Consider the following 57,671-nt stretch of genomic DNA (forward strand, 5'->3'; position numbering starts at 1 on the left):
GCGGCCGGCCGACCGCTAACCGGCGAGCGGCGCGAAGCGGACCGGCAGGTGCACCAGGGCCCGGTGGAAGGGGCCCGGCCGCCAGAGCAACTCCTCGGCCGGGGTGGAAAGTTCGAGGTCGCTGAGCCGGCTGGTCAGCTGCTCGATGGCGGTGATGGCGATCAGCAGGGCCGGGTCGCGGGCCGGGCAGGCGTGCGGGCCGGCCGCCCAGGCCAGGTGGGCGCTCTCGCCGCTGCGCAGCTCGCCGCCGTCGGTGGGCGGCGCGGCCTGGGAGTTGGCGGCCGCGTACGAGACCAGCACCAGCGAGCCGGCCTTGATCTCACGGCCGTGGAAGGTGATGTCGTAGCGCGGGTAGTGCGCCGAGAGGTTGGCCAACGGCGGTTCGTGCCACAGCACTTCGTCGATCGCCTGGTACGCGGTCATCGCGCCGCCGAACAGCGAGCCGGCGTAGCGGGCGTCGGTGAGCAGGCGCAGCAGGGCGTTGCCGATCAGGTTGGTGGTCGGCTCGTGCCCGGCGATCATGGTCAGGGTGATCTGCCGGATCACCTCGTCGTCCTCCAGCCCGACCGGGTGGGTGACGAACCAGGAGGCGAGGTCGTGCCGGGGTCGCGCGCGGCGCTCGGCGACCATCGCGGTGACCACCGCGACGAGCTTCCCGTAGGCGGCGCCGGCCCGGGCGGTGGACTCGATCAGACCGGTGATCGCCGCCACCACCTCGGCGTGCTGCTCCTGCGGCACGCCGAACCAGGTGGTGAGCACGAACGCGGGCAGCTGGCGGGCGTACTCGGCGATCAGGTCGGCGTGGCCGACCTCCGCGAAGCGGTCGATCAGCTGCTGGGCGGCCGCGGCGACCTGGCGCTGCAGGCGGTGCGGCTCGAAGAGGGCCAGGCCGTCGGTGATCACCGCGCGGTAGCGGGCGTGGGTCGGGCCGTCGCTGAACAGCGCGGTGGGGCGGTAGCCGAGCACCGGCAGCAGCGGGGAGTCCGGCGGGACGGTCGCCTGCCAGGCCCGGGAGTCCTTGGAGAAGGTGTCGCTGTCGCGCAGCAGGTCCAGGGCGGCCTGGTAGTCGGTGACCAGCAGGGCCTCGACGCCGGGGGCGATCTCCACCGGGGCGACCGCGCCGTGGCGGCGCAGCCGCTCGTACACCAGCTGCGGGTCGGCGGCGAAGACCGGACCGTAGATCGGGGTCGGTCGGGTGTCGACGGTCACGGGCGGTCCTGGGGGTCGGTCGGGGCTGCGGGCAGGGTGTCCAGGACGTGCTCGGCCAGGGCGATCAGCGCGTCGAGGCTGCTGCCGCGCTCGCGGGCGTCGCACAGCAGCAGCGGGGTGGCGGAGTGCAGGTCCAGGTGGGCGCGCAGCACCTCGGGCGGGTGGTCCGGCGAGTCCGGGAAGCGGTTGACGGCGACGGCGTACGGCAGGCCCTGCTCCTCGACCATGTCCATGATCTCGAAGGAGTCGGCCAGCCGGCGGGTGTCGGCCAGCACCAGGGCGCCCAGGGCGCCGCGGGCGATGTCCTGCCAGAGCGGGAAGAAGCGGCGCTGGCCGGGGGTGCCGAACATGTAGAGCACCGTGCTGCCGGGCAGGGTGAGCCGGCCGAAGTCGACCGCGACGGTGGTGGTGGCCTTCTCGGGCAGGCCCGCCACGTGGTCCACCGGCCGTCCGGTCTCGGTCATCGCCTCCTCGGTGTGCAGGGTGGCGATCTCGGACAGGGTGCGGATGAGCGTGGTCTTGCCGACCCCGAACGGGCCGGCGACCACCAGCTTCATCAGCGTCTGGTCCCGGTCGGGCAGGTAGCCCACCCGGCTCGGCCCCCCGGCCCGGTCAGCGGAGCGCACGGAGTCCAACGAGCAGCCTCTCGACGATGGAGCGGTCGGTCTGCTGGGCGCGCGGGATCGGCGCGCGGGCGTGCAGACAGCCCGCCTCGACCAGGTCGGCGGCCAGGAAGACCGTGGCGCTGACCGGCAGGCGCAGGTGCGCGGCGGCCTCCACCACGGTCAGCGCGCCGGGGCGCAGCAGTTCCCAGAGCCGGCGGTGTTCGGGTTCGAGCTCGGCCGGCGGTTCGGCGCGGTCGGCGCGGTCCGCGAACAGGACGGTCAGCCGCTCGAAGCCCTCGGTGCCGGGGCGGCTGCGGCCGCCGGTGGCCAGGTAGGCGGGCACCATCCGCCTGCGGGGGACGGCGCTCATGATCCCGCGGTGGCGCCCGGTGCCGCGGTCCCCTGCTGCCGGGACGGGCTCGCCAGGGCCCGGGCCAGGGCGGCCACCTGGAGCTGCATCTGGTAGGCCACGTTGCCGAGTTGGGCGTCCGGGGCGGCGAACACCGCGAGCGAGGTGTTCTCCCCGGCCGGGACGACGACGGCGTAACCGAGGTCGGACTCCACCACGGTCTGGGCCAGCCGTGGCCGCTCGGTGTCGGTGAAGGCGGTCGTGAAGGCCCGGGCGGCGGCGTGCACCGTGGCGGTCATCGCGGCGACCCGCTCGGCGGAGGCCCGGCCGAGGCTCGCGGAGGCCGCCTCGACGAGGCCGTCACCGGTGGCGACCACCGCGTGCAGCACTCCCGGCAGCTCCAGCAGCGGGTTCAGCACCCAGGAGATCTCGTCGGTGGCGGTCGGGCTGGGCGAGCTGCTCACTGCTCGGCTCCTTCTAAGGTCGGTCCGGCGGTGCGGTCACCGGGGTCGGGGGCGGTGGCGGTGGCAGGGGCGGTGCGGTCGGTGCGGTCGGCGGTGCGGTCCGGGGCGGCGGACCGGTCGGCCGGATCGGTCCGGTCCGCCCGCGCCGCCGCGGCACGGCCGGAGTCGGTGCCCTGCTGCAGCGACTGCCAGCGGGCCGCGGCCTGCTCGGGGCTGCGGACGTACGGCGCGGGCGGCTCCCCCGGGCCCGCCGCCGGGGCCCGGCCGGCAGCCCGCCCCGCCTCCTCCGCCCCGAGCGGACGGCGCCGGCGCCGGCTGGGCAGGCCGCTGCCGTCCCCGTCCGGAGCGTTGTCGGCGTCGGTATCGGCGTCCGCGTCGGTGTCCGACGCGGGGGCAGCGTCCGGCGCCGGATCGGGAACGGGGTCGGGCACCACGTGGATGGCGGGTGCCGGGTGCGGGCCGGGCTGGTTGTGGCGGTCGGCGAGCACCGGCCCGTCCTGTTCGTCGGCGTCCCGCATCGGCGGGACGGCCGCGACGGCGGGCGCCTGCGCCGGGCCGCTGCCGGCCCGCAGCGGCAGCGGGGTGAGCACCGACAGCTGCTGCTCGTCGTCCACCACGGTCACCAGCGCGGCCGGGATCCGCAGGATGGTCCGCATGCCGCCGTACGGCGAGGGCTCGATGTGGCAGGTGAAGCCGTACTGGCGGGCCAGTTTGCCGACCACCGCGAAGCCGGTCTTGGGCGGGTTGCCCAGCTCGGTGAGCAGCACGTCGGACGGGCCGGCCAGCAGTCGGCGGGCCCGGCGCAGCTGGTCCTCGTCCATGCCGATGCCGCTGTCGTCGACGATCACCAGCGCGCCGCGGCCGCCCTGCTGCACGGTGACCGGGACGTCGGTCTCCGGGTGGGAGTAGGCGGTGGCGTTGGCGAGCAGCTCGGCGATGGCGATGGCGATCGGCTCGGCGGCCCGGGCCACCACGGCCAGCCGCTGCTCCCGCAGGTGGTTGGCGACCTTGATCCGGGCGTAGCCGGGCACCCGGGAGAGCGCTCCGACGACCACCTCGGCGAGCGGGGAGTCCGTCCGGGCCAGGCCCGGCCAGGCCTCGCAGAGCACCGCGACGGTCTGGATCCGGCGCAGCGCGACCTCGTTGCGGAAGTCGACCTCCAGCAGCCGCGGGTCGTCGTTGTCGTCCTGGAGCTGCTGGACCAGGCTCTGGATCTGGTACAGCAGGGTCTGGATCCGGGAGGTGGCGCCGCGCATGGCGGCCCGGGCGGCGGCGTCGACCCGTTCGCGCTCGTCGGCGAGGGCCGCGGTGGCGGCGTCCAGCACGGACTGGAGCGCCCGGACGCCTTCGGGGCCGACGGTCTGCGCGTCCAGCGGGCCGACCAGCGGGGCGTTGGCGTGGGTCAGCCGGACGGCGGTGGCGGAGACCCGCTCCTGGGCGAGGTGGCGGATCTCGGCGAGCAGCGCGGCGGCCCGCCGGTCGGCGGCGCCGAGCCGGTCCTCGGCCTCCTCGGCGCGGCTGTTCGCCTCCCCGGCCCCCGCGTTCGCCTCCTTGGCCCGGGCGTTGGCCGCGGCGCCCCGCTGGTCGGCGGACCGGGCGTGCTCCTCGGCCCGCCGGGCCTGCTCGGCGGAGCTCCGGACGGCCTCCTGCGCGTCGTGCAACTGCCGTTCGGCGCGGGCGAGTTTGGCCTCCGCGGCGCGGGCCTGCTGGGCGCCGTGGCCGAGCGCGGCCTCGGCGGTCACCGCCCGGGCGACGGCCTTGGCCCGGCTGCGGGAGAGCACGACCGTGGCCGCGGCGGCGACCAGCGCCAGGGCGATCAGCGCGATCAGCGTCATCGGGGTCCTCGGGTGTCCTTGCTGCGTGGTCTGGGGCGTCGTCCGGGCCCTCGGCCGGTGTCGGGTGTCGGGCGTCGGGCGTCGGGCGTCGGGCGTCGGGCGTCGGGCGTCGGGCCTGCGGCCCTGGCGTCGGTGACCGGTCCTGGTGGTACCCCCGCGTCAGTTCCGGCCGGAGCGGGCGCGCGGGACGCGGCCGGCGTCCTCGGCCAGTTCGCGGGCGACCAGGGCGACTTGGCTCATGGCGTCCAGGACGCCGGGCAGCGCGGAGCCGTCCAGGTGCCGGTACTCGGCCGCGACGGTGAGCACCAGCCGCTCGGGCAGGCCGAGTTCGGGGTGGCGCTGCTCGGCGATCACCCGCCGGGCGGCGTCCAGCGCGGGGATCCCGGCGGCGTGCAGGGCGTGGGCGCGCTCGCGGACGTACGCCAGGTAGCCGATGTGCCCGTGGACGCCGTCGCGGTCGAGCACCGGGCCGTGGCCGGGGACGAAGATCTCGGCGCCGGTGGCCAGCGCCCGCTCGCAGGCGCCGATGACGTTCTCCAGCGGCCCGGCCCAGTGCGAGGGGTGGTCGCCCGGCTGCTCGGGGGTCGAGGAGAAGATCACGTCGCCGGTGAACACCGCGCGCTGGTGCGGGAGGTGGACCATCAGGTCGCCGCCGGTGTGGGCGGCGGGCAGGCTGGTGATCTGCACCGGGTAGCGGCCGACCGTCAGCTCCAGCTCGCCGGTGAAGACGGTGTCCGGGTGCACCGGCTCGGTGGCGGACCAGTCGAAGCGGCCGAAGTGCTCGCGGAGGTAGCCGCCGAGCAGGGAGTCCGGGTCGCTGTTGGTGACCAGGGCGTGCTGCTGCTGGGGGCTGGGCTCCCAGTGGATGTGCTCCAGCGCCTCGCGGGTCGCGATCACCTCGGCGTCCGGGAGCACTCCGGCACCCCACAGGTGGTCGCCGTTGGCGTGGGTGACGACCACCCGGTCGATGTCGACCCCGGCCGGCAGCAGCCGTCGGCTGGCGGCCAGGAACTCCCCGGCCAGCGAGGGGTCGTACGGGGTGTCGATCCAGAGCGCGGTGGTCTCCGAGGCGAGCAGGCCGCAGTTGGCCAGGCCCCAGCCCCGCTTCGGGGGGAGCCACACGTACAGGTCCTCGGCGATCGCGCTCACGCTCGCACGGTTGATCGTCATGCGCGCGATTATGCCCATGTTGTGTCAGGGATGGGGCAAAACCTGTACGAACGGCTGGAGTTCATGCCCCGGTCTCTCCCGCACTGTCCGGATTCGCACCGCATGGTCGAGACCAATCGTCTCACATCTCGGGACGACTGGTGGACACCTCGCCCCGGAACCCGGACGGGACGTCGGACCGCGGCGCGGGGAGGAGCCGGCAGACCTCGACCGTGACGTCCACCGTGTCCAGGCCGATCACCCGCCCCTCCACCGCGACGAATCCTTTCTCCCCCGAGCGGAACAGCGCCGCCAGCGGCGAACTCCGGTTCGCCGAGGTCAACGCCTCCACCGCCATCGCCGAGCCGAAGGCGAACACCCCGCAGAGCACCACGCAGGGCGCGTGCCGGGGCGTGCGGGTGACGAAGATGAAGCCGTGGTCGCGGATCAGCTCCCCGGCCGGGTTGTAGAGCGCCTCGAAGGTCATGCCGCCCCACCGGGCCCGGGCCTCCTCCGGGTACTCGACCGCGAAGTCCGGGAACACCGCGTCCAGCACGCCGCCGGAGTAGGAGTTGACGCCCGGCCCGCCGATCGAGAAGGTCGGCATCCGCGGGTCCTGCGCCCCCGCCACCACCAGCTCGATCGTCGCCTTCCGGTTGACCTTCCGCAGCAGGTCGGTCAGCTCGGCTATCGCCCTGGCCTCGGCCATCGGCACGAACAGCACGTTCTTCGGCCCGCGGCTGGTCAACTGGCAGCCGTCCGACGTGAAGGCGAACTCCGCCACCTCCAGGCTCGGGATCACGATCTGCACCCGGCCGTACGGCGCCAGCAGCGCCCGTAGGAAGCCGTAGCGCAGGAACAGCCTGGTCCGGGCGAGGGAGCGGGCCGCGAGGAACCCGATCACGGCCGGAACGGATGCGATCAGCACCTGGAGCAGGATCTCCATATGATCCCCCGGAGGAAGACTCGACCACGAACTGTGCGCTCTGGTCATGTCCCCGCCCGTGGCTGGAATTACCCCCTTCGGCGGCCACTTGACGTCACGGCCGTCGCACCGGGGGTCACGCCAGGCGCTTGATCCCCTTGAGCTCCCCCGCGCAGCGCTCGTACCCCAGCCACGCGTTGATCGCCAGCATCGGCGCATTGGTGGTGTCGTTGCTGGTGTACGCGCGCCGGTAGCCCGCCGCCGCCGCGAGCCGCAACGACTCCGCCTTCGCCAGCTTGGCCAGCCCCCGGCCGCGGAACTCCCGGCGGGAGGCGGTGAACGCGGACCAGTAGCGGTCCACCCCGTCGGTCTGCGCCAGGCTCAGCGCGGCCGGTTCGCCGTCCACCACGGCCACCACGGTCAGCGCCCGGTCGAGGTCCGGCCGCTCCCAGGTGCCGCGGAGCCAGTCCTCGTACTCCAGGACGTCCATCGGCACCTCCCCCGGCTCGTCCCGGACGGCGTCCGCGTCCACCAGGAACAGCGGCCGCGGGTCGTCCGACCAGTCGGTCGCCGGACGCAGCTCGACGCCGGCCGGGAGCTCCGGCGACGGCGGCAGCGGCAGCGTGAGGTCCCGTCCGCCGAACTGCGCGGACCGCCCCGTCGCGTAGCCCCGGGCGGCGGCGAAGCCCAGCGAGGCGGGCTCCTCGTCCAGCCAGGAGTGCAGTTCGGTCACCCCGAGGGCGGTCAGATGCCCCTCGGCCGCGGCCAGCAGCGCCGTGCCCGCGCCGCGCCGCCGGAACTCCGGCAGCACACTGCCGTTGGCGTGGCCGACGCCGGCGGTCGACGTCCCCGTCACCACCCCGCAGCGCACCCCGCCGACCACCCGGCCGTCCAGTTCGGCGACGAAGGTGCGGAAGTGCTCGTCCGAACCCGGCCGGGCGTTCAGCCAGCGCAGCACCTCGGCGCTCATCACCAGGTGCTCGCGCCCGGCGCGGTGGGCCGCCGCCACCGCCTCGGCGTCCTCGGGGCGGAAGTCACGGATCGTCAATGAAGTCTGGGTCATGGATTCCCACGCTAGCCACGCCGCCCGTCCGGCGCCTCCGGTTATTCGGCGCCGGGGCGCGCCGGCCGCGCGGACGCCCCGCCTCCCGGGCCGGCGCCCCGCACCGCCGGGCTGACAAGCTCAAATAATGCTCTGAGAAGACCGGGTGAGGCTTGGCAGCCGCCCCGCCCGGGGACATCCTCAGCAACACGGCCGCGCGGCCCCGGCGACGACGCCCGCACCGCTCGACGGCCCCCCGTCCAGCCCTCCGAAGGGGGCGAACCGATGACCTCCCCTGCCCCGCACCTGCCCGGCCCCGCCGCCCTCGGCTCCGCCACCGTCCGCCCCACCACCGCCCGCCCCACCACCGCCCGTCCCGCCACCGCCCGGCCCACCGCCGTCCCGGGTTCCGCGCCCCGGCTCGGCGTCGGCCTCGGCTGGCGCAGCGAGATCGACACCGTGGTCGAGCGCCAACCCGGGCTGGACTGGGTCGAGGTGGTCGCCGAGAACATCTGCGCCGACCACCTGCCCGCCTCGCTCACCGTGCTGCGCGAACGCGGCGTCACCGTCGTCCCGCACGGCGTCGGCCTCGGACTCGGCGGCGCCGACCGACCCGACCCCGGACGGCTCGCCCGGCTGGCCGACACGGCCCTCGCGCTCGGCTCCCCGCTGGTCACCGAGCACCTGGCGTTCGTCCGGGCCGGCGGCCTGGAGGCCGGCCACCTGCTGCCCGTCCCGCGCACCCGGGACGCGCTGCGGGTGATCGCCGAGAACGTCCGGATCGCCCAGGACCAGCTCCCGGTGCCGCTCGCCCTGGAGAACGTCGCCGCACAACTCTCCTGGCCGGACGACGAGTTCACCGAAGGCGAGTTCCTCGCCGAACTGGTCGGCCGGACCGGCGTCCGGCTGCTGATCGACGTCGCCAACTTGCACACCAACCGGGTCAACCTCGGCACCGACCCGGCCGCCGAGCTCGACCGCCTGCCGCTGGAGGCGCTCGCCTACGTCCACGTCGCCGGCGGCACCCTGGTCGACGGCGTGTGGCACGACACCCACGCCCACCCCCTCACCGCACCGGTGCTGGAGGTGCTGGCCGAACTCTGCGCGCGGGTCGAACCGCCCGGCGTCCTGCTGGAACGGGACGCCGCCTTCCCGCCGCCCTCCGAACTGGCCGGTGAACTGGACGCCGTCCGCCGGGTGCTGGAGGGGAGCACCCGGTGACGCACGACCCGGACGGCGGCGGACCCGCGACCGACGGAGCCGTGACCGGCGGAGCCCGGGAACGCCTGGCCCGGCGCCAGGCGGAGCTGCTGGCCGCCCTGGTGGCCGGCGGACCCGTCCCGCCCGGCTTCGACCCGGCCCAGGTCCGCGCCCAGTCCACCGGCCTCGCCGCCAAACGGCGCGACACCACCGCGAAGACCGCCCCCGACCTGCCCCGCCTGCTCGGCGCGCAGTACGGGCCGCTCTTCCTGGACTACGCCCGCACCCACCCGCAGACCGGCGGCTACCACGCCGACGCCCGGGCCTTCGCCACGTGGGTGCTCACCGACGGCGGCCCACCCGCCGCCGACCACCGCCGCGCCCTGGAGCAGTGGCTCCACCCGGCCCCGGAGCGGCCACCCGGCCCGCTCGGCCGGCTGCGCCGGGCGCTGCGCGGCCACTGAACCGACGTCTTCCCGGGGGAACCGCCCATGTGGCACAACAGCTACTTCCTGATCCCGGCCGTCCTGCTGATCGCGGCCACCGTGCACGCCGCCCGCGCCCGACAGCGGGTCCGCCACGTCCCGCACCCGCAGGGCCTGCCCGGCGGCGGCCTGCCGCTGCTGGACACCGCCTTCCTGGCCGGCGGCCCCGGCCGGGTCGTCGACACCGCGCTGGTCCGGATGCACCTCTCCGAGCAGGCCGTGGTCAACCGGGCCGGCCTGCTCACCCTCACCGGCGCCCGGCCGTACGACACCGTCGACCAGGCCGTCCACGACGCCGTCGGCACCGGCCGCAGCCGCGAACTCGGCCCGCTGCGGCGCACGGTGATGGGCTCCGCCGCCGTGCGGGAGATCGGCGACCGGCTGGCCGACCGCGGCCTGATGCGCCGCCCCGAACTGCTCCGCCGGGCCGTGGTCGCCCGCCGTCTGCTCTGGCTCGCGGTGCTCGACGTCCTACTCTTCGCCGGGCTCGCCCTGCTGGTCGACGGCAACGACCCCCTCCACGACCGACCCGACCTCCGGATCCCCGCGCTCCTGCTGGTCGTCGGCGCCGTCGCCCTCGCCACCGGGTTCCGGGCCGACGGGCGGGTCACCCCGGCCGGGCAGCGCCAGCTCGCCCTGCTGCGGGGCGCCGGCCCGTGGACGCCGAGCGCCGGCGTCTCGCCCAGGCTCACCGGCGGCGCGCTGCTGGGCGCGGTCGCCCTCGGCGGGCTGGCCGCGGCCTCCCTGGACGACCCGGAGCTGGAGGCCGCGCTGCTGGCCGCGACGGCCGAGGAGGAGGTGGCCCGGCAGGCGTCCTCGTCCTTCCTCTCGTCCTCGTCGGCCTCGTCCTCGTCGGCCTCCTCGTCGGGCGGCTCCTCCTGCGGCGCCGTCCACGACGCGGGCTCCTCGCACCACCACCACTCCTCGTGCGGCTCCTCCCACCACTCCTCGTGCGGCTCGTCGCACTCCAGCAGCTGCGGCTCCTCGCACTCCGGCTGCGGGAGCAGTTGCGGGAGCGGTTGCGGTGGCTCCTGACGTCACAGTTCGGTATCGCGCTCCGGGAAGCCGTTCCCCACGCCGTCACCCCAGGCATACAACAAGCCCATGTGGTTGCTGTTCCTGATACCGGCCTGCGTCGCGGCAGTGCTCTCCTGCCTCCGGCTGGTGCGGATGACCGCCACCGCCGACGCACTCGCCGACCAGGACCGGCTGCGGCCCCCGGAGGCCGTCGGCATCGGGCTGTACGAGACCGCGTACCTGGCCGGCGGCCCGGACCGGGTGGTGGAGCTCGCCCTGGTCCTGATGGCCGGCCGCGGCCGGCTGCACCTGGCCCACACCGGCTGGACCACCGTGGTCGACCCCCGGGGCCGCAGCCGCCTGGAGCGCGCCGTCATCACCACCGTCGGCCCCGACGGCCAGTGCCGCACCGACGGGCTGCGCCGGGCGATGGCCGAGCACCCCACCGTGCTGGAGATCGGCGCCCGGCTCGCGCTGGCCGGCCTGGCCACCCCGGCGCTGGTCCAGCGCAACACCGTGGTGGTGGTCCGCCAGGTCCGGCACGCGATGCTGCTGACCGTGGTCCTGCTCGCCGCCGCCCTGTCGCTCAGCGGCTTCACCGGCGGCGACACCCTCGCCCCGCTCGCCTGGTTCTCCCTGCCCCTGATCCTCACCGCGGGCACCCTGCTGATGGCCCGGGTCGACGTCTACCCGTACACCCGCTGGGCCTCCCCCATCGGCCAGGAGGTCCTGCGCGAGGTCCGCCCGGCCCGGCAGCGCGGCCTCGTCGACGACGAGGAGCGCGAACTCCTCACCGCCGTCGCGATGAACGGCCCCGCCGTCCTCCCCGACCCCCGCCTGCGCGCCGCCCTCCGCCCCCACCGGACCTGAGAACCACCTGCGCCCACTCCGCCGACCAGGGCAGACTCCCCCATGGAGGAAAGCCGGCGCACCCTGCGCGAGTTCGCGGGGCCGCGGCCGCCCTGAGCCGGAGCCGGGTCACCGGGGGGAACGGCCGGAGGCCGGTTCCCCTCGCCCGAGCGGGGGGAACCGGCCTCCGGTGCGGCGCGGGTCAGGCCAGGCCGTTCAGCAGCTCGCTCACCGGCTTGCGGCGGCCGGTGAAGAAGGGCACCTCCTCGCGGACGTGCAGCCGGGCCCGGGAGGGGCGCAGGTCGCGCATCAGGTCGACGATCCGGTGCAGCTCGTCCGCCTCGAAGGCGAGCAGCCACTCGTAGTCGCCGAGCGCGAACGAGGCCACCGTGTTGGCCCGCACGTCCGGGTAGCCGCGGGCCATCTGGCCGTGCTCGGCGAGCATCGCGCGCCGCTCGGCGTCCGGCAGCAGGTACCACTCGTAGGAGCGGACGAACGGGTAGACGCAGACGTAGTCGCGCGGCCGCTCGTCGGCCAGGAAGGCCGGGATGTGCGACTTGTTGAACTCGGCCGGGCGGTGCAGGGCCATGTTCGACCAGACCGGCTCCAGCTGACGGCCGAGGCCGGTGCGGCGGAAGCGGTTGTACGCCTCCTGGAGGTCGTCCGAGTCCTCGGCGTGCCACCAGATCATGAGGTCGGCGTCCGCGCGCAGCCCGGACACGTCGTACGTGCCGCGGATCGTCACGTCCTTGGCGTCCAGCTGGGCGAACAGCTCGTCCACCTCCGCCGCGAGGGCGGCGCGGTCCTCGGGCAGGGCGCCCTTGAGCTTGAACACCGACCACATGGTGTAGCGGATGACCTGGTTCAGGTCGCGTGCCTTCTTCTTCTCGGGCCGCTGCTCGGGCTCCCGCTCAACGCTCTCAGTCATGCGCCCATTGTCCTCTCCGTGGAACCGTCCCCGGTCGCCGGGGTCAACAGTCTGTCGATGGCCGCCACCGCGGCGGCCGCCGAGCCGATGCAGGCCGGGATCCCGACCCCGTCGTACGCGGCGCCGCACAGCGCCAGCCCGCCCACCGCCTGCACCGCCGCCCGCACCCGGGCCACCCGGTCCGGGTGGCCGACCGGGTACTGCGGCAGGCCGGCCGTGAAGCGCGAGACGAAGGTGTCGTACGGCCGGGCGGTCAGCCCGATCGCCTCCGTCAGGTCCGCCAGCGACTGGGCCACCAGCTCCTCGTCCGACAGCTCCAGCGCCTGCTCCTCGCGGTGCCGGCCGAGCGACGTGCGCAGCAGGAAGGCGTCCGGGGCGGAGCGGTCCAGCCAGCCCCACTTGTTGGAGGAGAAGGTCGAGGCCTTGATCCGGCGGCCGTCCACCGGCGGCACCAGGAAGCCGCTGCCGCTGGGCAGTTCGGCCAGGTCCGCGCGGCGGAACGCCAGGGTCACCAGGGCCATCCCCGCGTACTCGACGGAGTCCAGCTCGACGGCCGCCGCCGGGGCGTCCGCGCGCAGCAGCCGGGCGGCGGCCGGCGCCGGGACGGCCAGCACCACGGCGTCCGCGGTCAGCACCTCGCCGCCGGCCACCACCCGCCAGCCGTCGGGGGTGCGGCGCAGCTCGTCGACCGGGGTGTCGGTGCGCAGGTCCACGCCCGCCCGCACGCAGGCCGCGGCGACCGCCTCCGGCAGGGTGCCGAGACCGCCGCGCAGGCCCTGGAACACCGGGGTGCCGACCACCTGCGGCCGGGACGCCAGCTCGTGCACCCCGGCGACCAGCGAGCCGCCGCCCTGCGCGATCGGCAGCAGCTGCGGCACCGCGGCAAGCAGCGAGATCTCGTCGGCGCGCCCGGCGTAGACGCCGCCCAGCAGCGGTTCGACCAGCCGGTCCACCACCTCCTGGCCCAGCCGGTCGGCGACGTAGCGGCCGATCCCGACGTCCGCCCCGACCTCGGTGGCCCGCTCGTGCCGGGCCCGCTCCAGCCCCTCGGCGCTCAGCACCCCGGAGGCGGCCAGCGCCTCCAGGTCGCCCGGGACGCCCATCACCTGCCCACCGGGGAGCGGCCGCAGCGCGCCCCTGGTCCAGATCGCGGCCTTCGCGGTGGTCGGCGGTTCCAGCTCCGCCCCCAGCCCGACCGCGCGCGCCAGCTCCACCGCCTCCGGCCGCCGTGCCAGCACCGATTCGGCCCCGAGGTCCACCCGCACCCCGCCGACCTCGCCGCCCCACAGCTTCCCGCCGACCCGCCCGGACGCCTCCAGCACCGTCACCCGCGCCCGCGCGGGCCCCCCGGCCGCTCCGCTCAGGAAGGCGGCCGCAGCCAGCCCCGCGATCCCACCACCGACGACGACGACCTGTGCATCCGACATGCCTCGCAGTCTCGCAGGTCTTTACACGGATGCCTCAATCCGCTGCACGCGCGAGGTCGATGGAGATCGGGAACGGCACCGGCCGCTCCAGCACGCCGCGGAAGATCCCGGCGGGGGCGTACGAGGAGGTCGCCTGCTCCAGCTCGAAGGCGTGCACGGCGGCCCGGCCCTCGTCCTCCTCCTCGACGATCCAGTAGTGCGGGATCCCGGCCTCGGCGTACTTGCGGACCTTGACCGTACGGTCACGGTGTGCGGACTCCGGCGAGACGACCTCGATGACGAGGAGGACCTCTTCGGGGGTGAACTGCGTACGCCGTCCCTCGAAAACGGCCCTGACGACGAGCAGGTCCGGCTCGGGACGATTCCGCTTGTCGAGCTTGATCGACATCTCCCGGCCAACCCGGACACCTTCTGGAACCTGGGCACGCAGTGCGGTCTTCAGGTAGTCAACGACCTCGCCGTGCCACCAGCGCTGCGGGGACATCATGAAGACCAGTGCTCCATCGATCAGTTCGGTGTGCCGAGGCGCCTGCGGCAGGTGGTCAAGGTCGTCCGCGTACCAGCCGTCGTCTCTGGGCGCGTACATCCAATCCGGCAGCTCGCTCATGCTCCCAAGATAGCGAGTCAACGGGCTCACGGAACGATCTCCTAATCTGCGTGCTATGGAACCGATCGTGGTGAGTGCCTGTCTCGCGGGGATCCCCTGCCGGTACGACGGGCGGGCGAAGACCTCCGCCGACGCCGTGCGGCTGGTCGAGGAGGGGCGGGCTGTGGTGGTGTGCCCGGAGGGGGCCGGCGGGCTGCCGACGCCGCGGGCGGCGGCGGAGATCGTGGGCGGGGACGGCGCGGACGTGCTGGACGGGCGGGCGCGGGTGGTGGACGCGACCGGGGCGGACCGCACCGAGGAGTTCGTGACCGGGGCGCGGGCGGCACTGGCGGCGGCCGAGACGGCGGGGGCGCGGCGGGCGGTGCTGATGGCGCGCAGTCCGTCCTGCGGGTGCGGGCAGGTCTACGACGGGACGTTCTCCGGAGAGCTGCGGCCCGGGGACGGCGTGACAGCGGCGCTGCTGCGGCGGGCGGGGATCGCGGTGAGCGCCGGGTAGGTCGTGTCCGTCCCGCTGCCGAGCTGTGATGGACTCGCGATCCACCGGGTAGGCCCTTCGGGCAGTCTCTTGCGTCCAATGGTGAGAACTGCCAACGGACTTGGGGAGGGCCCGGAATGGGAAGACAGGCGAGAGCCGGCGCGCTGGGGGCGGCGGTGGCCGCGGCGGTGCTGCTGGTGGGGGGCTGCAGTGCGAGCAGCGACAGGAGCTCGGCGAAGAACGATTCGGCGGGGGTGCCGGCCAAGGCGGCCGGCCCGGCCGCCCCGGCACCGGCGAATGCCGACGGGGCGGCGAGCGCCCAGCCGTCCGGCGCCCCGGCGGCGGCCGGGGTCACTCCGGCCGCCGACACCCGGCTGATCTCGTACACCGCACAGCTCGCCCTGCGCGCCAAGGACGTCGGTCAGGTACTCGCCAGGGCACGGGAGTTGGCCACCGCCTCGGGCGGCTACGTGGGCGGCGAGTCGGTCACCGGCGGCGGTGCGGACGAGGGCGGGCAGCTGACGCTGAAGATCCCCTCCGCCGCCTACCAGCAGACCGTGGACCAGTTGGCGGCGCTGGGCGAGGTGGTGTCCCGGAAGAGCCAGGCGGACGATCTGACCCAGCAGGTCGCGGACGTGGCGAGCCGGGTGCAGACCCAGCAGGCGAGCGTGGACCGGGTCCGGGCGCTGATGGCGCAGGCCAAGTCGCTCAGCGACATCACCTCGCTGGAGAGCGAGTTGAGCCGCCGGGAGGCGGACCTGGAGTCCTTGCAGAAGCAGCAGAAGGAACTGTCCGCCCGGACGTCGTACTCGACCGTCACCCTGGACGTCCGGCGCGAGGCCGCCACTGCGACGCCGACCCCGGCTCCGAAGGCCGAGGAGAAGGGCTTCGGCCACTCGGTCGGTTCGGCGCTGGGCGGCGGCTGGCACGTGCTGGTGACGATCGTCTCCGCGCTGGTGGTGGCCCTGGCCGCGGTGGCGCCGTTCCTGCTGGTGCTGGCGATCCCGGCGGCGCTGCTGTACCGCTACTGGCGCCGTACCCGGCCCCGACCCTTCGCCCCCGAGGAGGCGGAGGAGGCCGGACCCACGGGGGCCGAGGACTGACCCCCACCGGTGGCGGGCCCCCGGAGAGCCGGAGGAGCCCGCCACCTCGGGGGTCAGCGCGCGCTGGCCTCGTGCACGAAGGCGACCAGACGGCTGAGCGCGTCCGGGTCCATGGACGGCATCACGCCGTGGCCGAGGTTGAAGATGTGGCCGCTGGTGCCGAGCGCCTGGGCGGCGTGCAGCACCTCGCGGGCCTTGGTCTCGACGACCCGGGTGGGGGCGAACAGCACGGCCGGGTCGAGGTTGCCCTGGAGTCCCTTGCCGGGGCCGACCCGCTCGGCGGCGACGTTCAGCGGCACCCGCCAGTCGACGCCGACGATGTCCGCGCCGGCCTGGCCCATCAGGCCGAGCAGCTCACCGGTGCCGACGCCGAAGTGGATCCGCGGCACCCCGTAGGAGGCGACGGCGTCGAAGACCTTGGCGCTGGACGGCATGACCGAGCGCCGGTAGTCGTCCGGCGCGAGCGCGCCGACCCAGGAGTCGAACAGCTGGACCGCGGAGGCCCCGGCCTCGATCTGCACCTTCAGGAAGGCGGAGGTGATCCCGGCCAGCCGGTCCAGCAGGGCGGCCCACAGCTCGGGCTGCCCGTACATCATGGCCTTGGTGTTCTCGTGGTTCTTGGACGGCCCGCCCTCGATCAGGTAGCTGGCGAGCGTGTACGGCGCGCCCGCGAAGCCGATCAGCGGGGTCCCGCCGAGCTCGTCCACCAGCAGGCCGACGGCCTCGGTGATGTAGGGGACGTCGTCGGGCTCCAGCGGGCGCAGCCGCTTGAGGTCCTCGACGGTGCGGATCGGGTCGGCGATGACCGGGCCGATGCCGGGCTTGATGTCCACGTCGATGCCGACGGCCTTGAGCGGGACGACGATGTCGCTGAAGAAGATCGCCGCGTCCACCTTGTGCCGGCGCACCGGCTGCAGGGTGATCTCCTTGACCAGCTCGGGCCGCATGCAGGACTCCAGCATGGGGATGCCCTCGCGGACCTTCAGGTACTCGGGCAGCGAGCGGCCGGCCTGGCGCATGAACCAGACCGGGGTGTGCGGCACCGGCTCGTGCCGGCAGGCGCGCAGGAACGCGGAGTCGTGCGCGGCGCCGCGGCGCGCGGGGGTGGTCCGGCCGTCGGGGGTGGCCGCCGTCTGGTCTGCCGTAGTCTCGCTCACGGGTCAAATCTTCGCACGCGCCCGGGGCCGCCCCTCCCGGGCGGCCTCGTCGGTTCCTCCAAGATCTGGCCGGGTTTGCCGTTCCGGCACGCCGCTCGGACGGAAGTTGCGGCGATAACCCGGGTTTTCGACCTAGTCTTCGGGTCATGGCAGCGGTCGGCGGGCACCCCGCACAGGGTGGCGGAACAGGTGGCGGAACGGGTCGCGAGGGGGCGCCGAGCGAGTTCCGGGCCGCCGTGGAGGCCCTCGACGGGGCGCGGTTGCGGCCCGAGGTCCAGCTCTCCCCCGCGCCGGCCCCGCGCCGGCTCGCCCCGCACGCGTTCGCGCTGACCGCCACCGTGGAGGTGGACGGCGACGAGTTGGCCGACGGCCGGCTGGTGCTGCTGTACGACCCGGCCGGGCAGGAGGCCTGGAACGGCGAGTTCCGGGTGGTCACCATGACCCGGGCCGAACTGGAGCCGGAGATGGCCGGCGACCCGATGCTCTCCGAGGTCGGCTGGGCCTGGCTGCTGGACGCGCTGCAGGCGCACGGCGCCGGGTACGCGGAGCCGTCCGGCACGGTGACCCGGTGCATGTCCCAGTACTTCGGCGGTCTGGCGGACCGTCCGTCCTCGACCGAGATCGAGATCCGGGCCTCCTGGACACCGGCCGACGGCCGGTTCGAACGGCACCTGGCGGCCTGGGGGGACCTGCTCTGCCTCAGCGCCGGGCTGCCGCCGGCCGCCCCGACCCCGCCGGCACCGGCCGAGGTCACGTCACTCGGTGGGGTGGTCCCGATGCCCGCCCGGCGACGCCCCCGGTCGCACTGACGGGTGGCGCCCGGGCCGGACGGCACCTCCCGCCCCGATGCCACCCCCAGGGCTGACGGAGTGTGACTTCGGTCCTGCTCTGCGTCAATTAACCGGTCACTTTCGACCGATCCGTGACAGATCTGATCGATTTTGTGCGAATTCCAGGCATGTCGCATCAGTCATATGCGCGATTTGTCCGTATTGTTACTCACTAGATCGTGATCTTTCGCTAAAGCCGGGCACGGTTGCTGCCGAAGCAGACTGTGACCCTTTCCGAACGCGGAACACTCCGACCGCCCCCTCGGGGTTCCGTCCGCCACTCCCCGCAGGAGGCCTGGTGTCGGTCCTTCTTGAGCACCCCGCAAACGTGGTCGCCTACCGCCCGACCAAGCCCACCGCCATGGTGGTCATCGCCGATCCCCGCGTCCGAAACACCGTCACCCGCCACCTCTGGGCGCTCGGTGTCCGCGACGTGATCGAGGTGTCCTCGATCGCCGAGGCCCGCCCCCGGGTCTCCACCCCGCGTGACATCTGCGTCGCCGACGTCCACCTGCCGGACGGTTCCGGACTGACCATCCTCGCCGAGACCCGCGCCGCGGGCTGGCCCAACGGCCTGGCCCTGTCCGCCGCCGACGACATCGGCGCCGTCCGCAGCGCGCTGGCCGGCGGCGTCAAGGGTTACGTGGTCACCGGCACCCGCACCAATGTCGCGATGCCCGGCCGCCCGGGCCTGCCGCTCGGTGCCGCCGGGCTGGCCGGCCGGATGCGCCGCCCCGGGATGCCGGGCATGCCGGGTGCCGCCGGCGCCCCGGGTGCGCCCGGTGCCCCCGGCGCGCCGGGCCCGCAGCAGGCCGCCTACCGCGAGCTGTCCGGCCGCGAGGTCGAGGTGCTGCGGCTGGTCGCCGAGGGCCAGTCCAACAAGGCGATCGGCGTGGCGATGGGCCTGTCGGCCCTGACCGTGAAGAGCCACCTGGCCCGGATCGCCCGCAAGCTCGGCACCGGGGACCGCGCCGGAATGGTCGCGGTCGCGCTGCGCACCGGCATCATCCACTGAGCCGGTCGGCGCGGGCCGCTGCGGCGGCCTAGGAGGAACGTTCCTTCTGGGCCGCCGCAGCGGCGTGCTGCGGCGAGCGGGCGATCCCCGCCCCGGGCCGGGTCCGAGCGCCCCGGAGGCGAGCGGGCGATCCCGCCCCGAGCCGAAGGGGCGCGCCGGTGCCGAAAGGGAGGAAGCGAGGGAGCGACGCAGGAGCGAGGGAGCGCCGACCGTCGGGACCGGGCCGGAGCGGCCCGGAGGCGAGCGGGCGAATGGCAGTCTGACCAGTCCGACAACACTCCCAGTTCCGGTGACCGTCGTACCCTTGGTGAGTGACCGACGCCGTAGCAGCCATCCCAGAAGAAGCAGCCCCGGTCCCGCTCCTCGAGCCGAAGGAGGGGATCCCGCCCGTCGTGGCGGACGAGCAGGCGCTGGCCGCCACGATCGCCGCCTTCGGTGCGGGCACCGGACCGGTCGCCGTCGACGCCGAGCGGGCCTCCGGCTACCGCTACGGACAGCGTGCGTACCTCATCCAGCTGCGCCGAGCCGGTGCCGGCTCCGCGCTGATCGACCCGATCGCCTGCCCCGACCTCAGCGGGCTCGGCGCCGCCATCGCGGACGCCGAATGGGTGGTGCACGCCGCCACCCAGGACCTGCCCTGCCTGGCCGAGGTGGGCATGAGACCGACCCGCCTGTTCGACACCGAGCTGGCCGGGCGGATCGCCGGCTTCGCCCGGGTCGGCCTCGGACCGATGACCGAGAACGTGCTCGGGCTGAGCCTGGCCAAGGAGCACTCGGCGGTCGACTGGTCCACCCGCCCGCTGCCCGAGCCCTGGCTGCGCTACGCGGCTCTGGACGTCGAGGTGCTGGTCGAGCTGCGCGACGCACTCGAACAGGAGCTGGACGCCCAGGGCAAGCTCGACTGGGCCCTGGAGGAGTTCGCCTCGATCGCCGCCGCGCCCCGTCCGGCCCCGCGCACCGACCCGTGGCGGCGCACCTCGCAGCTGCACAAGGTCCGCCGGCGCCGTCAGCTGGCCGTGGTGCGCGAGCTCTGGCTGGCCCGCGACCGGATGGCCCAGGAGCGCGACGTCTCCCCCGGCCGGGTGCTCTCCGACGCCGCGATCGTCAACGCCGCGCTGGCCATGCCGCTGAACATCGCCGCGCTGCAGGCCGTGCAGGGCTTCGGCCCGCGGCTGCACCGGCGCCAGCTGGACCAGTGGCTGGCCGCCGTGCAGCGCGGTCGGGAGATCCCGGAGAACCAGCTGCCGCCGGCCGCCGCGCCGCACGACGGACCGCCCCCGCCGCGGGCCTGGGCGGAGAAGGACCCGGTCGCGGCCGCCCGGCTCTCCGGCGCCCGCGCCGCGGTCGCCGAGCTGGCCGAGCGGCACCACCTGCCGGCCGAGAACCTGATCACCCCGGACCTGGTGCGGCGGGTCTCCTGGGAGCCGCCGGCCGAGCTGAGCGCCGACGGCGTGGCCGCCGCGCTGCGCCGGCTCGGCGCCCGGCAGTGGCAGGTCGACCTGGTGGCACCCGCGGTGGCCACCGCCTTCGTCACCGCCGCCACCGCCCCCGCCACCCAGGGCTGAGCGCGGCACCGACGCACGGCGCCGAAAGGGGATGTCGTCCGCACGGACGGCATCCCCTTCGGCGTCCCCGGGAAGCCTTCCAGGTCGGGCCCGCTGCCGGACGTGTCGCGGGACACATGGTCAGAACCCTCCGAGGGGCCTGGGCAGGTTGGTTACCGACCGGTAGCATGGCGGTGACGCGGCGCCGCTCGGGTTCTTCCGGCGGCAGCCTGCCCACCTCAAATGTTGGTCCCTGGGAGGAGAGCCCCCGTGCCTCGTACCGCGAGGGACGTCGTCTTCGTCGATGGCGTCCGCACCCCGTTCGGCAAGGCCGGCCCGAAGGGCATCTACCACGAGACGCGCGCCGACGACCTCGTCGTCAAGTGCATCCGGGAGCTCGTGCGCCGTAACCCGAACCTGCCCGTCGAGCGCATCGACGAGGTCGCCATCGCGGCCACCACGCAGATCGGCGACCAGGGTCTGACCATCGGGCGCACCGCCGCCCTGCTGTCCGGCCTGCCGAAGTCCGTCCCCGGTTACGCGATCGACCGCATGTGCGCCGGCGCCCTGACCGCCGTGACCGCCACCGCCGGCGGCATCGCCTTCGGCGCGTACGACGTGGTCGTGGCCGGCGGTGTCGAGCACATGGGCCGCCACCCGATGGGCGAGGGCGTCGACCCGAACCCGCGCTTCGTGTCCGAGAAGCTGGTCGACGAGTCCGCCCTGTTCATGGGCATGACCGCGGAGAACCTGCACGACCGCTTCCCGCACATCACCAAGGAGCGCTGCGACGCCTACGCCGTGCGCTCCCAGGAGAAGGCCGCCAAGGCGTACGCCAACGGCGACATCCAGCCCGACCTGGTGCCGATCACGATCCGCAACACCAACCCCGAGGTCGGCGAGACCGGCTGGGGCCTGGCCACCGTGGACGAGCCGATGCGCCCGGGCACCACGATGGAGTCGCTGGCCGGTCTGAAGACCCCGTTCCGCCCGCACGGCAACATCACCGCGGGCAACTCGGCCGGTCTGAACGACGGCGCCACCGCCTCGCTGCTGGCCGCCGAGGACGTCGCCGAGGAGCTCGGCCTCCCGGTCAAGATGCGCCTGGTCTCCTACGCCTTCGCGGGCGTCGAGCCCGAGGTCATGGGCATCGGCCCGGTGCCGGCCACCGAGAAGGCGCTGGCCAAGGCCGGTCTGACCATCGACGACATCCAGGCCTTCGAGGTCAACGAGGCCTTCGCCGTCCAGGTGCTGTCCTTCCTGGACCACTACGGCATCGCGGACGACGACGAGCGGGTCAACCCGTTCGGCGGCGCGATCGCCTTCGGTCACCCGCTGGCCTCCTCGGGCGTGCGCCTGATGAACCAGCTGGCCCGCCGTTTCGAGCAGCGCCCGGACGTCCGCTACGGCCTCACCACGATGTGCATCGGCTTCGGCATGGGCGGCACCATCATCTGGGAGAACCCGCACTTCGAGGGTGGTAAGTGACCATGAGCAACACCACTGAGCTGCTCCAGCAGGGTGCCGAGCTGTTCCCGGGCGAGGTCGTCACGACCGCCCACGTGCGCCACCTGGACCTGCCGCTGCAGGCCGGCAGGCTGGCCCTGATCACCCTGGACAACGGCTTCGACCACACCAAGCCGACCACCTTCGGCCCGGGCTCGCTGCTCAAGCTGTCCGAGGCGCTGGACCAGGTCGAGGCCGAGGCCGCCGAGGGCACGATCGTCGGCGCCGCGGTCACCGGCAAGCCGTTCATCTTCGCGGTCGGCGCCGACCTCAAGGGCGTCGAGCTGCTCAAGCAGCACGCCGACGCGCTGGCCATCGGCAAGGGCGGCCACGAGGTCTTCAAGCGGATCGCCGCGCTCCCCGTCCCGACCTTCGCCTTCTACAACGGCGCGGCCATGGGCGGCGGCGTCGAGGTCGGCCTGCACTGCGACTACCGCACGGTGTCCGCGGGCGTTCCGGCCTTCTCGCTGCCCGAGGTCTTCCTCGGCCTGGTCCCCGGCTGGGGCGGCTGCACCATCCTGCCGAACCTGATCGGTGCCGGTAAGGCCGTGAAGGTCATCATCGAGAACTCGATGAACCAGAACAAGCAGCTCAAGGGCAAGGACGTGTTCGAGCTGGGGATCGCCGACGCGATCTTCGAGCCGGCCGACTTCCTGGAGCAGTCGCTGCTGTGGGCCGCCAAGGTGCTCAAGGGCGACGTCGTCGTCGAGCGCGAGGCGATCGACCGCGGCAAGGCCTGGGACGACGCCGTCCTCTGGGGCCGCATGGTCGCCGACGCCAAGGTGCACGGCGCCGCGCCGGCCGCCTACAAGGCGCTGGACATCATCGCCGCCGTCAAGGACGCCGACTTCGCCGACAAGGCCAGCCTCCAGGCCGGCTTCGACGCCGAGGACGCGGCCCTGGCCGACCTCATCATGAGCGGCGAGCTGCGCAGCGGCATCTACGCCTTCAACCTGGTGCAGCGCCGGGCCAAGCGCCCGTTCGGTGCGCCGGACAAGTCGCTGGCCCGCCCGGTCTCCAAGGTCGGCGTCGTCGGCGCCGGTCTGATGGCCTCGCAGCTGGCGCTGCTGTTCGCCCGCCGGCTGGAGGTGCCGGTGGTCCTCACCGACATCGACCAGGAGCGCGTCGACAAGGGCGTCGGCTACGTCCACGCCGAGATCGACAAGCTGCTCGGCAAGGGCCGGATCGGCCAGGACAAGGCCAACCGCCTCAAGGGCCTGGTCAGCGGCTCGCTGGACAAGGCCGTCGCCTTCGGTGACGCGGACTTCGTCATCGAGGCCGTGTTCGAGGAGATGGGCGTCAAGCAGACCGTCTTCGCCGACCTGGAGAACGTGGTCTCGCCGACCTGCGTGCTGGCGACCAACACCTCCTCGCTGTCGGTCACCGAGATGGCCTCGAAGCTGAAGCACCCCGAGCGGGTCGTCGGCTTCCACTTCTTCAACCCGGTCGCGATCCTGCCGCTGCTGGAGATCGTCCGCGGCGAGCAGACCGACGACGCCTCGCTGGCCACCGCCTTCGCGGTGTCGAAGAAGCTGAAGAAGACCTCGGTGCTCTGCAAGGACGCCCCGGCGTTCGTGGTGAACCGGATCCTGACCCGCTTCATGGGCGAGATCCAGAGCATCATCGACGAGGGCACCCCGATCGCCTCCGTCGAGAAGGCCGTCGAGCCGCTCGGCCTGCCGATGTCCCCGATCATGCTGCTGGAGCTGGTCGGCCCGGCCATCGCGCTGCACGTGTCGGAGACCCTGGCCGGCGCCTTCCCGGAGCGGTTCACCGTCTCCGAGAACCTCGGCAAGGTCGTCAAGGCCGGCAAGCGCGGCTTCTACACCTGGGTGGACGGCCAGCAGGTCCTCGACCCCGAGGTGCTGGAGCTGCTGTCCTTCGGCGACTCGGTGCTGACCGAGGAGCAGGTCCGCGCCCGCGCCCTGGAGGCCGTGGCCCAGGAGATCGGCCTGATGCTGGAGGAGGGTGTCGTCGCCGAGGCGCAGGACATCGACCTCTGCATGATCACCGGTGCCGGCTGGCCCTTCCACCTGGGCGGGATCACCCCGTACCTGGACCGCGAGGGCGTCTCGGAGCGGGTGAACGGCAAGAAGTTCCTGGCCCCCGGCGTGGCCTCGGTGCCCGTGTAACGGGCGGCACCACGGAAGGAGCCCCCGGCGACCTGGTCGCCGGGGGCTCCTTCCGTTCGCGGGTGCGCGGGCCGGTGCCCGGGCCCCGGCTCAGTGCTTGAGGCGGTAGACGACGGTGTCGCCCACGACGCCGATCATCTCGTAGTGGGTGTCCAGCAGGTTCTCGATCCGGGGCACCAGCATCGGCTGGTACGGGGCGGCGCCGGAGTCGTCGACGAAGATCTCGGGCAGGCCGTTGGCGAGCTCCTTGTCGAAGGTCTGCCAGGCGTTGGCGACGCTGAACTGCTCGCCCACGTTGGCGTTGCCGTCCTTGCCGCCGCTGTAGTTGGTGAGGAAGCCGGCGGTCAGGTAGCGGCTCGCGGGCTTGCGGTCGGCCAGCCAGTACAGCTCGGGGTGCATGCCCCAGACCAGCATGGTGTCCTTGGGGGTGGTCTGGGCGGCGACCGCGGTGGCCACCTCGGTGTTGCGGCTCATCTGCTCCCCCGGCCAGGCCAGCGCCAGGCCCCAGAACACCGTCGAGGCGACCGTGGTGTAGACCAGGACGGGCTTCCAGCGGATCGCCGAGGTGGCGACCGCGCCGGTGCCCAGCAGCACCAGCGGGGGCATCAGCTGCAGGTAGTAGTGGCCGAAGAAGTGGAAGCCGACGCTGACCGCGACGGCCGAGGAGAGCAGCCACACCCACAGGTCGGTGGTCGAGCCGTGCTCCTCGCCGGCCACCGGCAGCGGGCGGTGGCGGTACCTGAACCAGAGCCGGCGGCCGACCGGGAACAGGAAGCCGAGCCCCGCGGCGGCCAGGATGCCGAGGTTGCCGAAGGCCCGCCCGAGCATCTGCAGCCAGGCGCCGCCGAAGGAGGCGTAGTCGCCGCTGCCGGTGACCACCCAGAAGAGGAAGCCCTTGGGCTTGGTCAGGATGACCGCGACCAGCGCTATCGGCACCGCGAAGCCGAAGCCGATCTTGAACAGTGCGGGCGGCCAGCGCACCCCCCGGCGGCGGGCGTCCTGCAGCAGCATCCAGAGCACCGGCAGCAGCACCGCACCGCCGGTCTGTTTGGTCAGCGAGCAGAGCGCGACCGCGATGCCCGCCGCCAGCCAGCGCCGGCGCTCGGCGTACCGGAAGGCGGCCACCATCGCGGGCAGCATGAAGACCTCGAAGGTCGCCGCCTGGGTGTCCTCCGGGGAGAGCCCGATGGAGACCAGCAGGTAGAGCAGTCCGGCCCCGGCACCGGCCCGGTTGCCCCAGCGGCCGCGCGCGATCGAGGCCAGCAGGATCGCGGTGACCAGGTGGGCGACCACCGCGAGGGTGCGCAGCGGCCACAGCGAGGCGGAGCCGAAGACGGCGAAGCAGGCCTGGTAGAGCCAGGGCAGCAGCGGCGGCTTGCGGTCCACCACGGTGTCGTAGAGGACGCCGCCGTCCGCGAGCATCCGGGCCTGGGTGGCCAGGAAGCCCTCGTCCGGGCTCCAGACCGGCCGGGCGAAGGACGGGATGTGGGTGGCCACCGCGACGAGCGTCAGCAGCGGCACCAGCCTCGTCCAGTACCCCTGGCGGATGTGGGTACGGGCTCGCGCGGGCAGGCGGTCGACCAGACCGGCGAGGCGGAGGCGGGTGGGGGTGGGCACGGTTGACAACCTACCGGGCGGGATCGGCGCGGATGGCGCCGGTCCCGCCATTCAGTGCGATTGTCGGCTTGTCCCATGACGAACTGTGACAGCGTTACGACAATCGGGACCGGGCGGACCGGGTCGTGCGGCGGGGCGACCCCGCACGCGACCCGGTCCGTCCGCGGTGCGTCAGGCCTGGACCGACGCCGGGTCCAGCTTGGCGACCAGGGCGGCCACCTTCCGGGCGATGTCGGGGGCGTTCAGGCCGATCCCGGCCAGGATCTCGTTCCGGCTGGCGTGGTCCAGGAACTCCTGCGGGATGCCGAAGTCGCGCACCGGCAGGTCCACCTCGGCGTCCCGCAGCGCCTGCGCCACGGCCGCGCCGACACCGCCCACCCGGCCGTTGTCCTCGATCGTGACGACCACCCGGTGCTCGGCCGCCAGGCCCGGCAGGGCCGGGTCCACCGGCTTGACCCAGCGCGGGTCCACCACGGTGGCGGTGACGCCCTCGGCGGCCAGCAGGTCGGCGACCTCCAGGCTGGTGGGGGCCATCGCGCCGACCGAGACGATCAGCACGTCGGCGCGGTGGGCACCCGAGGGCTCCCCGGCGGCGCGCAGCACGTCCATGCCGCCGACCCGGCCGACCGCCGGGACGGCCGGACCGACCGAGCCCTTGGAGTAGCGGACCACCGTCGGGGCGTCCTTGACCAGGACGGCCTCGCGCAGCTGGGCGCGGACCTGGTCGGCGTCGCGCGGCGCGGCCAGCCGCAGGCCGGGGACGACCTGGAGGATCGACATGTCCCACATGCCGTTGTGCGAGGCGCCGTCCGTTCCGGTGACCCCGGCCCGGTCGAGCACGAAGGTGACGCCCAGCTTGTGCAGCGCGACGTCCATCAGGACCTGGTCGAAGGCCCGGTTCAGGAAGGTCGCGTAGACCGCGAAGACCGGGTGCAGGCCGTTGGTGGCCAGGCCGGCGGCGCTGGTCACGGCGTGCTGCTCGGCGATGCCGACGTCGAAGATGCGGTCCGGGAACTCCTTGGCGAAGGGCGCCAGGCCGACCGGGTGGAGCATCGCGGCGGTGATCGCGACGATGTCCTCGCGCTCGTGGCCGAGCGCCACCATCTCCTCGCCGAAGACCGAGGTCCAGTCCTTGCCCGAGTTCTTGACCGGCAGGCCAGTGTCCGGGTGGATCACGCCGACCGCGTGGAAGCGGTCCTCGTCGTTGTTCTCGGCGGCGTGGTAGCCGCGGCCCTTCTCGGTGAGGCAGTGCACGATCACCGGGCCGCCGAAGCCGCGCGCCTTGGTCAGCGCGGACTCCAGGGCGGTCAGGTCGTGGCCGTCGATCGGGCCGATGTACTTGAGGCCGAGGTCCTCGAACATGCCCTGCGGGGCGATGAAGTCCTTGAGGCCCTTCTTGGCGCCGTGCAGGGTCTCGAACAGCTGCTGGCCGACCACCGGGGTGCGCTGGAGGGCGTCCTTGCCCCAGGACAGGAAGCGCTCGTAGCCCTGGGTGGTGCGCAGGGTGGCGAGGTGGTTGGCCAGGCCGCCGATGGTCGGCGAGTAGGAGCGCTCGTTGTCGTTGACGACGATGACGACCGGCAGGTCCTTGGCGTCGGCGATGTTGTTGAGCGCCTCCCAGGCCATGCCGCCGGTGAGGGCGCCGTCGCCGATGACGGCGACGACCGGGTCGGTCTTGCCCTGGATCCGGTTGGCCTTGGCCAGGCCGTCGGCGTACGAGAGGACGGTGGAGGCGTGCGAGTTCTCGATCACGTCGTGCTCGGACTCGGCGCGCGAGGGGTAGCCGGAGAGGCCGCCGCTCATCTTCAGCCGGGAGAAGTCCTGGCGGCCGGTGAGCAGCTTGTGGACGTAGCTCTGGTGGCCGGTGTCGAAGAGGATCCGGTCGCGCGGCGAGTCGAAGACCCGGTGCATCGCGATGGTCAGCTCCACCACGCCGAGGTTGGGGCCGAGGTGGCCGCCCGTCTTGGCGACCTCGGTCACCAGGAAGGTCCGGATCTCCTGGGCCAGTGCGGCCAGCTGTCCGGGCGTGAGCCGGTCGAGATCGCGCGGTCCCCGAATGCGGGTCAGCAGGGCCACCCGTTCCTCCTCGTTCAGTGTTCGCGGACCACGGACGGTCCTACCGGCGTCGCTGCCCGGTCCGGCGGCGGGCCGGTGGTCGCGGCCGGTGCCGACCGGTCGAGTCTAATGTCCGCTTGGCGGACACCGAGCGGCACGCCCGGTGCCACCGACCGGTTACCGCCATTCCCGGAGGTCGGTCGGGGGGCGGGGGTCAATTCCTGTTGACGTACGGACGTTCGGCCAGGGGGGCGGCCCGGACGCGGAACGGCCCCGGCCGGAGTGCGGAACGGCCCGGACCGGAGTGCGGTCAGTGGCGGCCGAGCGCGCCGGACTCGCCCATCTCGCTCATCACCAGGGCCAGGGCGCCGAGCACCTCGGCGCGGCCGCCCAGGGTGCCCGGGACGACCGAGAGCTGGCGGGCCGCACTGGGGATCGCGTAGCGGGCCACCGAGTCGCGGATCGGGGAGAGCACCAGCTCACCGGCCTCGGCGAGGTCGCCGCCGAGGATCACCCGGCGCGGGTTGAGCAGGTTGCACAGGGTCGCCACGCCCGTACCGATCTGGCGGCCGGCGTCGGCGATCACCCGGCGGCAGCCGAGGTCGCCCTGGTGGGCCAGCTCGACCACCCGGGGCAGGGTGAGGCCCGGGCCCAGGGTGGAGGCGAGCAGCGAGAGCAGGTAGCGGGAGCCGACGAAGGTCTCCAGGCAGCCGCGGTTGCCGCAGCGGCAGACCGGGCCGGCCTCGTCCAGGGTGATGTGCCCGATCTCACCCGCGGTGCCGCCCGGGCCGCGGTAGATCTGGCCGTTCACCACCAGGCCGGCGCCGACGCCGCTGGCGACCTTGATGTACGCGAGGTCGCTGAGCCCGCGGCCGGCGCCCCAGACCAGCTCGCCGAGCGCTCCCAGGTTGGCGTCGTTGTCCACGTGCACCGGCATGCCGAGCCGCTCCGCCAGCTCCCGGCCCGGGGCGATGCCCGTCCAGCCGGGCAGGATCGCGGTCGAGCCGAGCGCGCCGGTCTCCACGTCGATCGGGCCGGGCACGCCGAGGCCCACCCCGATCACCTTCTCGGGGCGGAAGCCCGCCTGCGCGAGCAGCCGCTCGACCATCGCCTCGGCCCGGTCGAAGCCCTGCGCGGCGGAGACGTCCACGTCGATCGGGGCGCTCTCCTCGGCCAGCACCCGGTGGGCGAGGTTGCCGACGGCCACCCGGAGGTGGGTGTGGCCGAAGTCGATGCCCACCACGATGCCGGCGTCACCGCTGAGCGAGACGCTGCGGGCGCGGCGGCCGCCGGAGGAGGTATCGGCGACCACGACGGTGCCGCTCTCCTTCAACTCCCGCACGATGTTCGAGACGGTCGCCGCGGACAGGCCGGTGCCGCGGGCGATCTCGGCCTGGGTGAGCGAGCCGGCCATCCGCACGGCCCGGAGCACCCGCTCCAGGTTCGCCCGGTGCAGGGATGACTGCGAGCCCGGTGTGTCCGTCGACATGATGCACCCTCCCAGGGTGGGGAACCCTCCGCCGGGCCTCCCCTTCAACTCCTGAAGCCTAAGGGGCGGGGGACGGGGCGGGGGGCTTCCGTGCGGGGGTGGGCTTCCGCGTGGGGGTGGGCGTTCGGGCGGGTGGGTGAGCGCCGGTTCGGGATGCGAGGGCGGCCCGGGTGCGGGGGCGGGGTGCGGGGGCGGTGAAGGTGTTGCGTGGTCAGGGGGGCCGGGGGCCGGGGCGGGCGGTCCTGGCGACGGCCGAAAACCACCCGCCACTACCATGGTGCCGAATCTCACCCGTCCCACCGGGCCGTGGACGGTACCGGCCGGGGGACGCATCCAGACATGACGGGGAATCAGATGGCAGGGGACCACCCTACGCCGGGGGCAGGCGAAGCACCGGGCAGCGGCCCGCAGGACAATCGGGGCGTCTCGTTCGGACGGCCGGCGGGTGGCGTGGACCCCGCCGCCGTCGCGGACCAGATGACCCAGCTCGACGGGTCGGCGGTGCCGGGGCAGACCGCGCCCGTGGGCCCGCCGCCGCCCGCCCAGCCGCCGGCACCGCCGGCGCAGCCGCCCGCGCAGCCGCCGGTCGGGGGTGTCGACTACGCGGCGTACGCGCCGACCGCGGCCGGCTTCCCCAGCCAGGCCCCGCCGCCTCCGCCCGGTGCGCCGGTCGGCCCGTACGACCCGGTGCCCGGGGGCGGCTACCCCGCGCCGGACGCCCACGGCTACAACGGCGGCGGGTACAACTACCAGCAGCAGCCGGGGTACTACCCGGGTGCGCCGGTGCCGACGGCCCCCAAGCAGCGCAACCCGGTGATGCTCTGGGGCGGGATCATCGGCGGTGTGCTGGCGATCGCCATCGTGATCGGGCTGGTCGTCCTGCTCAAGCCGAGTCCCAAGCCGGCCCCGAACCCGGGCCCGGTGGCGAACTCGAGCGGCTCCACCGGCGTCGGCGGCGACAACGGCGGGACCAACGTCTCGCCGGCGCCGGACACCAACACCGGTGGCAAGGCCACCTTCAACGTGGCCTGGAGCGCCCCCGCACCGTCCAACACGGACGTCAGCAACCAGCTGCTCGGCATCTGGGGCACCGACAAGTACGCCGTGCGGGTCGACGGCGACGGCGTCAAGGCCTACAACCTGACCGACGGCAGGCCCGCCTGGAACGTCCCGGTGCCGTCCGGCAGCAAGGAGGTGTGCAGCGCCTCGTACACCTCCAACTCCAAGAACATCGCCGCCGTCGCCTTCAACACCGGTGACTACGACTGCTCCACCATCGGCGCCATCGACCTCACCCAGGGCAAGCTGCTGTGGACCGTGAAGGCCACCGCCGACCGGCTGTCCCAGCCGACCCTGAGCGTCACCGACAACGTGGTCGTGGTCGGCGGCAACGCGGTGGCCGGGCTGAACGTCTCCACCGGCCAGCCGGCCTGGCAGTACCAGCCCCGCGACAAGGACTGCACGATGCGCGCCCGCGCCGCGGGCAGCCAGATCGCGATCAGCGACCGCTGCTACATGACCAGCGGCCCGAAGTCGCAGCTGGTCATCGTGAACGCCGACTCCGGCAAGCCGGTGAGCACGCCGATCACCCTGACCGGCACCATCGAGCAGGTCGACTCGGTCGTCCAGGACAAGCCGCTGGTCCTGCTGATCACCAACGGCCCGCAGGGCGACTACATCCTGCCGTTCGACAAGGACAACAAGCCGGGCACCCAGATGTCCGTCAAGGAGCCCGGCGCGGACAGCCTGCGGCTGACCGGCCAGGACACCGCCAACACCAAGAACGTGGTGAGCGGCTCCACCCTGTACGTCCAGGTCAACCCGACCAAGCCGGCCATCAACGCCTACGACCTGAACACCGGCAAGCGCCTGTGGGCGGCCAGCCCGGGCACGGGCAGCGGCTCCGACATCCGGATCGTCGCCGGCACCGACAAGGACGGCAAGGTCCGCGCCGTGGTCTCCCAGGGCTACGACAAGCCGGCCCGGCTGGTCACGCTCTCGCCGACCGACGGCTCGATGACCGACATCGGCACCATCGCGAACCCGAACGGGAAGTACGACCTGGAGACGAGCACCTCGGCGTACTTCGTCTCCGACGACGGCAACGCCGTCTACGCGTTCCGCCGGTCCAGCAGCACCGACGGTCCGCTCACCAAGTGGCGGAAGTGACGCCGTAGTGCGGCCGTGACGTCGGGCGACCGACGCGGGCGGGGCGGGTGCGGACCGAACGGTCCGGGCCCGCCCCGCCTTCGATTATCCGGTCGGAGCACCCTCCGGGCATGCGAGGATTCGAACCATCAGCCTGACGAAGGAGTGCAGCGAGTGCCCGGCACCAACCTGACCCGCGAAGAGGCCCGTACCCGGGCCGACCTCATCCGGGTGGACGCGTACGACATCGAGCTCGACCTCGGCTCGGCCCGCGAGGACGAGACCTTCCGGTCCACGACCGTGGTCCGGTTCACCGCCACGACCCCCGGCGCCGACACCTTCATCGACCTCGTCGCCCCGAGCGTCGAGTCGATCACCCTCAACGGCACGGAGCTCGACCCCGCGAGCTTCGACGACAGCCGCATCCCGCTGCCCGGCCTGGCGGCCGAGAACGAACTGCGGGTGGTCGCCAACTGCGCCTACACCAACACCGGTGAGGGTCTGCACCGGTTCGTCGACCCGGTCGACGGCGAGACCTACCTGTACACCCAGTTCGAGGTGCCGGACGCCCGGCAGGTCTTCGCGAACTTCGAACAGCCCGACCTGAAGGCCACGTTCGCGTTCACCGTGACCGCCCCGGCCGGCTGGGTCGTGGTCTCCAACTCGCCCACCCCCGAGCCGGTCGGCGAAGGCCCCACCCGGGTCTGGACGTTCGAGCCCACCGGCCGGATCTCCAGCTACATCACCGCGCTCGTCGCGGGCCCGTACGTGGGCGTCTTCGACACCTACGAGAACGGCGAGCAGCGGGTGCCGCTGGCCGTGTACTGCCGCCCCTCGCTGCGCGAGTTCCTGGACGCCGAGGCGATCTTCGAGGTCACCAAGCAGGGCTTCGACTACTTCCAGGAGAAGTTCGACTTCCCGTACCCGTTCGCCAAGTACGACCAGCTCTTCGTCCCGGAGTTCAACGCCGGCGCGATGGAGAACGCGGGCGCCGTCACCCTGCGTGACCAGTACGTGTTCCGCTCCAAGGTCACCGACGCCGCGTACGAGTCGCGCGCCGCGACGATCCTGCACGAGCTGGCCCACATGTGGTTCGGCGACCTGGTGACCATGGAGTGGTGGAACGACCTCTGGCTGAACGAGTCCTTCGCGACCTTCGCCGAGGCCGTCTGCCAGGCCGAGGCCCCCGGCTCCAAGTGGCCGCACTCCTGGACCACCTTCGCCAACCAGATGAAGACCTGGGCCTACCGGCAGGACCAACTGCCGTCCACCCACCCGATCATGGCGGAGATCAACGACCTGGAGGACGTCCAGGTCAACTTCGACGGCATCACCTACGCCAAGGGCGCCTCGGTGCTCAAGCAGCTGGTGGCGTACGTCGGCCAGGACGCCTTCTTCGAGGGCGTGCGGGCGTACTTCAAGCGCCACGCCTGGGGCAACACCCGGCTCAGCGACCTGCTCGGGGCGCTGGAGGAGGCCAGCGGCCGCGACCTGAAGGCCTGGTCCAAGTCCTGGCTGGAGACGGCCGGCATCAACGTGCTGCGGCCGTCGCTGGTGGTGAACACGGACGGTGAGATCGAGTCCTTCGCCGTCCTCCAGGACGCCCCCGCGCTGCCGGCCGGCGCCAAGGGCGAGGCCGTGCTGCGCCCGCACCGGATCGCCATCGGCCTGTACGAGCTGGTGGACGGCTCGCTGGTGCGGACCGACCGGATCGAGCTGGACGTCGACGGCCCGCGCACCGAGGTGCCGGAGCTGGTCGGACGCCACCGGCCGGCCGTCGTGCTGCTCAACGACGACGACCTGACGTACACCAAGATCCGGCTGGACGAGGACTCGCTGGCCGTCGTCACCGAGCACCTCGGCGGCTTCACCGACTCGCTGCCGCGCGCGCTGTGCTGGGCCTCCGCCTGGGACATGACCCGCGACGGCGAACTGGCCGCCCGCGACTACCTGTCGCTGGCGCTGTCCGGCCTCGGCCGGGAGAGCGACATCGGCGTGGTGCAGTCCGTGCAGCGCCAGGTCAGGCTGGCCCTGGACGCCTACGCCGACCCGGACTGGCGCGAGGAGGGCCTCGGCCGGTGGGCCGCCGCCGCCGAGGAGCACCTGCGCGCCGCCGACCCCGGCAGCGACCACCAGCTCGCCTGGGCCCGCACGTTCGCCTCCGTCGCCCGCACGGACGGTCAGCTGGACCTGCTCGCCGGGCTGCTGGCCGGCTCGGTGGAGCTCAAGGGCCTCGCCGTGGACACCGAGCTGCGCTGGGCGCTGCTGCACCGGCTCTCCGCCACCGGCCGGGCCGACGAGGCGGCGGTCCTCGCGGAGCTGGAGCGGGACAACACCGCGGCCGGCCTGGAGCACGCGGCCACCTGCCGCGCCTCCCGTCCGACCGCGGAGGCCAAGGCCACGGTCTGGGCCGCGGTGGTGGAGTCGGAGAACCTCACCAACTACGTGCAGGAGGCCATGATCGCCGGCTTCCAGCAGTCGGACCACCGGGAGCTGCTGGCGCCGTACGCGGAGAAGTACTTCGCCGCGGTCAAGGGCGTCTGGGAGGACCGCAGCCACGAGATCGCCCAGCAGATCATCGTCGGGCTGTACCCGTCGCTGCAGGTGTCGGAGGCGACGCTGGCCGCCACGGACGCCTGGCTGGCCTCGGCCGAGCCGGCGCCGTCGCTGCGGCGCCAGGTGATCGAGTCCCGGGCCGGCATCGAGCGGGCGCTCAAGGCGCAGGCCGTCGACCGGGCGGCCGGGGGCCGCTGACCGCTCACGGGTGATGCCCGAAGGGGCGCCGGACGGACCGTCCGGCGCCCCTTCGGGGTTGTGCGTGTCCTGGAGTGGACGCGGTTACTTCTTCTTCTTGCCGTACGGCAGACCGGCGAGCGCCGCGATGATGACGAACGCGGCGAGCGGGATCAGCACGTACAGGCCGATGGTCTGGCCGACGCTCAGGCCGGGACCCGGGTCGTCGCCGTCGTCCCTGGTGAGGGCCATGGCGGGCGACGACAGCAGCATCATCAGCGTGACCGTTGCGGAGACCGCGCCGGCTCGCAAAGCGTTCCTCTTGTCCACGTTTCCAACTTACCCGCCACTTATGGGAGGGCGCGCGTCGGGGTGGGGGTGCGGGTTCCGCTTGCGCTCGCCGGGCGGTCCCGTCGGCTCCCTCGGTCGGCTCCGCCGGTCAGTCGGTGGCTTCTGTCGGGTGGTCGGTGGCTTCCGCCGGTCGGTCGGTGGCTTCCGTCGGCCGGCCGGCCGTGTGCAGGAGGCGGGAGAGCCGGTGGGCGGCGGGGGCCGTGGCGAGGCGCTCCAGGGTGACGGGGGTGCCCGCGCCGTCGGCGACCGGCAGGCGCCAGTTCGGGTACTGGTCCCAGGTGCCGGGCAGGTTCTGCGGGCGCGGGTCCCCGACCAGGTCCGGCAGCCAGACGCCGACCAGCTCCGCCGGGGTCGCGTGCAGGAAGCCGTAGAGGGCGGACGCGGAGAGCGGCTCATCGGGGGCGAGCAGGCCGAGGGCGGTGAGTTCGGCCCGCCAGTCGGCCAGCTCGGCGGCGGCCTCCTGCTGCTCCTCGGGGAGCGGGCGGGCCAGCAGGCCGAGCCGGTGGCGCAGCTCGACGTGCTCGCCGGAGAGCCGGGCGGCGGTGCTCGGCAGGTCGTGGGTGGTGAGGGTGGCCAGGCAGCCGGGGCGCCAGCGGTCGGGGGGCAGGATCCGGCCGGCGGCCTCCCAGTCCCGTTCGAACCAGAGGACCGAGGTGCCGAGGACGCCGCGGGCCGCCAGCTCCTCGCGCACCCCCGGCTCGACCGTGCCCAGGTCCTCGCCGATCACGGCCGTACCGGCCCGGTGCGCCTCCAACGCGAGGACGCCGAGCATCGCCTCGGCGTCGTAGCGGACGTACGCGCCCTCGGTGGGCGGGTGCCCGTTCGGGACCCACCAGAGGCGGAAGAGGCCCATCACGTGGTCGATCCGGAGCGCCCCGGCGTGGCGGGCGGCGGCTTTCAGGAGCTCCGCGTACGGGGCGTAGCCGGCCTTCGCCAGGGCGTCCGGGCGCCAGGGCGGCAGGCCCCAGTCCTGGCCGTGGGCGTTGAAGGCGTCCGGCGGGGCACCGGTCGAGATGCCGCCGGCCAGCACGTCCTGGAGCGCCCAGGCGTCGGCGCCGTCCGGGTGGACGCCGACGGCGAGGTCGTGGATCAGGCCGACCGGCATGCCGGCGTCGCGGGCGGCGCGCTGGGCGCCGGCCAGCTGCTGGTCGACCTGCCAGGCAAGCCAGCGGTGGAACTCGACGCCCTCCTGGAGTTCCTTCTCCGCCTGGTCGATGTGTGGGCCGTTCGGGTGACGCAGGCCCTTCGGCCAGTGGTGCCAGTCGGCGCCGTGCACCTCGGCCAGGGCGTTCCAGAGGGCGTGGCGGCGCAGCCACTCCCCCTCGCGGCGCCGGTAGGCCTCGTAGGCGGCCTGGCGGCCGGGGCCGCGCGGGACCTCGTGGAGGAGCCGGAGGGCCTCGCGCTTCAGGGCCCAGACGGCGTCGCGGTCCAGCAGGCCGTCGTGGGCGAGGACCTCCTCGCGGAGGCGGGCGGCGCGGTGGGAGAGGTCGTCGGCCCGTCGTCGCTGGTCGGCGGTGAGGTGGCCGTACTCGGGGACGGCCTCGATCCGCAGGTGCACCGGGTCGGCGAAGCGGCGGGAGGACGGGCGGTACGGGGACGGGTCGGAGGGGGTGCCGGGGAGCGCCTGGTGCAGCGGGTTGATCTGCACGAAGCCGGCGCCGAGCGCGGCGCCCGCCCACTGGGCGAGCTCGGCGAGGTCCCCGAGGTCGCCCATGCCCCAGGAGCGGGCGGACAGGACGGAGTACAGCTGGGCGAGGAAACCCCAGCTGCGGCCCGGGAGTTGGGGGAGCCGGTCCGGGGCGACGACGAGCGGGGCGCGTTGTTCGCGGTCGCCGCACTCCGCTGTGAGGGTGTGCCGGCCGAGCGGGAGGTCGGCGGGCAGCCAGTGCGAGTGGCCGCGCGGCAGCTCCCAACTGCCGCCGCCCTCCAGCTCGATGCGCAGCCGGGCGTCGGCCGGCACGTCCAGCGCGGTGCGGCGGCCCTGCCGGACCACGATGCACGGCGGCAGCAACCGCGCCTGCTGCTCGGCCCGGTGACGCTCCAGCGCCTCCGCCACCTGCTCCGGCGTGTCCGCCGCCACCCCGAGCGCCGCCAGCACGGCCACCAGCGTGCGCGCCCCCACCGTCTGCCCGCCGGCCCCGGGGTATCGGGTGTCCACCCCGTACGCCTGGGCCAGCGCGAGCAGTTCGGCGGGCGGTGGCGGCGCGTCCTGCGCGGGGACCCTCAGTCCGTCGGCTCCGTCACTGTCGTGGTAAGCGGCCACTCGCGGCTCCTGCGATGTCTCGGCAACGCCCGGGTAGGACCCCCAAGTCCTACCCGGGTGATGGCGCGATCACGCTGCGCGACACGGCGGTGGGCCTGTCGGGAGAGGCTCGGGGCGCGGCTCGGCGGACGGGCCGGACCCCGTGTGCCTACGCCGGCGGACCGTCGAACTCGACACGGTGGAGCCGCACCTCGACTCCCTGCCGACGGGCGAAGTCCGCGACAGCCGTCGCCGTCGCCTCCAGCGCGGCCGCGAGCCGCCGGAGCTCCTCGTTGCGCCGCTCCTTGTCGGGCGCCGCCTGCAGGGCCTGCCAGGCGGCCCGGTAGGAGTCCTCCAGCGCGCCGATCCTCTCGTCGTACTCGATCTGGCTGTCCAGATCGAGTACGACCTGGCGCCGCAGGACGGCCATGTCCAGCTGAGCGGTGACCGAGAGGAGGTCCCCCACCAGCTTGATGTGCGCCGTGCCGACCCTCGGGCTCACCAGGATGGCGGCCAGCACCGCGTTCCAGTGCTCTTCCCCGTCCAGCATCACTCGCTCCTCACTCCATGAGCCCCAGGACCGGGAGCAGTCCGTGCTCCCGCCTGATGACCCTTCATGCCTGCTGGCAGGCCGCGCCCCGCCGCGGCCCGCGGTGCGGATTCTGCGGGCTCCGGGAAGCGTTGCCAAGGCCCGTGGACCTGGGCCGACACGAGGACGAACCAGGCAAAACAGGCATAGCTGTCAGTCACGTTGACACCGGTTCGGGGAGCTGGTGGGGTTGCCAGCGTTGTGGTCCAGGCCTGGCGAGGAGGCCCCTGTGCAAGCCCGTGTGTCCGTTGCGGCCGGGCGGCGGCTGCGACAGCAGTTGGAGCAGAGTCCGGCGCTGCGCGAGGTGTTGCACCACCCGGCGGCGTTGGCGGCGCGGCGGGCCACGGCGCGGACGTGTCGTCAGTTGGTGCCGCGGGCGGCGGACCGGCTGATCGCCGATATCAAGGGGACGGAGCCGCTGTTGGCGTCGGTGCGGGCGGAGCGGGGTCCCGGGCGGCCGGGGCGGCGGGCGGTGCGGATCGCGGCCGGGGTGGTGACCGCGGCGGTGGTGGGCGGGCTGCTGGCCGGGCCGGTGCCCTCGGTGGCGTACGCGGCGGCGCCCGGGTCGGACATGGTGAGCAGCGCGCCGCAGACGCCGCTGGGCAGTGTGACGAACCCCCAGGTGTTCCCGCACCCGCAGGAGCAGACCGTGGCGGGCCGGGCGGTCACCGTGCCGGCCGCCGTGACGCTGGTGCCCGCACCCAAGGCGGACCGGGGCGCGGTGGACGCCGTCCGCGACGTGCTCGGCATCGCCGGGGCCACCGAGGTGACCCCGCAGGCCGACGGCGGGACGCCGGCCGCCGGTTCGCTGGTGGTGTACATCGGCGGGCCCGCCGAGGGGGCCGAGGGCGAGACCGACCGGGCGCTGCGCCGGCTGACCGCCGCGGCCGGCGGCAAGGACGGCTCCGCGCCGTCGACCGCGGGCATGCCGCCCGGCGGCTACGTGCTGTCCGTCGGCCAGCTGCCCGCCCAGGGCGGCGGGGCGTACGGTGCGGTCGTGCTGGCGGGCGCGGACGCCGCGGGCACCTTCTACGCCGCGCAGAGCCTGCGTCAGCTGCTCGCCGCCGTACCGGCCGGTCAGGGCCAGGGGCCGGGCGCGGCCGGGCTCGGGCTGCCCGGGATCACCCTGCGGGACTGGCCCAGCGGGGCGCCGGTGCGCGGCACCGCGGAGGCGTTCTACGGCACCCCGTGGAGCGCCCAGCAGCGGCTCGACCAGGTGGACTTCCTGGGCCGCTCCAAGCAGAACTTCTACCTCTACGCCCCGGGTGACGACCCGTTCCGGCTCAACCGCTGGCGCGACGCCTACCCCGCCGCCCAGCAGTCCGAGCTGCGCGAGCTCGGCGACCGGGCCCGGCAGAACCACGTCACCCTCGGCTACGCGATCGACCCCGGGCAGTCCCTCTGCTTCAGCTCGGGCAAGGACGTCGACGCGCTGGTCGCCAAGCTGGACGGGCTGCGCAAGCTCGGCTTCACCGCGTTCCAGCTGCAGTTCCTGGACGTCAGCTACGACGAGTGGCACTGCGGCGACGACCGGGACGAGTACGGCACCGGACCGGCCGCGGCCGCCAAGGCGCAGGCCGCGCTGGCGAAGAAGGTGCAGGACCGGCTGATCGCGAGGAACCCCGGTCTGGCCCCGCTGTCGGTCGTCCCGACCGAGTACCACAAGCAGGGCTCCACGCCGTACCGCAAGGCGCTCGCCGACGCGCTGCCGGCCGGGGTCCAGGTGGCCTGGAGCGGCGGCGGGGTGATCCCGGAGAAGATCACCGGCGCCCAGACCTCCGACACCGGCAGCCTGTACGGGCACCCGCTGGTCACCATGGACAACTACCCGGTCAACGACGCCAGCCCGGACCGGCTCTTCCTCGGCGCCTACACCGGCCGCGAGCCCGAGGTGGCGACCCGCTCGGCGGTGCTGCTGACCGGTGCGATGCAGCAGCCGGTGGCCTCCCGGATAGCGCTCGCCACCGCCGGGGACTTCGCCTGGAACCCGACCGGCTACAAGCCCGACGACTCCTGGCAGGCCGCGGTGCGCTCGCTGGCCGGGCCGACCGGCGCCGCCGCCACCCCGGCCGGGTCCGCGCTGTCCGCCGTCACCGCGCTGGCCGGCAACAGCACCTCCTCGCCGCTGGCCAAGCAGGAGTCCGGCTACCTCCAGCCGCTGCTGGACCAGTTCTGGGCCAACGCCGAGCCGACCTCCGGCGCCGCCCCGGACCTCGCCAAGCTGATCGCGGCCGCGGCCCCGCTGCGGGACGCCTTCACCGCCATGGCGGGCGCCCAGCAGACCCTGGCCGGCACCGACGCCACCGCCCAGCTGGCCGCCGAGGCCGGCCCCTGGCTGGGCCCGCTGCGCGACTACGGGCTGGCCGGGCAGGCCGCGCTGGACATGCTGCTCGCCCAGCACGGCGGCGACGGGGCGGCGGCCTGGAAGGCCCGGGTGCAGCTCAACCGGCTGCGCGCCCAGGTCTCCAACGCCCCGGCGACCATCGGCGCGGGGGTGCTCGGCCCCTTCCTGGACCGGTCCGTGCGCGCCGCCGACAACTGGTCCGGCGTGGTCAGCGGCGGGGTCACCCCGACCACCAGCATGGGCACCGCGCACGACCACCTGCCCGCGCTGATGACCGACGGCCAGGCCGACACCTTCTACTGGAGCTCCGCTCCCCCGCAGCCCGGCGACTCGGTCGGCGTCGACCTCGGCGCGGGCCGGCCGATCAGCTCGGTCACCGTGCTGATGGGCGGCTGGGGCAACGGCCCGGACGCGCGGACCGCCGTCGACGACTACATCCGCGACGGGGTGCTGGAGTACAGCACCGGCGAGGGCGGCTGGAAGCAGCTCGCCGTGGTGAAGAACCAGAAGACGGTCGGCGCCCAACTGCCGCCCGGCACCGTGGTGCGGGCCGTGCGGCTGCGGGCCACCGCCGCCCAGAAGACCGCCGTCGCGGTGCGCGAGTTCACCGTCACCGCCCCGGACGAGTCCCCGGCCAGCGTCTCCGGCGGCCCCGCCGCGCTGCCCGGCTCCTCCCCCGCCGCCGTCCTGGACGGCAACCCGGACACCGCGTACCGCGCCGCCAAGCCGCCCACCGCGCAGGACGCGCCGCTGGTCGTCGAGCTCGGCGCCGCCCGCCCGCTGGACCGGCTGACCGTGCTCACCGACCCCACCGTGCACGCCACCGCCACCGTCGCGGTGCGGCGCTCCGACGGCACCTGGACGGACATCGGCACCGTGCAGCCCGGCTACAACGAGCTGCCGGCCGGCGGACAGCCCGCCGACGCGTTCCGGCTGACCTGGAAGCCCGGCGGCGACCCGCCGGTGGTCAACCAGGTGATCCCCTGGTACGCGGACACCCCGGCGGCCCGGATGAACCTCGCCGACCCGGCCCTGGACGTGGTCACCGGCGCCGCCGCGCCCGTGAGGACCCAGGCCACCGTGGAGGCCGGCCGCCCGGAGGGCACCACCGGTGAACTGCGGGTCGAGGTGCCGGCCGCGGCCAAGGGGCTGACGGTGACCCCGGCCGGCCCGGTGACGGTGCCGCGCGGCGGCCGGGTCGGCGTGCCGCTGCTGGTCGCCGCCGCGGCGGGGACGCCGTCCGGGACGTACCAGGTGCCGGTGTCGTACGTGGCCGGCGGCACCACCGTCAAGCAGGTGCTCCAGCTGCACGTGGTGCCGCCGACCGGCGGACCGGACCTCGCGCTCGGCGCCCAGGCGTCGTCCTCGGGCGACGAGACGCCGGACTTCCCGGCCGCGGCGGTCGCCGACGGCGACCCGAAGACCCGCTGGTCCTCGCCCGCCAAGGACGACGCCTGGGTGCAGCTGGCGCTGCCGCAGGCCACCCACCTGGGCGCGGCGGTGCTGCACTGGCAGTCCGCGTACGCCTCCGCGTACCGCATCCAGGTCTCGGCGGACGGCACCACCTGGACGGACGCCGCGACGGTGGACAGCGGCAAGGGCGGGGACGAGACGGTGCGCTTCGACGCCCCGAACGCCCGGTACGTGCGGATGCAGGGCGTGGCCCGGGCCACCAAGTTCGGCTACTCGCTGTACGGCATCGAGCTGTACGCGGTCACCGCCCCGGCCGTTCCCCCGCAGCAGCCGGCCACCCCGCCGGCCCAGCCGGGAACGCCGCCGACGGCCACGCCGACCACGAAGCCGTAGGAGCAGCCAAAAAAGCGGCGGGCCGCCGGGCTCCCCTTCGTGGGGGGCGCGGCGGCCCATGAGGCGCGTACCGACGGTGTGACGGGCGGGCCCTTGTGGTGCTTTCGGTCAGGCGGAGAGCGGTTCCGGCTGCTCGCCGCGGCGGACGGGGGCGGGGTGGGCGACGTGCGCCCGGCCGATCGGGACGGAGTGGGTCGGCTCGGTATGGTCGTGGTGCTCGTACTCGCCCCACTGCGGGGCGCGCAGTTGGTCGCCGCCGCCGTACGGCTCCAGGTAGGGCCGCCAGCGCGGGTCCTTGATCCCGGTGCCGATGATCCGCCAGGCGAGGCCGCTGGGCGGGGCGGGCGGGCGCTTCATCCGCCAGCCGAGTTCGGTCAGGTGGCGGTCGGCCTTGGTGTGGTTGCAGCGGCGGCAGGCCGCCACCACGTTGTCCCACCGGTGCTGGCCGCCCCGGCTGCGCGGGATGACGTGGTCGACGCTGGTGGCGGCGGCCCCGCAGTAGACGCAGCGGCCGTGGTCGCGGGCGAACAGCGCCCGGCGGGTGAGCGGGACGGGCCCGCAGAACGGGACCCGGACGAAGCGGGTCAGTCGGACGACGGACGGCGCCGGAAGGGCGCTGGTGGCGCTGTGCAGAGTGACTCCCGTGTCCTCGAGGCTGACCGCCTTGTGGTTGAGGACCAGGATGAGTGCGCGGCGCATCGATACGACGCCGAGTGGCTCGTAGGACGCGTTGAGGACCAGGACATGCGGCACGGATGCCTCCTTGGACGCCTGCGGCGCGTGGCTCGCGCCGGGACGAGCGGTTGGATCGCGCAACGAGTGCGTGATCTCCCCCAGTGTCGCCTTACGCCTTCGTACGGCGCCACCACTCCTGTGTAACGGACCTGGCGTGAAGTTCGGGTGTGGTCTCTGTCATACCCGGTATGCCCTGGGGAAGGTCCGGTTGCACCCGGGCGCCGCCGGGCCGGGGGCCCGGTCCCGGCCGGGGTCGGGGCTCGGCCGGTCGGAGCAGCGCCGTGGGCCGTGCGGCGGCGGGGCTGCGGCCGTTCGGGGGAGGTGGGGCCGGTGGTGCGGGGGTGGTGGCCTGGGGGAGCGCACCGGAGCGTTGACGGGGCGTCCGGGGTGCGGTGCACGCCGGTCGGCCGGTCCGGACCGGTGTTCGGTGCCGGTTAGGCTAACGCGCACGGTCCGCGGGCCGCTCGTGCGGCGCGGGCCGGGTCACGCCCCCAGCAAGGAAGGTCCCGCCCGTGTTCCGCTCCGGCGCCACCGGTTCGATCGACGCGTCCCCGACGCTCTCCACCCCGACGCCGGCCCCCTCCCCCACCGCACCCGAACTGCCGCAGCTGCGCATCCCGACCAGCGCGCAGGAGGTCAGCGACACCACCAAGCAGGCGGCCAGCTGGTTCGACGAGCACTGGCAGAACTGGCTGACCCACGGCCTGCAGATCGTCCTCATCATCGTGCTGGCGCTGGTCCTGCGGACCGTCGTGAACAAGCTGGTCACCCAGCTGATAGCGCGGATGGCCCGCAGCCACGACCACCACCGGGAGGAGAGCCGGCTCGGCGGGCTGCTGGCCAACCACGGGGTGGTGAACCCGGAGCGGCGCCAGCAGCGCTCGGAGGCGATCGGCTCGGTGCTGCGCAGCATGGCCTCCTTCACCATCCTGGGCACGGCGGCGCTGATGGTGCTCTCCGCGCTCGGGATGAACCTGGCACCGCTGCTGGCCAGCGCCGGTGTCGCCGGTGTGGCGATCGGTTTCGGCGCCCGCAACCTGGTGACGGACTTCCTCTCCGGGGTCTTCATGATCATGGAGGACCAGTACGGCGTGGGCGACGAGATCGACACCGGGGTGGCCACCGGCACGGTGCTGGAGGTCGGCCTGCGGGTCACCAAGCTGCGCGGGGCCAACGGCGAGATCTGGTACATCCGCAACGGCGAGGTCAAGCGGATCGCCAACATGAGCCAGGGCTGGGCGACCGCCTCGGTGGACGTGCAGGTCGGGTACAAGGAGGACCTCCAGCGGGTCGAGGACCTGATCCAGGTGACCGCCGAGGGGCTGTCCAAGGAGGCGCCGTACGACGAGCTGGTCTGGGCGCCGGTGTCGATCCTGGGCGTGGAGTCGGTGGCGGCGGACTCGGTGATGGTGCGGATCGAGGCCCGGACCGCCCCGGGCAAGGCCCCGACCGTCTCCCGGGCGCTGCGCCAGCGGCTGAAGACGGCCTTCGACCTGGCCGGGATCAAGGTCAAGGAGGAGGCCGCGGCGGTGGCCACCGGGGTGTCGATCAGCGCGGTGGACCCGTCGCCGCCGTCCGCGCTGTCGGACCCGACCTCGCCGCGCTACCGGGCGGCGGAGCCGATCCCGGTGCCGAAGCCGCCGATGGACGACCCGACGAAGCCGTAGGGCCCGTCCCCTTCCACCCGGCCCCGTTCCCGCTCCGGCGGGGGCGGGGCCGCGTGCTTCCCGCGCCCGGGTCTCGGGGCCCTCGCGGGCCGGTAACGCTTCGGCATCTGCCGCGCCACCGACCATTGACACCCCGCTGACGCGGACCGTACGGTCCTCACCAAGCGACTGGAAAGTTTCCTAACAGTTCCGGTCCACCAGTCGGAGAGGGAGGATTCCGGGCATGACCAAGAGCACCGCCAAGGCTCCCCTCGCCGGCACCCCCAGCCTGCTGCGCGCCATCAACGACCGCGCCGCCCTCGAACTGCTGCTGGCGAACGGGCCGCTGTCCCGCACCCAGATCGGCAGCCTGACCGGGCTGTCCAAGCCCACCGCCTCGCAGCTGCTGTCCCGGCTGGAGCTCGCCGGGCTGGTGCTCCCGGTCGGCACCACCGAGGGCGGGCCCGGCCCCAACGCCCAGTTGTACCAGGTGAATCCGGCCGCCGGGTACGTCGCCGGACTGGACGTCACCAACAGCGGGATCCGGGTCGCCGTCGCCGACATCACCGGCAGCACGCTGGCCGAGCACAGCGTGTCCACCAGAGGCGTCCCGGCCGCCGAGACCGTGCCGAGAGTGGCCGCCGCCGTCGCCGAGGCGGTGCGCGCCGCCGGGCTCCCCGGGGGCTGCCTGCGCACCGCGGCGATCGGCGTCGGCGGTTCCCCCGACCCGGTCACCGGCAAGCTGCGCTACGCCTCCCACCTGCCCGGCTGGCACTCCCCGCGCCTGGTCGAGGAGCTGACCGCGGCGATCGGCGCCCCGGTGTCGATCGAGAACGACGTGAACCTGGCCGCGGTCGCCGAACGGGCCTCCGGCGCGGCGGCCGGTTTCGAGGACGTCGTCCTGCTCTGGGCCGGGGCGGGCGTCGGCGCCGCGGTCGTCATCGCCGGGCGGCTGCACCGCGGCTTCACCGGCGGTGCCGGCGAGGTCGGCTACATGCCGGTGCCCGGCTCGCCGGTCCAGTGGGACGCCCGCCGCCGCAAGTTCGGCGGGTTCCAGGACCAGGTCGGCGCACCCGCCGTCCGGACCCTGGCCCGCGAGCACGGGCTCGGCGCGCCCACCGCCGAGGAGTCGATCGCCAAGGCCCTGGAGACCCCGGGCGCCGGCGACGCGTTCCTCACCGAACTGGCCGGACGACTCGCCGTCGGGCTGTCCGTGATCGTCGCCGTGGTCGACCCCCAGCTGGTGGTCCTCTCCGGCGCGGTGCCGAGCGCGGGCGGCGAACGCCTGCGCGCGCTCGTCGAGGACGAACTGGCCCGGGTCTGCCTCGCCCGTCCGGAGATCCGCAGCAGTGCCCTGCCCGACTCGCCCGTCCTGCTCGGCGCCCTGCAACGCGCCCTCACCGACGCCCGCGAGGCGGTCTTCTCCACCCACTGAGCCACCCACTGAGCCACCCACCTCCCGACCGCCGATCCGCCCGCCGACCGACCGACCCCGAGCTCGGCCCCGAGCCCGACCCACAGACGCTCCCCCTGCACCCACCTCTCCCCCAACCCCCTACGCGGGCCGAGGCAATGACGCCTGCCCGCGCACCCCCAGGAGGACCTCGAAGTGCACGCCATCACCTCCCGCAGAGGCCGCCGCACGATCGCCGCCGTCGCCGGCAGCGCCGTCCTGGCCCTGCTCGCCTCCGCCTGCACCGGTTCCAGCGAGTCGGGCGGCAGCGACGACTCCGCCAGCGGCAAGGACGTCACCATCACCTTCTGGCACGGCTGGAGCCAGGACAACGAGGTGAAGGCGATCAACGACACCATCGCCGCCTTCGAGAAGGCCCACCCCAACATCCACGTCAAGCCGGTCGGCAACGTCGCGGACGACAAGGTCAACCAGGCCCTGCGGGCCGGCGGCGACGACGCACCGGACGTGGTGTCCTCCTTCACCACCAACAACGTCGGCATGTTCTGCTCGACCAAGGCCTTCATCGACCTCAAGTCCAAGCTGCAGCAGAGCGGCATCGACCCGGTCAAGACCTTCCCGGCCGCGATGCTCAACTACACCCAGTTCCAGGGCAACCAGTGCTCGCTGCCGCTGCTCGGCGACGCGTACGGGCTGTACTACAACAAGAAGGCCTTCGCCGCCGCCGGCATCACCGCCCCGCCGAAGACCTTCAGCGAGTTCGCCGACGACGCCAAGAAGCTCACCATCGCCGACGGCGACTCGTACAAGCAACTCGGCTTCATGCCGCTGTACCACGGCTACGAGTCCACCACCGAGCACTTCCTCGGCCAGTACGGCGCCACCTACTTCGGTGCCGACGGCAAGTCGAACCTCGCCACCGACCCGAAGGTCGCCGCGATGCTCGACTGGCAGAAGGGCATGGTCGACCAGCTGGGCGGCTACACCAAGCTGGACAAGTACCGCGCCACCTTCGGCGAGGAGTTCAGCGCCAAGAACCCGTTCCACACCGGCCAGGTCGCGATGGCCATCGACGGTGAGTGGCGCACCGCCTCGCTCGCCGAGAGCAAGCCCGACTTCGACTGGGCCACCGCGCCGTTCCCGGTGCCGGACGACCAGGCCTCCACCTACGGCCGCGGCTACCAGACCGGCACCATCGTCGGCATCGCCACCACCAGCAAGAAGCAGGCCGCGGCCTGGGAGTTCGTCAAGTTCCTGACCACCGACACCGACGCGGTGGTCAACTTCGCCAACGCGATCCACAACGTGCCCAGCACCTTCGCCGCGCTGGACTCGCCGAAGCTGGTCAGCGACCCGAACTTCAAGACCTTCCTGGACGTCGCCAAGAACCCCAGCTCGGGCACCACCCCGGCCAGCGTCAACGGCGGCGGCTACATCGTCTCGCTGCAGAACCTCGGCTACGACTACGAGTCCGGCAAGCAGACCGACCTCAAGGCCGGCCTGGCCGCGACCGCCAAGCAGATCGACACCGACATCGCCCAGGCGAAGTAGCGGGAACGGTCCACGGAGCTCCCATGTCACTCGCGTCCGCCACCCGCAGGGGCGCCGGCACGACCGACCCGGCGGCGCCCTCCACGCAGCACCTGCTGCGCCGGAAGCGCCGCCGGGAGGCGGCCCGCACCCTCGCCTTCCTCTCCCCCTGGCTGATCGGGTTCAGCGTCTTCTTCGTCTACCCGCTGATCTCCACCGCCTACTTCTCCTTCACCCAGTACAACGGCTTCGGCGCCCCGGTCTTCAACGGCCTGAAGAACTGGGACTACGTCCTCAACCACCTGCCCACCTTCTGGCAGGGCCTGCGCAACACCCTGTGGCTGGTGCTCGTCATGGTGACCCTGCGGGTCGCCTTCGGCCTCGGCATCGGGATGCTCATCACCAAGGTGAAGACCGGCGCGGGCTTCTTCCGCACCGCCTTCTACCTGCCGTACCTGGCCCCGCCGGTGGCCGCCACCGTGGCCTTCGCCTTCCTGCTCAACCCCGGCACCGGCCCGCTGAACCACCTGCTCGGCGAGCTCGGCCTGCCGCAGCCCGGCTGGTTCGCCGACCCGGACTGGTCCAAGCCGGCGCTCACCCTGCTCGCCATGTGGGGCATCGGCGACCTGATGGTCATCTTCATGGCCTCGCTGCTGGACGTCCCCAAGGAGCAGTACGAGGCGGCCGAACTGGACGGCGCCGGCCCGTTCCAGAAGTTCCGGTACGTCACGCTGCCGAACATCTCCCCGATCATCATGTTCGCGGTGGTCACCGGGGTCATCCAGACCATGCAGTACTACACCCAGGCCTACGTCGCCGGGAAGGTCGCCAGCGGCATCGCGGGCAACTCCGGCCAGCAGTTCGAGCCCGGGTTCCCCCAGGGCTCCACCTGGACCCTGCCGCAGATGGTCTACAACCTCGGCTTCCAGCGCTTCAACTACGGCGCGGCCTGCGTCGTCGCCCTGGTGCTGTTCGCCATCTCGATGGCCGTCACCTCGATCCTGCTCCGCCGCCGGTCCGGCTTCATGGCGAGCGACGACTAGCGGACGGATGAGGACTCCGACATGACTCTCAGCTCGACCCTGACCAAGCCGCCCACCCGGCCCGCCACGGGCACCGCAGCCGCCCGCGCCGCCCGGCGCCGCGCCCTGCTCAACTGGGTGGCCGTGCACTCGCTCGCGATCGCCGCGGCGCTGTTCTTCCTGCTCCCCTTCGTCTTCGTCTTCCTCACCTCGGTGATGAACGACCAGCAGGCGCTCACCACCGACTACTGGCCCACCTCCTGGAACTGGAGCAACTACGCCGACGTCTGGGACACCCCGGGGTTCCTCACCTGGTGGCGCAACACCCTGGTGTACGCCGGCGCCGGCACCCTGCTGACCGTCGTCTCCAGCCTGCCGGTCGCCTACGCGCTCGCCAAGTTCCGCTTCCGCGGCCGCAACCTGGCCCTGATGGCGGTCATCGCGATGATGATGCTGCCGCCGCAGGTCACCGTCATCCCGATGTACCTGTTCTGGGCCAAGCAGATGGGCCTGGGCGGCTCGCTCTGGCCGCTGATCATCCCGATGGCCTTCGGCGACGCGTTCTCGATCTTCCTGCTGCGCCAGTTCCTGATGACCATCCCCAAGGAGTACATCGAGGCCGCCCGGATCGACGGCTGCGGCGACCTGCGCACCCTGCTGCGCGTCGTCCTGCCGATGGCCAAGCCGGCCATCGCCGCCGTCGCCCTGTTCCAGTTCTTCTACTGCTGGAACGACTACTTCGGCCCGCAGATCTACGCCAGCAACAACCACGACGCCTGGACGCTCAGTTACGGCCTGGAGTCGTTCAAGGCCGCCCACCACACCAACTGGAACCTCACCATGGCCGCCACCCTGCTGGTGATGGCCCCGGTGATCATCCTCTTCTTCTTCGCACAGAAGGCCTTCATCGAAGGCGTGACACTGACAGGGGTCAAGGGCTGATGTCCGCCACTCTCAAGTCCGGCAGTTCCGCACTGAAGCTGGCCATCGTCGGCGGTGGCTCGACGTACACCCCGGAGCTGATCGACGGCTTCGCCCGGCTGCGCGACACCCTGCCGATCGGCGAACTGGTGCTGATCGACCCGGCCGCCGAGCGGCTGGAGCTGATCGGCGGCCTCGCCCGGCGGATCTTCGCCAAGCAGGGGCACCCGGCCGTGGTGACCACGACCACCGAGCTGACCGCGGGCGTCGCCGACGCCGACGCCGTCCTGCTCCAGCTGCGGGTCGGCGGCCAGGCCGCGCGCAACCGGGACGAGACCTGGCCGCTGGAGTGCGGCTGCGTCGGCCAGGAGACCACCGGCGCCGGGGGGCTCGCCAAGGCGCTGCGCACCGTCCCGGTGGTGCTGGACATCGCCGAGCAGGTCCGCCGCACCAACCCGGACGCCTGGATCGTCGACTTCACCAACCCGGTCGGCATCGTCACCCGGGCCCTGCAGAGCGCCGGCCACAAGGCCGTCGGACTGTGCAACGTCGCGATCGGCTTCCAGCGCAAGTTCGCGGCCCACCTCGGGGTCGCCCCGGAGCTGGTGCGCCTCGACCACGTCGGGCTCAACCACCTGACCTGGGAGCGCGGGGTGACCCTGCTGGACTCCCCCGACGCGGCCGGCGGCCGGGAGGTGCTGCCCGAACTGCTCTCCTCGCACGGCAAGGAGATCGCCGAGGACCTGCACCTGCCGCAGGCCTTCGTGCAGCGGCTCGGCGTCGTGCCCTCGTACTACCTGCGGTACTTCTACCAGCACGACGCGGTGGTCGAGGAGCTCAGGGCCCAGGGCTCGCGGGCCGCCCAGGTCGCCGAGATCGAGCGGCAGCTGCTGGAGCTGTACGCCGACCCCACCCTGGACACCAAGCCCGAGCTGCTCGGTCAGCGCGGCGGCGCCTTCTACTCGGAGGCCGCCGTCCAGCTGATCGCCTCCCTGCTCGGGACCGACGGCCGGACCACCGTCCAGGTGGTCAACACCCGCAACGCCGGGGTGCTGCCCTTCCTGCCGGACGACGCCGTCATCGAGGTGCCCGCCGAGGTCGACGCCGCCGGCGTGCGGCCGCTGCCGCAGCGGCCGGTCGAGCCGCTGTACGCCGGCCTGATCGCCGCCGTCACCGGCTACGAGCACCTCGCGCTCGACGCCGCCCTGCACGGCGGGCGCGACCGGGTCTTCGACGCCCTGCTCGCCCACCCGCTGGTCGGCCAGATCGACCTCGCCGACCGGCTCACGGACCGGCTGCTCGCCCACAACCGCGAGCACCTCGCCTGGGCCTGACCGCCCCGCCGGGCCCCGACCGGGGCCCGGCCGCGAGGACACACCGATCACCCGGCCGGGGTTTGCGGCCGGGCCACGTACGAGCCGCGGGGACCTGATGACCCACCAGCCCGAACCACTCCTGCCCGGCGTCCTCGCCATCGACGCGGGCAACTCCAAGACCGACGTCGCCCTGATCGGCGCCGACGGCACCGTCCTCGGCAGCGCCCGCGGCGGCGGCTTCGCACCCCAGCGGATCGGCGGCGCCGCAGCCGTGGCCGGCCTCGCCCCGCTGGTCGAGGAGGCCGCCGCGGCGGCCGGCCACCCCGGCTGGCAGGGCGTGCTCACCAGCCACGTCAGCGCCTGCCTCGCCAACGCCGACCTCCCGGTGGAGGAGGAGGCGCTGCGCACCGCCCTCGAATCGCACCCGTGGGGCGTCAGCAACACCGTCGTCAACGACACCTTCGGCCTCCTCCGGGCCGGCACCGACGGACCGCGCGGGGTCGCGGTGGTCTGCGGCGCCGGGATCAACTGCGTCGGCCTGCTGCCGGACGGCCGCACCGCCCGCTTCCCGGCGCTCGGCGAGCTCACCGGCGACTGGGGCGGCGGCTCCGGACTCGCCGTCAGCAGCATGTGGCACGCCGTGCGCGCCGAGGACGGGCGGGGCGGGCCCACCGGGCTCGCCCGGGCCATCGCCGAACACTTCGGGCTGCCCAGCGCCGGGGCGGTCGCCGAGGCCGTCCACCTCGGGCACCTGCCGAACGCGCGGCTGCACGAGATCGTCCGGGTGCTGTTCGCCGTCGCCGTCGAGGGGGACGCCGTCGCCCTGGAACTCATCGACCGGCAGGCCGACGAGATCGTCCGGCTCGCCGTCGTCGCGCTCGGCCGGCTGGACCTGCTGGACTCGCCGACCCCGGTGGTGCTCGGCGGCGGCGTGCTCGCCTCCCGGCAGCCGCTGCTGCTCGACAACCTCACCGCGCGCCTCGCCGAGGCCGCGCCGCTGGCCGAACCGCGGGTGGTCGTCGCGCCGCCGGTGCTGGGCGCGGCCCTGCTCGGGCTCGACCACCTGGGCGGGGACCCGGCGGCGCAGGCCCGGGTGCGCGGGGCGTACGAGGCGCCGCGCCCGGTCGCGGTCTGACGCCGCCCTCCCGAGACCTCCCGCCCCCACCGGATCCGCACATCCGGCGGGGGCGGGAACCGTTCCGCTCCGCCGGACGTGTACCCGGGTGCCGACCACCAGGACGTCCCGGGGGAGACTTGTGTCATGGCCGTGCCCCGCATCCTCCTCGCCGCCGTGCTGCTGACCGGAACCGCCGCCGCCGTCCTCACCGGCTGCACCCCGGCCGACTCCCGCCCGACGGTGGCCGCCGCCTCCTCCGCCGCGGCCCTCGCCGACGACGGCGCGGACGACCCGTGGCTGGACGACGACGACCTCGACGACGACGGCGCCTACCCGACGGCCGGGACGGTCGCCGCCCCGGAGGCGCCCACCCCGGAGTGCACCGCGCCCGAACCCCCGCCCGGCCACCAGGTGGTGATCGTGGTCGCGGCCGGCCCGGCCGAACTCACCGCCCAGCCCGCCCGGTACGCCTGCACCCCGCCCCGCTACGAGGCCACCGGCACGCCCGTCCACTACGCCTTCGCCGCCTCCGGCGTCGACGCCACCCTGGTCGACCGGCCGCGCGAGGAGGCGGCGAAGCCCGTCCAGCTGGACGAGCTGGTCACCCACCTCAACGACTGCCTGGCCGAACGGGATCCGGCCGATCCGTACGCCTGCTTCGGCAACGCCTACGACGTGGTGCTGGACTCGCACGGGCGGATCATGCGGATCGCCGAGATCGGGACGCCCGCGGCCTGAGCCGACCGGGGCTCCGCCGGCCTCTCCGGGCTCCGGTGCCGTGCGTCGTCCGGGGCGTGTCAGGACGGGGCCGGTCAGGAAGGGGCGTGTCAGGACGGGGCCGGTCGGGAAGGGGCGTGTCAGGACGGGGCGACCAGGCCGAACTCGTAGGCGTGGATGACCAGATGGACCCGGTCGCGGGCGCCCAGCTTGGTGAACAGCCGGGCCACGTGCGCCTTGGCGGTGGCCACGCTGATGGTGAGCTGCTCGGCGATCTCGGTGTTGGAGAGGCCTCGGCCGACCAGGGTGAGCACCTCGCGCTCGCGCTCGGTGATGCCCTCGGCGGACCGGCGGGGCCGGGCGGCGGTGTCCGGCCGGGCGGCGAACTCGCCGATCAGCCGGCGGGTGATGCCGGGGGCGAGCAGGGCGTCCCCGGCGGCGACCACCCGGACGCCGTCCAGGATGGTCTCCAGGGCGAGGTCCTTGACCAGGAAGCCGCTGGCCCCGGCGCGCAGCGCGCCGTACACGTAGTCGTCGTCGTCGAAGGTGGTGAGGACGAGTACCTGGGTGGGCAGGTCCGGGTCGGCGAGGATCCGGCGGGTGGCCTCGATGCCGTCCATGCCGGGCATCCGGATGTCCATCACGGCGACGTCCGGGCGCAGCCGGGCGACCAGGTCGACGGCCTCGGCGCCGTTGCCGGCCTCGCCGACCACCTCCAGGTCGGGGGCGTCGGCGATCAGCACCCGCAGGCCGGAGCGGATCAGGGGCTGGTCGTCGACCAGGACGACGCGGATCACGGGGCCACCTCCAGGAGGCTCGATGCGGGGGGTCCGGGGACTTCGGGTGCTTCAGGGGCTTCGGGGGCGTCGCGGGTGTCGGGGGCGTCGGGGATCGGCAGCAGGGCGGCGACCCGGAAGCCGCCCCCGGCGCGCGGGCCGGCGGTGAACTCGCCGTGCAGCAGGGCGACCCGCTCCCGCATCCCGGCCAGGCCGTAGCCGGTGCCGGGGGTGGCGGTCGGGGTGCCCGCGCCCAGGTCCACCACGGTGACGGCGAGCCCGCCGGCGCCGTACTCGACGGTGACGTGGCAGTCGCGGGTGCCGGAGTGCTTGACCACGTTGGTGACGGACTCCTGGACGATCCGGTAGGCGGCGAGGTCCACCTCGGCCGGCAGCGGCCGGACCGCGCCGCGCCGGGTGAGCGCGACCCGCACCCCGGCGCCCGCGGTCCGCTCCACCAGGCGGTCCAACTCGTCCAGCCCCGGGGCGACTTCGAGCGGGGCGGCCTCCCCCTCGCCGTGCCGCAGCGCGCCGAGCATCCGGCGCAGCCCGGCCAGGGTCTCCCGGCTGGTGGTCTCGATGGCGGCCAGCGCGTTGCGGGTCTCGGCGGGCTGGGTGTCCATGACCCGGCCGCCCATGCCCGCCTGGATCGCGATGATGCCGATGTTGTGGGCCACCATGTCGTGCAACTCGCGGGCGATCCGCAGGCGTTCGGCGGTGACCGCCTGCTCGGCGGCGCGGCCGCGCAGGGCCTCGGCGTGGGCGCGGCCCTGCCGGAGGGTGTTGCCGATCAGCCAGGCGATCAGGACGGTGGCGGCCAGGCCCAGGTAGGCGTAGGGGTTCACGTCGTGGCCGTGGACGGTGCCCCAGGCGAACAGCGTGGCGAGCACGGCCAACGGCATCGCCGCCGCGACCGTGGAGACCGTGCGGGAGCGGGTGACCACGCAGTAGCCGACCGCCGCCTCGGCGATCAGGAACTGCACCGGCGCCGTCGCCGGCTGGGTCCACATCCCGATCGCGTAGACGCCGCCGGCCAGTGCGGCGGCGACCGCCGCCAGCGGCAGCCGGACCAGCAGGAGGGCCACCAGGGTGGTGACCACGGCGGTGACCACCAGGGGCATGTCCTCGGTGTTGCCCTGGTAGGTGAGGAGGTGGCTCAACTCGCGTTCCCGGGTGAAGAACCGGAACACCACGATGGTCGTCCAGAACGCCGCCACCCACACCCCTGCGGGCAGGCGCCTGAGCAGCGGCGGACGGGGTTCGGTGATCATGGCGCGATGGTAGCGGCGGGCGGTCCGGCGGGGCATCGGCCCTGGGGCGTAATCCCGGGGGCGGGGGTGGCGGCCGGCGGTTGTGGCCCGGCGCCCGATGCCCGTTCACGGCCCTGACCGGCACCGTTGTCCCCGTGATCGAGATCGAGCGACTGACCAAGCGGTACGGCGCCACCACGGCCGTCGACCAGTTGACCTTCACCGTCCGGCCGGGCACCGTGACCGGCTTCCTCGGCCCCAACGGCGCCGGGAAGTCCACCACGCTGCGCATGGTCCTGGGCCTCAACACCCCCACCGCGGGCGGCGTCACCGTCGACGGCGTGCCCTTCGCCGGCCGGCCGCGCGGCCTGCGGCACGTCGGCGCGCTGCTGGACGCGGGCGACGTGCACGGCGGGCGCAGCGCCCGGGCCCACCTCGCGGCGCTCGCCCGCAGCAACCGGATCCCGCCGCGGCGGGTGGACGAGGTGCTGGCCGAGGTCGGGCTCGGCAAGGCCGCCGGGCGGCGGATCGGCGGCTACTCGCTGGGCATGAAGCAGCGGCTGGGCATCGCCGGCGCCCTGCTCGGCGACCCGCCGGTGCTGCTCTTCGACGAGCCGCTGAACGGGCTGGACCCGGAGGGCGTGCTCTGGGTGCGCGGGCTGTTCCGCCGGCTCGCGGCGGAGGGCCGCACGGTCTTCGTCTCCAGCCACATGATGGCCGAGATGGAGCACACCGCCGACCGGCTGGTCGTGATCGGCCGCGGCCGGCTGATCGCCGACCAGAGCCTGGCCGAGTTCTCCGCCCGTCACACGGAGTCCGGCGTGGCGGTGCGGACCCCGGAGCTGGCCGCGCTGGTCGAGGCGGTGCGGCCGGAGGGCGGCGACGTCACGCCGGACGGGCCGCAGTGCGGGGTGGTCACCGGCCTGCCCGCCGCGCGGATCGGTGAACTCGCCCGCCGGCACGGCGTGGTGCTGCACGAGCTCACCCCCCGGACCTCCTCCCTGGAGGCCGCGTTCATGTCCCTGACCGCCGACAGCGTCGAGTACCCCGCAGGAGAGACCCGATGAGCACCATGACCCCGACCCGCGCCGAGGCGGCCCGGGCCGTCGAGCCGGCCCCCCGGTTCACCGACCTGCTCGCCGCGGAGTGGATCAAGCTGCGGTCGCTGCGCTCCACGTACTGGGTGCTGGCGCTGGCCTCGCTGGTGGCGATCGGCGTCAACGTGAACGGCGTGCACAGCGACCTGACGTACATCGACCATCCGCCCGCCCCGCTGCCCGGCTTCCCGCCGTACCGGTACGACCCGCTGTACCACGGGCTCAGCGACATCGCCTGCTACCTGATGGCGATCGCGGCCGGCAGCCTCGGGGCGATCACCGTCTTCGGCGAGTACACCACCGGCCTGATCCGCACCACCTTCGCCGCGGTGCCCGACCGGCGCGGGGTGATCGCCGCCAAGGTGCTGCTGATCGGCGGGATCACCGCACTGGCCGGGGCCGTGGTGTCGACGGTGTCCTTCTTCACCACCAACGCGATGCTGGCCTCCCGGCACGTCGGGCTCTCCCTCACCGAAGGGGTCAGCCTGCGGGCCGTGCTGGCCTACGCGGCGATCGTGCCGGTCTGCGCGCTGATCGGGATGGCGCTGGGGGCACTGCTGCGGCACGCCACCGCGTCGATCGTGTCGCTGGTGCTGCTGTTCTTCATCGTGCCGCTGATGTTCGGCGGGGACCGCTACCGCTGGCTGCGCGAGATCGGCAACCACCTGCCGCTGTCCACCGTCGGCCGGCTCACCTACAACCCGCACTCCTCGACCACGACCGGCAAGTGGGCGCCGAGCGTGCTGGACGCCTGGGTCACCATGGGCCTGTGGGCGGTCGCGGCGGTGGTGGTGACGACGGTCGTGGTGCGCCGGCGGGACGTGTGAAGTCCCGTACGGCCGACCGGGGTCGGGCCGGCGAACGATCCCGGCCGGGGCGAGGCACCACGCACCGCCCCGACGCAGGCGGCCAGGAGCAGGACTCACTGCCAGAACAGCTCGTACACGACGATCTGCGGCTCGGTGTCCCGCCGAATGAAGTTGAACTCGAACCAGCCCCGGCCGTCATCGAAGTGCGCCGAGTGGTCACCCTTCGGGTTGCTCGACCGCAGCGGCTCGGAGAACTCGTTGACGTACGGATTGCGGGCCGACAGGACTTCGAGCAACACGTCCATGCACAGCGCCCGAACGTGCGGCGGCAACGCGTCCCGGTCCCGGGCTGCCCGCTCCGTCCACTCCACCGCCCGCGGCGGCCCCATGAACGGCTCGCCGCTCACTCTCCCGGCTCCAGGCCTCGAAGCGAATACTTGATCTCCGAGACCTGTTCCATCAGGGCCATCGCTTCCGCGTGCGAATCGGTACCGGCCGCACGCTCCGACAAGTCCCGGACGTGCGCGGACAGCTCGGCGTCACGAGCGAGCGCGAACCGCTCCCACCAGCGCGTCACGAACGCCGGCACCGGGGCGACGTTGTAGGTGTCGGCGACGAACCGCTTCCACTCGTCCTCGAACTCCGCCAGCAGCTCGGGCGTGTGGGTGGCGATCGCCTCCCGCAGCCCGCGCGGCGTGCGGCCCGGCATCGGTGGCGGAGTCCGTCGGATGGGCGCGGCGCTCATGCTGCGACTCCCTCCTGTTCGGCCGCGCGAACGCGTCGGCGCAGGGTGTCACGGTTCATGCCGGTGATCCGGGTCGCGGTCTGCTGCGAGCCGTGCGGCCCGTTCCGGAGCAGGTCCAGGAGCGCGGCATCGAACTCGGCCTCCGCATCCGCGAGGCGCTTCGCGGCGCGCTCCAGACGCTTCACACGGGGATCGCTGTCAGTGGCCGCAGGGACAGGATGCCGAACGGTTCGGCAGACCGCAAAGAGCTCCGCGTCGGGCGGATGCCGGATGCTCCGGCATCCGCCCGACGTCGGGACCGACCGCGGTCGAGGTCGGTCAGACCGCCGGGACCGCGGCCTTGGTGCGGAAGGCGGTGAGGGTGGTGGCCGGGATGCCGCAGGCGGGGAGGAAGGCGGCGGCGCCGCCGTGGCGGGTGCGGATGTGGGTCAGGAAGACGGTCATCGCCTCGGCGGGGGCCTGGAGGAGCGGGGCCGGGATGGTGAGCCGGCGGCCGTCGGGGTCGGTGATCCGGGTGGCGCCCTGGTCGTTGAGGGCGGTGCGGTGGCGCTCGGCGAGGTTGGCGAAGATCTGCGGGAGGGCCTCGGCGGTGCGCTCGTAGTCGACGACGATGGACTCGGCGGGGACGCCGAGGAGGTCGAGCAGCAGGGCGGTGAGCAGACCGGTGCGGTCCTTGCCGGCGGCGCAGTGCAGCAGGACGGCACCGGGGCGGGCGGCGGCCTCGACGGCGGCGGCGACCGCCTCGGGGGCGGACTCGGCGAGCAGCAGGTAGAACTCGCCGAGGTCGGCGGCGGTGGTCATGGTCGCCATGTGGGCGGTGAGGGCGTCGGTGGCGGGGTTCACCGGGGCGGCGACCACGGCTATCCCGGCGGCCTCGGCGGCGGCCCAGTCGGTGGGCCGGGTCTCCCGGGGGTCGCGCAGGTCGACGACGGTGCGGATGTCGCAGGCGCGCAGCTGGGCGACGACGGCCTCGTCCGCGGCCGGGTAGGGCTGGGCGGAGCGGTACAGCACGCCGGGGCGGATCCGCAGGCCCTCGGGGTCGCTGAGGACGGCGGCGTCGCGGAAGTTGACCAGGGTCATGGGAGGCCTTTCGGGTGGAGCCGCACGCGGGGCGAGCAGGACGTCCAGTAGGACATCTAGACGTCTAGATGTCCAATCCCCCACCGACCGGTGTCCGATCCCTGTCCGAGCTGCCCGGAGCGCTCCCTCCATCCCACCGCCGCCGGCCCGCCACGGCGACCCGGGGCACGGCCGCCGGCTTCGTAGGATCGAGCCCGTGGCGACGAACCCCCCGGGCAACCCCTCCGGCCCTCCCCCCGACTCCTCCCCGAACGTCCCGCTGTACCGGC

48 protein-coding genes and 1 pseudogene (1 of these 49 running past the window's edge) are annotated in these 57,671 nt (G+C 73.7%); 24 read left to right on the plus strand and 25 right to left on the minus strand.

What is annotated here, in order from left to right; all coding sequences use genetic code 11:
* Window positions 1–15: 15 nt before the first annotated feature.
* The 8 genes from AB0O91_RS33670 to AB0O91_RS33705 all read right to left on the minus strand — a co-directional run bounded on the left by AB0O91_RS33670 (window position 16) and on the right by AB0O91_RS33705 (window position 7,599).
* On the minus strand, window positions 16–1,209 hold the full coding sequence (locus tag AB0O91_RS33670; protein WP_363441406.1) for a cytochrome P450: 1,194 nt from the start codon (window positions 1,207–1,209) through the stop codon (window positions 16–18).
* Window positions 1,206–1,766, minus strand: a complete 561-nt coding sequence (locus AB0O91_RS33675; RefSeq protein ID WP_363441500.1) for an ATP/GTP-binding protein — start codon at window positions 1,764–1,766, stop codon at window positions 1,206–1,208. Before AB0O91_RS33675 ends, AB0O91_RS33670 begins: the two co-directional genes overlap by 4 nt.
* Before the next feature lie 55 nt (window positions 1,767–1,821).
* Complete coding sequence (locus AB0O91_RS33680) at window positions 1,822–2,184, minus strand: DUF742 domain-containing protein (protein WP_363441409.1); 363 nt, start codon at window positions 2,182–2,184, stop codon at window positions 1,822–1,824.
* Complete coding sequence (locus AB0O91_RS33685) at window positions 2,181–2,627, minus strand: roadblock/LC7 domain-containing protein (RefSeq protein WP_363441411.1); 447 nt, start codon at window positions 2,625–2,627, stop codon at window positions 2,181–2,183. The genes AB0O91_RS33680 and AB0O91_RS33685 overlap by 4 nt, the downstream gene beginning before the upstream one ends.
* The gene (locus tag AB0O91_RS33690; RefSeq protein ID WP_363441413.1) at window positions 2,624–4,462 is read right to left on the minus strand and encodes an ATP-binding protein; all 1,839 of its coding nucleotides are present in this window, start codon (window positions 4,460–4,462) and stop codon (window positions 2,624–2,626) included. Before AB0O91_RS33690 ends, AB0O91_RS33685 begins: the two co-directional genes overlap by 4 nt.
* Before the next feature lie 159 nt (window positions 4,463–4,621).
* On the minus strand, window positions 4,622–5,632 hold the full coding sequence (locus AB0O91_RS33695) for an MBL fold metallo-hydrolase (RefSeq protein ID WP_363441415.1): 1,011 nt from the start codon (window positions 5,630–5,632) through the stop codon (window positions 4,622–4,624).
* 121 nt (window positions 5,633–5,753) lie between these two features.
* Window positions 5,754–6,539, minus strand: a complete 786-nt coding sequence (locus tag AB0O91_RS33700) for a hypothetical protein (RefSeq protein WP_363441417.1) — start codon at window positions 6,537–6,539, stop codon at window positions 5,754–5,756.
* Window positions 6,540–6,672: 133 nt separating this feature from the next.
* Window positions 6,673–7,599 carry a GNAT family N-acetyltransferase gene (locus AB0O91_RS33705; protein WP_363441419.1) on the minus strand — a complete coding sequence of 309 codons (927 nt, stop codon included), beginning with the start codon at window positions 7,597–7,599 and terminating at the stop codon, window positions 6,673–6,675.
* 429 nt (window positions 7,600–8,028) lie between these two features.
* On the opposite strand from AB0O91_RS33705, the pseudogene AB0O91_RS33710 reads away from it, so the two are divergent.
* The 3 genes and pseudogenes from AB0O91_RS33710 (at window position 8,029) to AB0O91_RS33720 (ending at window position 11,150) form a co-directional block, all read left to right on the plus strand.
* Window positions 8,029–9,242, plus strand: a pseudogene (locus AB0O91_RS33710) (DUF692 domain-containing protein).
* A gap of 27 nt (window positions 9,243–9,269) precedes the next feature.
* Window positions 9,270–10,298 carry a TIGR04222 domain-containing membrane protein gene (locus tag AB0O91_RS33715; RefSeq protein ID WP_363441421.1) on the plus strand — a complete coding sequence of 343 codons (1,029 nt, stop codon included), beginning with the start codon at window positions 9,270–9,272 and terminating at the stop codon, window positions 10,296–10,298.
* 69 nt (window positions 10,299–10,367) lie between these two features.
* Window positions 10,368–11,150: a TIGR04222 domain-containing membrane protein gene (locus AB0O91_RS33720; RefSeq protein ID WP_363441423.1), complete on the plus strand. Its 783-nt coding sequence runs from the start codon at window positions 10,368–10,370 to the stop codon at window positions 11,148–11,150.
* Between the two features lie 181 nt (window positions 11,151–11,331).
* Here the strand turns inward: AB0O91_RS33720 and hemQ are convergent, their stop codons facing one another.
* From hemQ to AB0O91_RS33735, 3 genes are read right to left on the minus strand one after another with little or no spacing between them, the layout of a single operon-like run.
* Window positions 11,332–12,057: a hydrogen peroxide-dependent heme synthase gene (gene hemQ, locus AB0O91_RS33725; RefSeq protein ID WP_363441425.1), complete on the minus strand. Its 726-nt coding sequence runs from the start codon at window positions 12,055–12,057 to the stop codon at window positions 11,332–11,334.
* The gene (gene hemG / locus AB0O91_RS33730) at window positions 12,054–13,484 is read right to left on the minus strand and encodes a protoporphyrinogen oxidase (protein ID WP_363441427.1); all 1,431 of its coding nucleotides are present in this window, start codon (window positions 13,482–13,484) and stop codon (window positions 12,054–12,056) included. The genes hemQ and hemG overlap by 4 nt, the downstream gene beginning before the upstream one ends.
* A gap of 34 nt (window positions 13,485–13,518) precedes the next feature.
* Window positions 13,519–14,091, minus strand: coding sequence for a Uma2 family endonuclease (locus AB0O91_RS33735; RefSeq protein ID WP_363441429.1), 573 nt, complete (start codon window positions 14,089–14,091; stop codon window positions 13,519–13,521).
* Window positions 14,092–14,146: 55 nt separating this feature from the next.
* On the opposite strand from AB0O91_RS33735, the gene AB0O91_RS33740 reads away from it, so the two are divergent.
* Window positions 14,147–14,587: a DUF523 domain-containing protein gene (locus tag AB0O91_RS33740; RefSeq protein ID WP_363441431.1), complete on the plus strand. Its 441-nt coding sequence runs from the start codon at window positions 14,147–14,149 to the stop codon at window positions 14,585–14,587.
* A 116-nt stretch (window positions 14,588–14,703) separates the two neighbouring features.
* Entirely contained in the window at window positions 14,704–15,669 is a 966-nt protein-coding gene (locus tag AB0O91_RS33745; protein WP_363441433.1) for a DUF4349 domain-containing protein, read from the plus strand.
* A gap of 53 nt (window positions 15,670–15,722) precedes the next feature.
* On the opposite strand, the gene hemE is transcribed toward AB0O91_RS33745, so the two are convergent.
* Entirely contained in the window at window positions 15,723–16,736 is a 1,014-nt protein-coding gene (gene hemE, locus AB0O91_RS33750) for a uroporphyrinogen decarboxylase (protein ID WP_363441501.1), read from the minus strand.
* Window positions 16,737–16,972: 236 nt separating this feature from the next.
* Here hemE and AB0O91_RS33755 point away from each other — a divergent pair, with 236 nt between their 5' ends.
* From AB0O91_RS33755 to AB0O91_RS33775, 5 genes are all read left to right on the plus strand, one after another.
* Window positions 16,973–17,635, plus strand: coding sequence for a DUF3000 domain-containing protein (locus tag AB0O91_RS33755; protein WP_363441435.1), 663 nt, complete (start codon window positions 16,973–16,975; stop codon window positions 17,633–17,635).
* Between the two features lie 319 nt (window positions 17,636–17,954).
* Entirely contained in the window at window positions 17,955–18,671 is a 717-nt protein-coding gene (locus AB0O91_RS33760; protein ID WP_030288221.1) for a response regulator transcription factor, read from the plus strand.
* Between the two features lie 311 nt (window positions 18,672–18,982).
* Entirely contained in the window at window positions 18,983–20,236 is a 1,254-nt protein-coding gene (locus tag AB0O91_RS33765) for a ribonuclease D (protein ID WP_363441437.1), read from the plus strand.
* A gap of 249 nt (window positions 20,237–20,485) precedes the next feature.
* Window positions 20,486–21,703: an acetyl-CoA C-acyltransferase gene (locus AB0O91_RS33770; protein ID WP_363441439.1), complete on the plus strand. Its 1,218-nt coding sequence runs from the start codon at window positions 20,486–20,488 to the stop codon at window positions 21,701–21,703.
* Between the two features lie 2 nt (window positions 21,704–21,705).
* Entirely contained in the window at window positions 21,706–23,853 is a 2,148-nt protein-coding gene (locus tag AB0O91_RS33775) for a 3-hydroxyacyl-CoA dehydrogenase NAD-binding domain-containing protein (RefSeq protein ID WP_363441441.1), read from the plus strand.
* 90 nt (window positions 23,854–23,943) lie between these two features.
* Here AB0O91_RS33775 and AB0O91_RS33780 read toward each other — a convergent pair whose 3' ends face one another.
* The 3 genes from AB0O91_RS33780 to AB0O91_RS33790 form a co-directional block, all read right to left on the minus strand.
* Window positions 23,944–25,470, minus strand: coding sequence for a glycosyltransferase family 39 protein (locus AB0O91_RS33780; RefSeq protein WP_363441443.1), 1,527 nt, complete (start codon window positions 25,468–25,470; stop codon window positions 23,944–23,946).
* Window positions 25,471–25,641: 171 nt separating this feature from the next.
* Complete coding sequence (dxs, locus tag AB0O91_RS33785; protein WP_363441445.1) at window positions 25,642–27,546, minus strand: 1-deoxy-D-xylulose-5-phosphate synthase; 1,905 nt, start codon at window positions 27,544–27,546, stop codon at window positions 25,642–25,644.
* A 289-nt stretch (window positions 27,547–27,835) separates the two neighbouring features.
* Window positions 27,836–29,014 (minus strand): ROK family transcriptional regulator, encoded by a 1,179-nt coding sequence (locus AB0O91_RS33790; protein WP_363441447.1) that lies wholly within the window; start codon window positions 29,012–29,014, stop codon window positions 27,836–27,838.
* Between the two features lie 450 nt (window positions 29,015–29,464).
* On the opposite strand from AB0O91_RS33790, the gene AB0O91_RS33795 reads away from it, so the two are divergent.
* Together AB0O91_RS33795 and pepN are read left to right on the plus strand one after the other, a co-directional pair.
* A complete protein-coding gene (locus AB0O91_RS33795; RefSeq protein WP_363441449.1) occupies window positions 29,465–31,183 on the plus strand; it encodes a PQQ-binding-like beta-propeller repeat protein in 1,719 nt (572 codons plus the stop codon).
* A 153-nt stretch (window positions 31,184–31,336) separates the two neighbouring features.
* Window positions 31,337–33,916, plus strand: a complete 2,580-nt coding sequence (pepN, locus tag AB0O91_RS33800; protein WP_363441451.1) for an aminopeptidase N — start codon at window positions 31,337–31,339, stop codon at window positions 33,914–33,916.
* Between the two features lie 84 nt (window positions 33,917–34,000).
* Here pepN and AB0O91_RS33805 read toward each other — a convergent pair whose 3' ends face one another.
* The 3 genes from AB0O91_RS33805 to AB0O91_RS33815 all read right to left on the minus strand — a co-directional run bounded on the left by AB0O91_RS33805 (window position 34,001) and on the right by AB0O91_RS33815 (window position 37,038).
* Window positions 34,001–34,225, minus strand: a complete 225-nt coding sequence (locus AB0O91_RS33805; protein ID WP_363441453.1) for a hypothetical protein — start codon at window positions 34,223–34,225, stop codon at window positions 34,001–34,003.
* A gap of 109 nt (window positions 34,226–34,334) precedes the next feature.
* Complete coding sequence (malQ, locus tag AB0O91_RS33810) at window positions 34,335–36,473, minus strand: 4-alpha-glucanotransferase (RefSeq protein WP_363441502.1); 2,139 nt, start codon at window positions 36,471–36,473, stop codon at window positions 34,335–34,337.
* A 184-nt stretch (window positions 36,474–36,657) separates the two neighbouring features.
* Window positions 36,658–37,038, minus strand: coding sequence for a hypothetical protein (locus AB0O91_RS33815; protein ID WP_363441455.1), 381 nt, complete (start codon window positions 37,036–37,038; stop codon window positions 36,658–36,660).
* 268 nt (window positions 37,039–37,306) lie between these two features.
* Between AB0O91_RS33815 and AB0O91_RS33820 the strand changes: the two genes are divergently transcribed.
* Complete coding sequence (locus AB0O91_RS33820; protein WP_363441457.1) at window positions 37,307–41,227, plus strand: beta-N-acetylglucosaminidase domain-containing protein; 3,921 nt, start codon at window positions 37,307–37,309, stop codon at window positions 41,225–41,227.
* A 108-nt stretch (window positions 41,228–41,335) separates the two neighbouring features.
* Here the strand turns inward: AB0O91_RS33820 and AB0O91_RS33825 are convergent, their stop codons facing one another.
* Window positions 41,336–41,980, minus strand: a complete 645-nt coding sequence (locus AB0O91_RS33825; protein WP_363441459.1) for an HNH endonuclease — start codon at window positions 41,978–41,980, stop codon at window positions 41,336–41,338.
* Between the two features lie 494 nt (window positions 41,981–42,474).
* On the opposite strand from AB0O91_RS33825, the gene AB0O91_RS33830 reads away from it, so the two are divergent.
* From AB0O91_RS33830 to AB0O91_RS33865, 8 genes are all read left to right on the plus strand, one after another.
* Window positions 42,475–43,629, plus strand: coding sequence for a mechanosensitive ion channel family protein (locus AB0O91_RS33830; RefSeq protein WP_363441461.1), 1,155 nt, complete (start codon window positions 42,475–42,477; stop codon window positions 43,627–43,629).
* A 223-nt stretch (window positions 43,630–43,852) separates the two neighbouring features.
* The gene (locus tag AB0O91_RS33835) at window positions 43,853–45,043 is read left to right on the plus strand and encodes an ROK family transcriptional regulator (RefSeq protein WP_363441463.1); all 1,191 of its coding nucleotides are present in this window, start codon (window positions 43,853–43,855) and stop codon (window positions 45,041–45,043) included.
* A gap of 183 nt (window positions 45,044–45,226) precedes the next feature.
* A complete protein-coding gene (locus AB0O91_RS33840; protein ID WP_363441503.1) occupies window positions 45,227–46,573 on the plus strand; it encodes an ABC transporter substrate-binding protein in 1,347 nt (448 codons plus the stop codon).
* Window positions 46,574–46,596: 23 nt separating this feature from the next.
* Window positions 46,597–47,595, plus strand: coding sequence for a sugar ABC transporter permease (locus AB0O91_RS33845; RefSeq protein WP_363441465.1), 999 nt, complete (start codon window positions 46,597–46,599; stop codon window positions 47,593–47,595).
* Between the two features lie 21 nt (window positions 47,596–47,616).
* Window positions 47,617–48,516: a carbohydrate ABC transporter permease gene (locus AB0O91_RS33850; protein WP_363441467.1), complete on the plus strand. Its 900-nt coding sequence runs from the start codon at window positions 47,617–47,619 to the stop codon at window positions 48,514–48,516.
* A 32-nt stretch (window positions 48,517–48,548) separates the two neighbouring features.
* Entirely contained in the window at window positions 48,549–49,829 is a 1,281-nt protein-coding gene (locus AB0O91_RS33855; RefSeq protein WP_363441505.1) for a 6-phospho-beta-glucosidase, read from the plus strand.
* Between the two features lie 97 nt (window positions 49,830–49,926).
* Window positions 49,927–50,946, plus strand: coding sequence for a BadF/BadG/BcrA/BcrD ATPase family protein (locus AB0O91_RS33860; RefSeq protein WP_363441469.1), 1,020 nt, complete (start codon window positions 49,927–49,929; stop codon window positions 50,944–50,946).
* 126 nt (window positions 50,947–51,072) lie between these two features.
* A complete protein-coding gene (locus AB0O91_RS33865; RefSeq protein ID WP_363441471.1) occupies window positions 51,073–51,666 on the plus strand; it encodes a hypothetical protein in 594 nt (197 codons plus the stop codon).
* A 119-nt stretch (window positions 51,667–51,785) separates the two neighbouring features.
* On the opposite strand, the gene AB0O91_RS33870 is transcribed toward AB0O91_RS33865, so the two are convergent.
* Both AB0O91_RS33870 and AB0O91_RS33875 read right to left on the minus strand, forming a co-directional pair.
* Window positions 51,786–52,442, minus strand: a complete 657-nt coding sequence (locus tag AB0O91_RS33870) for a response regulator transcription factor (RefSeq protein WP_363441473.1) — start codon at window positions 52,440–52,442, stop codon at window positions 51,786–51,788.
* Complete coding sequence (locus tag AB0O91_RS33875) at window positions 52,439–53,692, minus strand: sensor histidine kinase (protein WP_363441475.1); 1,254 nt, start codon at window positions 53,690–53,692, stop codon at window positions 52,439–52,441. Before AB0O91_RS33875 ends, AB0O91_RS33870 begins: the two co-directional genes overlap by 4 nt.
* A 134-nt stretch (window positions 53,693–53,826) precedes the next feature.
* Between AB0O91_RS33875 and AB0O91_RS33880 the strand changes: the two genes are divergently transcribed.
* Both AB0O91_RS33880 and AB0O91_RS33885 read left to right on the plus strand, forming a co-directional pair.
* A complete protein-coding gene (locus AB0O91_RS33880; RefSeq protein ID WP_363441477.1) occupies window positions 53,827–54,738 on the plus strand; it encodes an ATP-binding cassette domain-containing protein in 912 nt (303 codons plus the stop codon).
* On the plus strand, window positions 54,735–55,595 hold the full coding sequence (locus AB0O91_RS33885) for an ABC transporter permease (protein WP_363441479.1): 861 nt from the start codon (window positions 54,735–54,737) through the stop codon (window positions 55,593–55,595). Before AB0O91_RS33880 ends, AB0O91_RS33885 begins: the two co-directional genes overlap by 4 nt.
* 95 nt (window positions 55,596–55,690) lie before the next feature.
* On the opposite strand, the gene AB0O91_RS33890 is transcribed toward AB0O91_RS33885, so the two are convergent.
* The 4 genes from AB0O91_RS33890 to AB0O91_RS33905 form a co-directional block, all read right to left on the minus strand.
* Window positions 55,691–55,984 carry a hypothetical protein gene (locus AB0O91_RS33890; RefSeq protein ID WP_363441481.1) on the minus strand — a complete coding sequence of 98 codons (294 nt, stop codon included), beginning with the start codon at window positions 55,982–55,984 and terminating at the stop codon, window positions 55,691–55,693.
* Window positions 55,981–56,322 carry a DUF6247 family protein gene (locus AB0O91_RS33895; protein ID WP_363441483.1) on the minus strand — a complete coding sequence of 114 codons (342 nt, stop codon included), beginning with the start codon at window positions 56,320–56,322 and terminating at the stop codon, window positions 55,981–55,983. The genes AB0O91_RS33890 and AB0O91_RS33895 overlap by 4 nt, the downstream gene beginning before the upstream one ends.
* On the minus strand, window positions 56,319–56,507 hold the full coding sequence (locus AB0O91_RS33900) for a hypothetical protein (RefSeq protein WP_363441485.1): 189 nt from the start codon (window positions 56,505–56,507) through the stop codon (window positions 56,319–56,321). The genes AB0O91_RS33895 and AB0O91_RS33900 overlap by 4 nt, the downstream gene beginning before the upstream one ends.
* A 133-nt stretch (window positions 56,508–56,640) precedes the next feature.
* A complete protein-coding gene (locus AB0O91_RS33905) occupies window positions 56,641–57,402 on the minus strand; it encodes a tyrosine-protein phosphatase (RefSeq protein WP_363441486.1) in 762 nt (253 codons plus the stop codon).
* Window positions 57,403–57,598: 196 nt separating this feature from the next.
* Between AB0O91_RS33905 and AB0O91_RS33910 the strand changes: the two genes are divergently transcribed.
* Window positions 57,599–57,671, plus strand: partial view of a GntR family transcriptional regulator gene (locus AB0O91_RS33910; protein ID WP_363441488.1) — the 5' end (the start) only. The gene runs 767 nt beyond the window's last position; 73 of the gene's 840 nt are visible here — the first part of the coding sequence; it begins with the start codon at window positions 57,599–57,601; its stop codon lies beyond the right edge, outside the window.

This window comes from Kitasatospora sp. NPDC089797 (assembly GCF_040684795.1).
GTDB lineage: Bacteria > Actinomycetota > Actinomycetes > Streptomycetales > Streptomycetaceae > Kitasatospora.

Bases quoted from the DNA above. Each gene is read 5' to 3' on its own strand.
- AB0O91_RS33755 (WP_363441435.1), top strand. From the start codon at position 16,973: ATGGCAGCGGTCGGCGGGCACCCCGCACAGGGTGGCGGAACAGGTGGC.
- AB0O91_RS33735 (WP_363441429.1), bottom strand. From the start codon at position 14,091: ATGAGCGAGCTGCCGGATTGGATGTACGCGCCCAGAGACGACGGCTGG.
- AB0O91_RS33790 (WP_363441447.1), bottom strand. From the start codon at position 29,014: ATGTCGACGGACACACCGGGCTCGCAGTCATCCCTGCACCGGGCGAAC.
- AB0O91_RS33705 (WP_363441419.1), bottom strand. From the start codon at position 7,599: ATGACCCAGACTTCATTGACGATCCGTGACTTCCGCCCCGAGGACGCC.
- AB0O91_RS33675 (WP_363441500.1), bottom strand. From the start codon at position 1,766: ATGAAGCTGGTGGTCGCCGGCCCGTTCGGGGTCGGCAAGACCACGCTC.
- AB0O91_RS33715 (WP_363441421.1), top strand. From the start codon at position 9,270: ATGTGGCACAACAGCTACTTCCTGATCCCGGCCGTCCTGCTGATCGCG.
- AB0O91_RS33775 (WP_363441441.1), top strand. From the start codon at position 21,706: ATGAGCAACACCACTGAGCTGCTCCAGCAGGGTGCCGAGCTGTTCCCG.
- AB0O91_RS33695 (WP_363441415.1), bottom strand. From the start codon at position 5,632: ATGACGATCAACCGTGCGAGCGTGAGCGCGATCGCCGAGGACCTGTAC.
- AB0O91_RS33835 (WP_363441463.1), top strand. From the start codon at position 43,853: ATGACCAAGAGCACCGCCAAGGCTCCCCTCGCCGGCACCCCCAGCCTG.
- AB0O91_RS33815 (WP_363441455.1), bottom strand. From the start codon at position 37,038: ATGCTGGACGGGGAAGAGCACTGGAACGCGGTGCTGGCCGCCATCCTG.
- AB0O91_RS33720 (WP_363441423.1), top strand. From the start codon at position 10,368: ATGTGGTTGCTGTTCCTGATACCGGCCTGCGTCGCGGCAGTGCTCTCC.
- AB0O91_RS33850 (WP_363441467.1), top strand. From the start codon at position 47,617: ATGACTCTCAGCTCGACCCTGACCAAGCCGCCCACCCGGCCCGCCACG.
- AB0O91_RS33875 (WP_363441475.1), bottom strand. From the start codon at position 53,692: ATGATCACCGAACCCCGTCCGCCGCTGCTCAGGCGCCTGCCCGCAGGG.
- AB0O91_RS33745 (WP_363441433.1), top strand. From the start codon at position 14,704: ATGGGAAGACAGGCGAGAGCCGGCGCGCTGGGGGCGGCGGTGGCCGCG.
- AB0O91_RS33865 (WP_363441471.1), top strand. From the start codon at position 51,073: ATGGCCGTGCCCCGCATCCTCCTCGCCGCCGTGCTGCTGACCGGAACC.
- AB0O91_RS33895 (WP_363441483.1), bottom strand. From the start codon at position 56,322: ATGAGCGCCGCGCCCATCCGACGGACTCCGCCACCGATGCCGGGCCGC.
- AB0O91_RS33905 (WP_363441486.1), bottom strand. From the start codon at position 57,402: ATGACCCTGGTCAACTTCCGCGACGCCGCCGTCCTCAGCGACCCCGAG.
- AB0O91_RS33845 (WP_363441465.1), top strand. From the start codon at position 46,597: ATGTCACTCGCGTCCGCCACCCGCAGGGGCGCCGGCACGACCGACCCG.
- hemQ (WP_363441425.1), bottom strand. From the start codon at position 12,057: ATGACTGAGAGCGTTGAGCGGGAGCCCGAGCAGCGGCCCGAGAAGAAG.
- AB0O91_RS33885 (WP_363441479.1), top strand. From the start codon at position 54,735: ATGAGCACCATGACCCCGACCCGCGCCGAGGCGGCCCGGGCCGTCGAG.
- AB0O91_RS33690 (WP_363441413.1), bottom strand. From the start codon at position 4,462: ATGACGCTGATCGCGCTGATCGCCCTGGCGCTGGTCGCCGCCGCGGCC.
- AB0O91_RS33740 (WP_363441431.1), top strand. From the start codon at position 14,147: ATGGAACCGATCGTGGTGAGTGCCTGTCTCGCGGGGATCCCCTGCCGG.
- hemG (WP_363441427.1), bottom strand. From the start codon at position 13,484: ATGTCGGATGCACAGGTCGTCGTCGTCGGTGGTGGGATCGCGGGGCTG.
- AB0O91_RS33860 (WP_363441469.1), top strand. From the start codon at position 49,927: ATGACCCACCAGCCCGAACCACTCCTGCCCGGCGTCCTCGCCATCGAC.
- AB0O91_RS33680 (WP_363441409.1), bottom strand. From the start codon at position 2,184: ATGAGCGCCGTCCCCCGCAGGCGGATGGTGCCCGCCTACCTGGCCACC.